Source organism: Mesotoga sp. Brook.08.105.5.1, assembly GCF_002752635.1.
Lineage (GTDB): Bacteria > Thermotogota > Thermotogae > Petrotogales > Kosmotogaceae > Mesotoga.
The window spans coordinates 1-57,671 of the sequence record NZ_AYTW01000017.1; the positions used below are offsets into that span (position 1 = coordinate 1).

Below are 57,671 nucleotides of genomic sequence, written 5' to 3' on the forward strand. Positions count from 1 at the left end.
TCCAATCTAGTTGTACTTATTTGGCTTTCATGTAGTAACTTTGCTCACCATGGCTGAACTTCATCACTTTGAGTTAGTTTATCGCTCGTTGTATCTCCTGGGTTGAAGTGTGTATTCCTTTCTTTCTCATTCTGAACTCAAGCTCTCTTTGCACCAAGAATGCAAGGAAACATACAACGAAATGACCCTTTATCCTTCTCGGTGTCCAGTGGAACATCGGTCTCACTTCATTTCTGGCATGTCTCTACCTTCGAGTATTGATGCTCGCATTCCCCTGAGTGCATAAGTTGCAGGGGATAGTTTACCAACCAGCTGCATCCACAACGGTAGTACATCTATTTCGTAATACACCCCCGAAAACATGAGGAGCAAAGCCTGAAAGATGTGCACTACCTGAACTCCCTTCTCAGGTGAAATCAGGGGCAGTACTGCAGCAACTATTCCCAGTCCTACAAATGAGAAGCTCGATACTGCAAGAATCCCGGCTGCCGAAAAGAAGTTAGCTCTACCCTGGTTCAGATCAAAGAATATCGAAACTACGATCAATATCAGTCCGCTTCTCAGTATTCCATAAAGAAAGGCATAGCCACAAGTACTCAGCAGATGGGATGCCCTTCTAACAGGTGCCATGAATGTATCTCTATCGTCTCTTCCCACCTCTTTCAGGCAGCGGTTTCGGCCACTATCTCAAAGAGAATAGAGAGATAGCCCCAGAGTATCGATCCGAGCAACATGTAGAGGATCAAGTAACTAGTATCAAGTTTTGCTCCGGAAAACGATTCGACACCCTTACCAATGAACCCCATAGTCACAGAGTTTGCGATAGTATAAGCGAAGAATACGACTTCCCATTTCCAGTACCTCTTTGTGAAGTTGAAGTTCCGTTCAATGAAGGCCCAAGAGGCTCGGAGCTCTCGAGCAGTTGACTGCGAACTCATGTCGACTCTACCTCCTGATACTCTGCTTCCTCCATGCTCACATCGGTGAACTCGAGAAGGGCATCTTCGAAGCTCGGGTTCTCAATCCTTCCGAGCAACTGCTTCTTAAGCTCCAATGGTCTTCCGGAAGCTACAATTCTTCCGAGATGGATTATGGCCACATAGTCGCAGAGCTTCTCTGCTTCGTCCATGTTGTGTGTTGTCAGAAGCATCGTCGTGTTCATAGTCTCTTTTACATCTTTTATTAGGCTCTGTACATCTCTTTTTGCTCTTGGATCGAGTTCTGTTTTTGGTTCGTCGAGCAAGAGCATTCTCGCTTCAGTCATGAGAGCTCTAACTATGGCTACCTTTTGCTGCATGCCTCTCGAAAAGTCTTCGAGAGGATCTTTCAGTCTCTTCAGATCCAGACCAAACCTCTCTGCGAGAGAGTTGATCTTCCTCAAGGCTTCTCGTTTTGGTATTCCATAAAGTCCTGCCGCGAAACAGAGGTTTTCGACAGCCGACAGTTTTCCGAAAAAACTGGCCTCGACGGATACCCTGTTTATCACTCTTTGAACCGCCGCAGAGTTATTCACTGAGTCATATCGAAAAATCGATATGCCCCCCTGTCAGGTATCAAGAGTGTGGAGGCAATCCTTATAAAGGTAGATTTTCCTGAGCCGTTTGGACCGAGAAGACCATAGATCTCTCCTTCCTTTATTCTTAAACTAACTCCTTTCAACGCTTTGACTTCCTTCTTGTTCTTCTTGAAAGTCTTTACGATACTATTGGCAAGCAAAGCGTCTGCCACTTTTTTCACCTCCTCAAAGATAATGAGGTCTGCTGAATTTGCTTTCCATTTCAACTTTCTGCTTTTCAACCAAACCATCGATAAAAGCACTCTTTGAGCCTCGTATTCTCCTCATAGTTGGGTTTCCTCCTGTTATCTGTTTACTTCGGAAGGTTATCAAGACTTTCCGTTTTGTGTATGAATGGCGGAAGGGCCCCGAAATCGTCACTTCTTTTCTTTCTTAGCGGAACGATTACTGTTGACATATTTACCCCCTTGGCCTTTCGGAGAACCTGTTCTGTTTCCGGCGGGAGAGGCTGGCTGTAACTAATGACGGGCTCTCCTCTCTTCGTTCTTGCATCCATTTGCTTCTCCGTAAAATCCTGCTAACTCAATGACCGCAATTTCCCATGACATTTGATTACCTCCGATAGTCAAGAAAAAAAGACCGTGGCTCTTACTCGCCACGGTCCTTCATTATTCCTTCTCGTTATACGATCTTATACCCCAAACGACGGAAGAAGGCGTGGCATAGCGCGGCATCACCGAAAATCCGGTTGAGGAAAACGGTTGCCTGAACTCTGAATCTAATTAACATCAAAATATACCTCCTTCCATAAGCTATTTTTTGCTGGCAAGTTATAGCACAACAAGTAAGTATTCTCAACTTCAAAGTCAAAGATTCTCTAAAGCGTATTTTAACTTTAATGACCTTGTTTTGTCATGAGGTAAATAATTCTAGTTCTGCCTAAGATTTCTGAATTAGGAGGATAACGGAATAAGCGGTACGACCGAGAGCAAAGTGAGCCAAATAGCTCGCTGCAGCTGAGCATTAGACGTCCCGCCCTTCTGTTATTTGAACAGCAGATCAATCAGCTCTCCATTACTATCAATAACATCGTCTGTAAAGGGGTCGCCAGGAAGTAAAATTACCTCGCCTCGACCCAGGGGGTATCTTCCTGATTCTCCGACCAACCGAGACAGCCCATCAAAGAAGACTCCATCAATCTCTCTTACTTCTTCGGTTATGCGTCCTTCATAGCTGCATGCAATACCCATATCTTCCAATAGCATGTTGTATGTGGACAAAACCTCCTCACTGATCTCTTCACCAGTTCCGGTAATTATTAGTGTCCCCCCATCTTCGACAAACTCTTTAATGATCAGTGCCTGTTGCGGCATGAGCATCTTCAGTCGCTCAAAACTTCCACCTGCACCTGGTAGAGGGAGGAGAAGAACGTTTATAGTATCGAGCTCTCCTGCCTTGAAAATCCTATCGGCAGCAAGAAGCTTATGACCCATATCTTCGAGTGACGTCTGCAACTTGGTTCGTTCGTTACTGGCGAAGTTGACGTGACTCCTATCCAGTAGAATGTTCAATGAAGATGCGCTCCTGATATTGAGTTTCAAAACTGAATATAGAATTGAGTCGAGAAAGAATGATAACTCTCCATCGTATTCCTGTACTTCCCTTCTTAAGTTAATTATTTTGGATTCAAATCCTTGGAGTGTGACGATTTCGCTGTGTATCTCTCCGCGGGAATTGGTAATCTGCAACAATGAAGAAGCCTCTCCTTGCTCAACATTGGAGAGCTGAAAGGAAAGCGTAACGCTCTCTCTCGGCTTCACGCTCTCAGGATAAGCGCTCGGGTTGTGAAGATGGATCGGGTGAGACCTCTGAATCCAGATTGGTGAAGATACCGCTTCCTCACCGTCTTTTCCCCTTGCGTATATGAAGAAGTACTGGAAACCCGTTCTTATATCAACGGCGAGCTCAAGAACACATTCATTGCCGTCAACCAGAAACTCTGCAAATAATCCTTCCAGAGAATAAATCCTAACTATTTCCAGCGGATCGTCTGCTGTATCCTTTATGGAGATACACAAATTAACTTGATCTGTATCATACACGATATCTCCCATGAAGGCTTCTTCGGTCGAGAAGTGAATCAAGATGTCCTTGTCTTCAGTCGCGTAGGTCCTTCGATTGATGAATGCCTCTAAAATCGCTTCTTCCGTCAGCTCGCGTGCATATACGGCTGTTCTGGAATCGTTTGCTCCTCCCCAGTTAGGTTTGTGGTTGTCTTGACCAAGAGTTGCTCCGAGATGCCAACCCTTGCCAAGTGCCTGAAGGTAAGCTTCGAACATCTCGTCTACAATTGTATCGTTTTCCCACCAGTTTCCGTTTCCTACTTCTATAAGGTTCATATAGAGATCTGCTTCCGGAGAGTACTGAAAATCTTTGAAGTTGTCTCCGAAGACTCTCACCGGGTGGTTGAACTGCCCAACTGCGTTACGTTCGATAATCCAGTCGTACAAATGCCATAGATCAGACTTGACTCTATCAGTCCAATCGCTGGTGCCGTAGACGTTGATGTGTCCGGTTCCAGTAGCCGTCCACTCGAATCCGGCAAGTGCCAGGAAATCGGCAGATGATGCTTGCCGGGCCGCCTCTATAGTCGCTGCCAGCTTATCTCTTCCGTCGGGGAGGTCCTGAACGAAGTAATAAGCATGATCAGTTATAGCAAGAAAGTCAAGATTGGGTACACCCTTTGCATACGAATACGCTTCTTCAGGGAATCCAGTGCCATCAGAATAAGAAGTGTGAGAATGAGGATTTCCAAAGAAAAGCGTTAACTCCCCGCCAACGAGAATTATAGAAGCAAAGACCAGGAGAAACACTAGGATAAAATTCTTCATCAAATCACCCTTTCGCAGTTTGATTGTATGTGGATACGGAAAAAGACAACGATCAGTTGTTAATACAATCTATCTAGGCTGAAGCCTGATTTATCAGAATTCAGACTCCTTTTCGTTCTCTCGTTCACCTAAGTATAGTCTGCTTTGAAACATCTTTGAAAAAGCAGTCCATTTGCTTCCCTTTGAAGCTGTGGAAGCGTTAGTCTCGAAGCTATCAAGCTTCGAATCGAGATTGTCACAAAGCCATATGAGAATTGCTTCGCGGGTCTTTGGAGTAACGGGAGAACCGAACTGCAGTTCCCCATGATGACTCAGAACTATGTGGATCAGTGTCTTTCTTTTTTCTTCAGGAAAACCCTTGATCTTTGAAATCTCAATCTCAATGATTCTTGCGCCGATCGCTATGTGTTCCTCAAGGTAACCCTCATCTGAGTAGTCGAATTCGAATGATTCTGTGGTATATGATATTGTCTTTCCAATATCGTGGAAGAGTCCCCCGGTGATTATGAGGTCCCTGTCGATATTTGCTCTTGATCCAGAAACCTCAGTCAGAGCAAGTGCGTACTTGACTACCGAAAGGCTGTGTTCCGCAAGTCCTCCTATTCTGGCGTGATGATACATTTTGGCTGCCGGCGCTTCAAAGAAGTCTGGGCAAGGCCCGTCCTCTGAAATAAGCTTTTCTGCAAGGGCCTTCAGATAGTCGTCTTTGACAGATTCGATGAGTTCGCGTACTTCCGATACGATTCTCTCAGGATCTTCGACAACCGGAAGTAACTGTGAAATCGAACCGGAACTGTAGTTTTCCATCTCATCTACCGAGAACAGCCTTCTTATTTTAATACTCAACCCGTATCTATCATCCATAAGATAGTCAGCAAGGCCCACATTACCTATCACAGGTTCCAAACAGCCCTGTTCACTTATCCATGCCTTTGCATCGATTCTGTTTCTGGAGTCTCCGACAATGCAGTCGTAGTAAGGACCTCTACTTCCTTCGACCCTTTTTGAACTGAAAATGAAGAAAAAGCCCTGCTTCGAGTTGACGAAATTCTCTATTCTGTCGAAGGAAGTATCGTATTTTCTAAGGATTTCGGAAAGCACAGGGTAAGTGCCGTTTTTTCCATCAATCATGGCAACTCTCCTTTTCGTGCTTTTTGAAGTCTCCAGGCGAGGTCTATTGATAAAAGAAACGTGCAGCAGCGACCTATTTCTCATTCCTTCTTGAGGTAGACTTCATTAGCAATTTTATCATTATGAAGAAGGCAATCGTAGCGACAAATATCGTAGGATAACCTTCAAGAAAAATCGCGATGCTCCTAGAGACTGCTTCACTCATTGTCTATGCTCCTTTCATCTTAAAAAGATCGCCAAAACTATGCTGCCGGCTAGAACGGAGCCGATCTGCCCGGCTACGTTCGCGCCTGTTGCGTACATTATTAAGAAGTTGTTTGGGTCTTCTTCGAGTCCCATCTTATGCACAACCCTTGCCGACATAGGAAAAGCCGATATTCCTGCTGCGCCAATCATAGGGTTAATCTTCTGTTTTCTAAATAGGTTGAAAACCTTTGCGAAAATGATTCCACCCATAGTGTCAAGTACGAAAGCAACTAATCCCATTAGAAGAATCAACAGTGTTCTGGAGTTCAGGAATGCGCTGGCCGTCATAGTAGAACCGATGGCGATTCCAAGAAACAAAGTGATGATGTTTGAGAGCTCGTTCTGAGCAGCATTACTCAACTTGTTCAGAACTCCCGATTCTCTTATCAGATTCCCAAACATGAGCATTCCGATCAGAGCTACACTTACAGGGGCGATGATACCGGCAAGAAGCGTAACAAGAATCGGGAAGAGGATCTTAACGTACTTGGGGACTTTTTCGGTTCTATTATCCATTCTTATTCTTCTCTCTTCCTTGGTAGTAAGCAGCTTAATAATGGGTGGTTGAACTACCGGAACAAGAGCCATATAGGAATACGCGGCGACTGAGATCGGCCCAAGCATGTGAATGGCCAATCTGCTTGCGACATAGATTGATGTCGGACCATCCGCGGTCCCGATTATCCCGATAGCGATCGCTTCTCTTATATCAAATCCAAGCAGAGCAGCCACAATTATCGTCAGAAAGATCCCCAATTGGGCAGCCGCTCCATAGAAAAACATGACCGGTTTTTGAAGAAGAGGTCCGAAATCGATCATCGCTCCGATCCCGATGAAGATCAAGGCAGGAAAGAGCTCATTTGCAATTCCAGCTTCGTATAGGATAGTTAGCACTCCATGTTCTCCAATAGCCGATGATCCCGGAATGTTTGTGAGTATTGCTCCGAAACCGATTGGAAGAAGCAACATCGGCTCGTATTCTTTCTTTATCGCTAGATAGATCAGAACTCCGCCAATAGCAAACATTATCAAGTTTTGCGCGGGAATAACGAAATTCGACAGTAGATTCATCAATGCTGCCTCCCAGAAATGAATTCAACTCCTAGCATGGAGAAATCAAGAACCGGCAAATTCGGAACTGCTTTCTTTATCAATACTAATACAAGCCGAAGGCTTTTGATCAGATGGGACAGATTTCCTGGTTCTTACCGACCTCTGATTCTACATGTTGGAATGAGTAATGTGGTAGGATTTGTAAAGTGAGAAGTTGGCTAGGAGGGGATCTCTTTGCGAGCAAGTTTTCCTGAGGACTTTCTTTGGGGTGTTGCAACGGCTTCTTATCAGATTGAGGGCGCAGACCTGCAAGAAGGTAAAGGGCCTTCGATATGGTCGGATTTCACCCATGAACCTGGACGAATAGATTCCGGGGAAAATGGCGATATTGCCTGCGATCACTACCACAGGTACTTGGAAGACATTGAGCTTATGACTAGGCTCGGAGTGAACTCCTACCGATTTTCCATATCCTGGCCAAGAGTGTTTCCTGAAGGCAGAGGACAGATAAACCAGATGGGAATCGATTTCTACGATAGACTGATTGATGAACTTCTTAAGAGGAGTATTCGGCCTGTTGTTACTCTATACCACTGGGATCTCCCTCTTAAACTGCAGAAAAGATTTAAGGGATGGGAGTCCCGAGAAATAAGGCATTACTTTGGCGATTATTCCAGCAGTATGTTCAGCAAATTCGGTGACAGGGTGAAGCTCTGGATAACTTTGAACGAACCGTATTGCTCATCCCACGTCAGTTACCTCTGGGGGGAACACGCACCCGGAAAGAGAGATTTGAGGATTTCACTTTCCGTTGCTCACAACCTTTTGCTTTCTCATGGTGAAGCGGTGAAGCGTTTTAGGGAGGAAGTAAGAGACGGCATGATTGGTCTAACCAATGTATCTGCTTTTGTTGAGCCTGCTAGCGATTCCGGAGCTGATCTTCGAGCGGCAAGACTCTATGATCAATTCGTAAACGGGTGGTTCTTTGAAACCCCAATCACTGGCGAGTATCCTTCCGAACTCTTCTCAAGGTTCGAGATTGCAGGAGTGAGCCCAACTATCGAAGATGAAGATATGGAACTAATATCCACGCCGTTCGACTTTTGGGGTGTGAATTACTATACAAGAAACCTTGTTAGAAGCCAAGAATCAAGCGTGCTTGGCAGCGAAGTTGTTCAGGGAGACCTCCCGAAGACCGAGATGGGATGGGAGATCTACCCAGAAGGTCTAGAAGGTTTTCTATTCAAGGTCTTCAAAGAATACGGAAGGAAACCGATCTATGTTACTGAGAACGGTATCGCAAGCAAAGATGCTTTGGTTGATGGCAACGTTGACGATGGCCCGAGAATTGATTACCTTAGAAAGCACTTTTCAGCTGCTCTTAACGCGATCAAGGGAGGAGTGGATCTTAGGGGCTTTTTTGTCTGGACTATGATGGACAATTTCGAATGGGCACGAGGTTACTCCAAGAGGTTTGGTTTGGTATACGTGGACTTCAAAAACGATCTGAAACGAGTTCCAAAGAAGAGTTTCAACTATTACAGGGATTTCCTTCGGTCTTTGTGAATCAGATTTTGGTAGACATAACTGACTTAGAAACGGTCGTTTCAACGTTTAACTCTTCGAACTGTGAACGCAGCAATCTAGACGCCGGTCTTAAAGAGAGGTATGTAATTAGCTTGTATGACAGGGGGTTTGCCAGATGATTGGAGTTATTGTCGATTCAGGTTGTGATCTTCCTGAACAGATGAAAGCAAGAGATAACGTTAGAGTTGTACCTTTGAAGATAATTCTGGATGGTAAGGAGTACAGAGACAACATCGACATATCCACACCCGATCTGCTTCACTATATGGAAGATAAGTTTCCCAAGACATCTCTTCCAAGACCGTCGGAAATCGGTGAGGCTTTTGACAGCCTTTATGAAAAGGGATTCAAGGAGATGCTTTATATTGGAATATCCAGCGGTCTGAGCGGAACGCTTGGTCAAGTGAAGACTTTTGTCAGAGACTTCTCCGAAAAGCACTCCGATGTGAAGGTCGAGGTAGTCGACTCAAAGAATATTTCGATTGGCTCGGGGCTGCTCGCTATGAAGGGGATAGATATGATTAAGAGTGGTATTGCCTTTGAAAAGGTTGTGAGCGAAATTCACGCTTCTGTAAAGAAATCTAAGGTTTTTTTCTGCATACCTGTTCTGAAGTTTCTAAAGGCTGGAGGACGAATAGGAAAAGTTACTGCAACTATAGGTGATATTCTTGACCTGAAACCCGTAATAACCGTTGGAGAAGATGGAGTCTATCACAGTGTTTCAAAAGAGAGAGGCATGAAGAGAGCCGTCAGAGCTTCTGTGAAGAATCTCTTGAACTTCATTGAAGGCAAGAGGCTTCTGAACATTGCCGCATATACTTCAGATAAGAGTGAAAAGACAATGGAATTCTTTCGAATGGTAATAGAAGAGATTAAGGCTGCAGGAATAGATGATGTGATAACAGGTCAAATTTCTCAGTCTCTTGTGTGTCATACAGGCCCTGGTCTCATAGGTGTTGCAGCGATTATTGAGTAGTAAAAAAGAAAGCCGCCAATTGGCGGCTTAAAAGTCGGGATATTCCAGGGGGTTTCAACATGCACGTCCATTCAACAATATGGGGGGTAATGCGGACTTGCATATAACTTTTAGGTGCTTTGTCTTTTTTAATGACCGGTTGAGCTTTTGAGGTTGCAAGGGTTCTTATCTGTTTGAATTAATTGTACCCAAATTGATCGGGTTTGTCAAGATAGTAGAGTGGAATTATCGGCTTTTAGTTTGTAAACATTTAGTTAATAGGCATCTTCGCGTGTCTTCCAAAGATTTTCTAGTAGACAAAGTGATCTCTCTTGTAGTTGTTTTGCCAGTAAATTGCGATAATAAGCAGTAGCACTGTTTGTATTACTCTACGTCGTCCGGAGATGTATTGATTGGATAAGAATCGGCAGACTAGGATTCTCTCGGTTTTTGAGGGTGCAATATACAATGGGTTCTTCTTGATAACTCAGGGTTTTCTTGGTACAGGGCTTGCACTCGAATTTGGGGCATCTGAACCGGCGATAGCCTTGATTGGCGTTCTTCCTTCGGTTTCCCAGTTCATTCAGCTGCTGGCTCCATCCTTCTTGAGAATTGTCAAGAGCCGAAAGCGGGCGATGATGATCTGCGCTTTCGCAAGCAGGCTGTCTACGGCTTTTATCCCTATCGCGCTTGCTCTTGGAATAAACAGGCAGTCACTTCTGCTGACTATTCTTGCCTTCTTCTCGCTTGCGGCGAGTCTTACCGGAAACTATTGGGTTTCGATTATAAGAGATGTGGCGCCGTTAAAAGGTGCTGCTAGATTCTTGAGCATGAGAAACGTGATATTCACTTTCACGAATATGTTTATAACGTTGTTCTACGCCTTTATCCTTGATTCGGTGCCCGGAAGAATGGGTTTCATTCTGATCACTGCTTTTGGAGTGGCAAGTGCATTAGTCAGCCTCGTGCTCTTGGGGTTTCATAACGATCCTCCCCACGAAATAAGTCATGGTCGAGGTTTGTTCAGGGCCGTCACTAAAGACATAAGGTTCAAGCCGTATTTGAGATTCTACTCCTTCTGGAGCTTCTCAATAGCTATTACCTCGCCCTTTTTCGCTTATCATGAGCTAGTCAACATGAAACTGGATTACTCATTTCTTAGTATACTGAGTGTCTTCAGTTCACTCCTAACAATACTGTTTTACTTGTTGTGGGGAAAGATCGCTGACAAAATCGGGAATCAGGAGGTCCTTGAGTTCGGGGTTCTTGGGGCTTTCCTCAGGACAATCCTGTGGTTGTTTATGGACAACGGGACGGTCTATCTGTTGTATATTGACGCTTTTATCGGGACCGCTTCATGGAGCGCCATAAACCTCTGTTTATTCACCACAAGGCTCGACTTGCTTAGCGGGGTTGATGCCCAGTCTTACTATGCTTTGCTTTCATTCACCAACGGTGCCTCGGCTCTTGTTGGCTCCCTGGTGGGAGGATTTTTCGCTGCATATCTGAACAGGTTCACTTGGATGGTTGGCGGACACAGGTTTTTCGGCATCCAGATCCTGTTCTTCGTTACTTTTGTTCTGAAGCGTCTCTTTGATTTTCTTGAAGGGAGTCAAGACGAGAAAGGTGGTCTCTGTGTCGGGAATGGTTTTTAATTCGGCTGCAGTGTTAGCTAATCGACTTGCGGCAAGACCTAGAGAGCTTATCGAAGTACTAATACATAAGAACAAGGCTAAACAACGGAAGGAGAGAAGAAATGGAAAGAGTGATTGAACGGTTCCTAAGGTATGTATCTGTAGAGACTACCTCAAGTTTTGAATCAGATTCGTTTCCATCAACTGCCAGTCAGCTTGATCTTGCTCATATTCTCAAAACGGAGATGGAGGAAATGGGTCTGAAAGGAGTGACATTGGATGACCACGGATACGTGATGGCGACTTTGCCGTCAAATGCTGGTGATGGACTTCCGGTTTTGGGATTCATAGCCCATATGGACACGAGCCCAGATGTGAGCGGCAAAGATATCAAGCCTTCAATTGTTGATTATGAAGGAGGCAAGATAGTCATTAACAAAGATAAGGATATTTTCATCGATCCCCGGCTCTTTCCTGAGCTCGAAGAGTATGTTGGTGAAAGGCTGATCGTGACAGACGGAACTACTCTGCTAGGAGCAGACGACAAAGCAGGAATTGCGGAGATTCTTTCCGCAATAGAGTACCTCATTTCAAACCCAGAGATCAAGCATGGCGAAATCCGACTAGGATTTACTCCTGACGAGGAAGTGGGAAGGGGAACCGAGTACTTCAATGTAGAGAAATTCGGGGCAGACTATGCTTACACAATTGACGGAGGGGCTTTGGGCGAAATCCAGTACGAAACGTTCAACGCCGCAAATACCGAAGTTGTTGTAAAAGGCAGGAACATTCATCCTGGAAGTGCAAAAGGTAAGATGAAGAACTCGATACTGATAGCATGCGAGTTCAACGATCTGCTGCCTTCAAGTGAAGTACCTGCGGCAACGGAAGGTAGAGAAGGCTTCTTCCATCTGCTCAGTATAAAAGGTTCAGTGGAAGAGACAATTCTGAAGTACATCATTAGGGAGCACAATATGGAGAAGTTCGAACGAAAGAAGAAAATGATTAAGGAAATCGCGGTCTTCTTGAATTCGAAATACGGCGATGATACGGTGACTTTGCAGACAAGAGACTCGTATTACAATATGAAAGAGAAAATCGAAGAAAAGATGTTCCTTGTTGAAATTGCAGAAAGAGCTATGGAGAGTCTTTCAATTCGACCAAGGATTTCACCAGTGAGAGGGGGCACCGATGGCGCGCGTCTCTCTTTCATGGGTCTCCCAACACCGAACATCTTCACCGGAGGTCATAATTTTCACGGAAGATACGAGTATATCCCGGTAAGCTCGATGGAAAAGGCCGTTATGGTAATTGTGAAGATTGCAGAGGTGTTTTCTAGAAGAGAAAATCTGGATAGTTGAAGAAGTGTTCAGTATTTGATATTTCTAACAAACGAGCGATTGTTCCACAAGACAGTGAGAAGCGGCTTTGTTTTGGACGAAATGTCGTGGATAACTAAAGATGGGATTAAGTCATGCCTTTTTTTCTCTCAGGAAATAACAGGCCGCATGGTCTCTTCGAAAACTCTTTACCTGTCTTAGTAAAGTATTGGCAGGAACAATCTCCACTAATCGGTCTGTCAAGCTCTGTACTTCCTTATAGTCTTGACTCTAAGTCTCAAACTTGACTTCCTAAGTTGAGAACTGGCGCTAAAAGGATGGAAATGAATGTAAAATACTCTCTGGTACCAGGGGCTCCTTCTGAAGATAGATTAGAATCGGAAACATAGGGTTCACCAATAACATTAAGAGGGGATCCCCTCGGATGTGAGAAGACAGATTCGCCGATGTACCGGTGCGAATTATATGGAGAGACTACCGGAAAACGCTAGATAACATAGAGATGAATTCCACTGATCTGCTCAAGCGAGTGGCGACTAGAGCAAGAGCAACGAGTTTCTCATGAGCGATTCAGGAATTGTGTAATCTGTCTTCAAAGAGAAGCCGGTAGGTACGGAACTCGTGATCAATAATTGACTACCTTTTCCCATTATAACTGTACATCATTTTTGTGTTCGAGTCTTCCTCAATATACCCCATTCATGCACAATGATGCAAGATTAATCGTGATTCGCACAGTCAACCAGGACTTTGCGAATCCTTCTAGTTGTTGCTAAGGAAATACCTTTGCCGAGGAATCGGCCGATTTTCTCATGGTCTATGGAGGTGAAAAATGTCAACCAGTTCCAGATTCATCAGGGGTGAGATAGGAAAGAATAACCCCCTATTTTCAATGGCTAGAGTAACGATCGAAACTGCTTTCTACGGGAATAACGTGATTCCGGTTTCTTCCCCAAGTGAAGCCTATAAACTGGCTAAGGACTCTCCTGGTACAATTGTGACGGATCTTCATGTCTTCAAACCCGAGAAGGTCGGACTTGAGTGTGACTCGCGAGTTCTGCTTTTCAACGATGGCGCCGTAACAGGCAGGTGTGCTACTGCCCGGAGAATCTTGGGGGAGCCAGGAGTAGATGAAGCGGAATACGGGGCAAAGATTCGGGAGGCAATCTACAATACAAGAAGTAGGAAAATGTATCATGCACAGGCCTATATAGGATTAGCTGAAAACTTCATGGTCAAGGCCCATCTTCTTGTTCCAGAAGCTCACGAGAATCTTATCTATAACTGGCTACTGAACTTCCAGCCAATAAACGAATTCTATAATGGGATGTACGAGACCTCTGAAGGATTCGAAGGTGAGGGAGATATTTTCGTATTCTCCGACCCGGAATGGCAACATCCGGATCATCCGCTGGGACTATCGTTCTTTGATCCAGAACATAATTGCGCGGCAGTTCTTGGAATGAGGTACTTTGGCGAATTCAAGAAAGGTACTCTAACCCTTGCCTGGGGTTGTGCCAACAGGCGCGGATTTGCAGCTTGCCATGGCGGTCAGAAGAGATACAATCTTCAGGACAGAAAATTCGTGGTCGGGTTCTTCGGACTCTCAGGTTCGGGGAAATCGACATTAACGCATGCCAAGCATGGCGGTAAGTATGATGTAACTGTTCTTCATGACGATGCTTTTGTCATTTCCTCTTCAGACGGTTCCTCTGTGGCGCTAGAGCCTTCGTATTTCGATAAGACCTCTGATTATCCCTTGAGCAGTGAAGACAATAAGTATCTTCTATCTGTTCAAAATGTCGGAGCTACTCAAGATGATGAGGGGAGAATAGTCATCGTGACCGAGGATATAAGGAATGGAAATGGTCGTGCAATCAAGTCGAAGCTATGGTCACCCAACAGAGTAGACAGATTTGACGAGCCGGTAGATTCGATAGTATGGCTAATGAAGGATCCTTCGATTCCCCCTGTGGTTAGAGTTGTTGATCCCGTTCTTGCATCAACCATGGGAGCTACCCTTGCGACGAAGAGAACCTCTGCTGAACGCCTTGCGCCAGGCGTGGATCCCAATGCATTGGTAATCGAACCATACGCTAATCCCTTCAGAACCTACCCCCTTTCTGCTGATTTTGACCGTTATCTCGAGCTGTTCACAAGTAGAAGCATCGATTGTTACATTTTCAACACAGGATACTTCCGTGATCTGAAAGTTCCAAAAGACCTTACTCTTCAGATTCTTGAGTTGATAGTGGAGAGGCGGGCCGAGTTTGTTCCCTGGGGTCCGTTCACTGAACTGGAGACGATGAAGATTAAAGGATTCATCCCCGATCTTACTGACGAGAGTTATAAGAAGCTGATAAGAGATAGATTGGTTGACAGACTGAACTTTCTTCGATCCAGAGAAATTGAAAGAGGAGGTTTTGACAAGCTGCCTGCTGAGGCAGCAGAATCGATTTATTCACTTGTTGAGAGATTAAAATAGTCTTGTCTGTTAGTGGAGCCGCCAGAAGGCGGCTCTTTTTACCTTATTCGAATCATAGAGATAAATAAAAAGGATTCCTGACTGGCGTCAGGAATCGAAGGGGGAATTGCTACGAAACGAGGAGTTGTCCGGATTGCGGCTAACTTTGTTATGTGAACGAGTTCATTGTGAATACATAATAAATGAAGTTAACCGTCAACCACTCAAAGAGATTATACAACTTATTTTTAAAGAAATCAAACCGTCTTTATTATGTAAATGGATGTGCAAATTTACATATTTAGGTCTCCGATAACTCCACAGTCTTTCATCAAATTGCCAGTACTGAGCCAGGAGAATTCAGGAAGCGTTATTAGTGAAACACCTTGAATAATGTAATTGTTACGTTCTTAGCATAGTATGATTGTAATTACCTTGTTTTGCTAATCGTCCACGGGAGGTTTCTTACTTTGAGGGTGTTAATTACTGGCGCGAGAATGTGGTATGCGATCAATGCTATCAGACTTCTGGCTAAAAATGGGCATGATGTTTTTGCTGCGGATAGCAGTAAGTTCAGTGGGGGCCTTTATTCGAGGTACTTAAAGGGGAAGTTCGTCTATCCATCGGTCAGCGATGATAGCGAAGGATTTATCAACGAGATTCTGGAAAAGACAGATAAAATGAAGATAGATGTGATATGCCCGACGTTTGAGGAGGGCTTTGTTATAAGCAAGTACCTGCATCTTTTTGAGGGTCGGGTCAAAGTTCTGGTGCCTTCATACGATCACATCAAGCTTCTTCATGACAAATTCACTATGACAGATTACGCGAGGTCACTTGGAATATGTGTTCCTAGAACAGCATTGCTTGGGGAATTTGAGCCTAACGGCAGTTCGTTCCCGCTTATAGTGAAACCGCGTAATCAAAGGTCCGCCGAAGGAATAGTGAGAGTAAGTTCTTCCAAAGAGTTCGAGAAGATATCGAAAGCGCTAGATGGAAAGAGATTTCTTGTTCAGGAGTGGAAGCCGCCTCAACAAATATGTACTACTGGGTTCGCCTACAATGGTAAAATGATAGGAAATGTTATCTACAAGAATGTAAGAGAGTATCCGGAATCCGGAGGGATAGGAACTTGCAGGATCTCCATTGAATGTGATTCGGTCTTGAGAGACGTTGAGAAAATCGTCGGCAACCTCAATTACTCGGGATTCATATCAACGGATTTTCTCTATGATAAGGAAAGAGACGAGTATTATCTGGTTGATGTTAATCCGAGGATGAGTCCCGGACTCTTGGTGGCATATTGTTCGGGAGTAGATATGGTAAAGGCATATATGGACTTGGTGACCGAGAACAGAGCCGAGCAGATTATGTCGCCAGAAGTGGGTAATGGCACTTATACAACTGCATTGGAAATAGGCTGGTTCTTCAGCGTGCTGTTCAAAGGAAAGTTTGGTAAAATGAAAGCCTTCTTCAAGAACAGAAAGAGACTGAGAGACGACTCATGGGACATCCGTGATCCGGCACCGTTCTTTGTGATGCTAATGTCAATGCTTTACACAGCGATTCTTGGGCCTCTTAAGGGTGGCCAGACTAAGAGTTTTTCTCTGGGAGCAACCTGTGATATAGAGAGCCTCTGTGAAGAGGCGGACTCGAATGAAGTGAGGAAAGCCGTTTGACCTTTGATCGATGAAGAGAGCCCTTTGTCCAGTCCTTCTTCTCGATTTGCTGGTAGGAAGGAACCCTGGATCATCGTTATTCCAATATCTGCTATAATGATTTTTGTAGAACAGGCTTGAAAAGTATCCCTTTTCCAGATGCACTTGTTTGTTGTTTTCAGCAAGAAGATCCAGCTAGCAGGTTTTTTGGAGTGATAAGCATGGGAGTGTTCGAAGGTTTTAACAAGACGGTGTTTGTGCTTTCTTATGTTCTCTTGGCGGGTGGTGGACTACTAGTCTCAATCTTCATGACACCTCTGCGAGATCCTAGAACTGAAGCCAGAGTACAGGGTTATCTTTACTCTTTTTGGGAGACTATTAGAATACCGGCAGTGGCTACTTTGTTTGTGATTGTTGGCACTGCCTTATCTATCATACTGATCAGTTCACTGTCGATTATGTGGAGTTTGGTCTTCTTCGGTTCAATCGCCTCTGCCGCGCTCTTTTGGTACAAGGCAGATCGGTTGATAATAAAGGGGGCCAGTGATCCCAGGTCGATGGTAGAGGTCGACAAGAAGAGTTTTCATAGATATCTGATATACTCAGATCTTTGCATATTATTGTCAGCGGTTTCCATCGCGTTCTTGATGTTATGAGGTCTCATCAAGAGTTTCAGAGAGCCTGTCAAGTTCATCATCCAGCATTTCTCTTTCCTGGAGTATTTCTAGAAGTCTTGATTCAATTCTCTCTATGCCAGTATAAAGGTCTTGAAGTTTTTCGTAATCTGTTGAGAAAAGGCCCATCTTTAGCTGTGCCGTTTCCAACTTCCTTGATAGTTCGTTCTCTTCAACTTCCAACTGCTGAAGTCTTTCAAGGACTGACTTTTTCTTGTTGGATAGTCTGCGCCGCTCCTGAAAGGTTAGCCTCGCATATTCGTTGCCCGTAGAATCGATGTTTCTCTGGTTCCTTCTAAGGTATTCTTCAACAGAAGATACCGCCTTTAACTTCTTCCCATCTATCATCAGGAAGTGATCACATACGTTCTGTACGAATTCTCTGTCATGTGACACTAGGATTATGCAACCCTCATACTCTTTCAGAACCTCTTCAAGGCTCTCAATAGACCAGATATCTAGGTTGTTTGTAGGCTCGTCCATCACTAGAACGTTTGGTTTCGATAGAATAAGTTTTGCCAGTGCTAGCTTTGTTCTCTCTCCTCCACTCAAAGATGGAACTGGTTTGAACACATCATCGCCCGGGAAACCGAATCTTCCAATGTACTTCCGCACTTCGTAATCCGGCTGCCCCCGCATCAATTGCCAAATCTCGCTTATCACATCATTAGATGGGTTCAGATCTTCAGTAAGCTGCGACAGGTAGCCCCAGCGAACATTATGACCCCAAGTTATTTGCCCAACGTGCTCCTCAAGATTCTCAGTTATTATCCTCAGCAAGGTTGTCTTCCCACTTCCATTGGGGCCCAAAAGTCCAATCTTGTCCCTCCTGTGCACTTCTGCAGAGGCGCCGTTGAAAAGTTTCTTGCTTCCAAATCCGAACGACAGTCCTTCGATCTTCAAAACTGAGTAGCCGGTTCTGTCTGGCTGAGGGAGTCTGAACTTAGTTGGCCTGATTTCCTCGTCTGGAAGATCTATAGTTTCAAGCTGATCCTTGAGTCTATCTCTTTGCCTCTCCTTATTAACTGCTTGTTTTATGAACTTCTCTTGACCCCAAAGTCTGTATCTTTTTGCAACTGCATCCAGCCTATCAATTTCTCTTGAAAGGTTCTCTCGTGTCCTCAATCCACTCTTAACCATGATCTCTCTGTCAGACTGATATTTGTCATATGTTCCGGCGAAATCCCAGAGAGATCCTCCATTCAGCTCCCAGAATCTGTTTCCAACATTCCTTATCAGATACCTATCGTGAGTGACAACCAGGAGCGCACCTTTATAGCTCTTCAGGAAATCAACCAACCACTCCGTTGATTCAAGATCCAGATGATTAGTTGGCTCGTCTAGCAAGAGAATATCGTGGTCGACAAGAAAGAGCTTTCCAAGTGATATTCTTGTGAGTTCTCCTCCGCTGAAGGTTTCCAAATGTCTTTCCCAATCTTCTTCGTAGAATTCCAAACCTACCAAAATGCTTCTCACTCTTCTATCATAAGAATAAAACTCTTCCGTATCCAGAGGAACATTTGATTTGTCTTGCAGGTAGTACTCCATAAGCGTCATTTTCTCATCGGGAATTCTGCTCTGAATCTGATAACCAATCTTTACGTTTGACGAATGGAAAACCTCTCCTTCAGTTGGAGAAAGCTCTCCTGCTATGATTCTCATTAGGGTGGATTTTCCGCTTCCGTTCTTACCGAGAAGGATAATCTTGTCTCTCTTGTCTATTGAGGTTGAGACTTCATCAAACAGGAAGTCCTGACCATAATCATGTCCCACTTTGCTAAGAGTTAACAGCATATAGCTTCCCTTCTTGTTCTTTGTCAGTCATAATGATACAACATCTCCGGCTGTTTTGAAGTTTGAGCTGTTTCTGGGCGATTATGCTACAGAGACTTGTGTTATCTTTGAATATGCGGTGAAACCGGGTGGTGTATTGATTTGAAACTCTGGTTACCTTTTCTCGTTGTCGTAACGGCTTTTCTGGCAATATCGTATATTTGGGGCTTCAATTTCTTCAGAAGTCCCAGCCAAGTTTTTATTCAGTATGAAAGGGCTATGCTTGATTACACCGCTCAAATTCGTCAGCAGCAGGAAGCCGGTTCTAAGGCAGGTCTCAATGAGAGGGAAATCGCGTTCCTGAGAGAGCTGGCGATAGTTGAGCTTGAGGGTGACATGAAGAGTCTGGTGTTTGATTTCCAAAAAGATTGGCCTTTGATGCAGCGTCACTACATCCAGTACGCGCATCGATCCGGCGACTGGTTCATAGAAGGATTGTCCGGATCGCTATATACTCAAGATGATCCTGAGTACAGTAGTTTTCTTGAACTGTACGAGTTGCAGGACGATCCAGATAGTTATTGCCTCATATTCATCCCTGGATCCTCCGAGAAAAACGTTTTCACGGAGTTCAGCGGTGCGAGGGTTTACTATCTGCAAAGAACGATCTGGGGTTACAGAATTGAATGGAGTAGATCTTTGATTGATCTGATTCTCGATGTGGCTATTTCGTCTGCTTCCGTGTAGCATAGGTAACCCATCGTAAAGAATTCGTTAGCGGAATACCCATAATGAGGAGCCTTTGTGAGAATCTTTCATGTTATCAGGATCTCATTTTCTGGTATCCTTTTATAGAAGCGATTTTATTCAGTTATTGTTGGAGGATATGATGTTCTTGAAGAAGATCAGTCGAAGAATAAAAGATAGGAAGATGTCAAAGATAGAGAGAAGAATAGAGAGATCACAAGGGGACGAAGAGAGGAACAGACTTCTCGCTGAACTGATGAACATGAAAGTAGAAATCGGAGATATAGAAGGTGCTTTTGAAGCTGCGGTTGAGAGACTAAGACTTATCACAAGCGATGAGTCGTTTGAAGACTTCTCGGCCATCTTCAAAAAGTTTGATAGACCTATGAGAACAGCTGCAACCAGATCTTTGATCAGACTTGCCGGAGAATTCGATGAGAAACTATGGGAAAGAGTTATGAGATTCTTCTTCAGCAAGGAGCCTGATCTAGCCATAGATTTGGCAACTGCTTGCTACAGGATTTCTCGAAGAGTCTTTTTTGTGGAGGTTGCTCTCCAGAATATTGAAATGACCGTTGCTTCTGCAAGTCGAGAGAGGCTTTCCAAGATTAAGGAGATGTACATGAACACGATTGCAGAAGTGGGAGAGATTTCGAGAGAGGATCAGCTAGCTATTCTCAAGCGCATCGTAGTCTCCAGTGAACTGACTATAAGAGATGAGCTTCTGTATCTGGAACTTTCTATAATGTATGGTCTCGTCACGTCTTCAGAGGAGGATTTGCGTGAAATCGCTGAGAGAATAGTCGAAAGGTTTGATGGCTGTGGGTATTCTTTTAAAGGAAACGAAGCGTCGTTTCTTATCAGGCTTGATCAAATCCTATCAAGGATAGATCGATTTGAAGACAAGAAAGCTCTGCTTGAAAAGATTAGGCTTCTGGATAAATCTGTTCCAGAAAGTGTTAACGAGATTTGCTCAGATGAATCAAATGATATTGAATTGATCAAGAAAAGAATTTCGGTCTCTGAATCAAGATCCAAAAACAGAAATGCGAGCAGAGAAGACCTTGAGGAGCTCGCCAGGGATTACGAAAGACTTATAGAGATTCTCCAACTACCGGAAGATAAGCTTGTTTATATAAGGAAACTGGGGGTTTTGCTCCGAGACCGTCTTGAAGAACATCATAAGGCTCTTGAAATCTTTGAAAAGGGCTTAAGGTTGAGAGGCGATGATGTGTCTCTCTGGCTTGTTAAGGGAATGACTCTCGAAAAGATCGCAAAAACCGAACGTGAACCCGACAGGGCTTCACTATACTGGAAAATGGCTTACAACCATTATCATGCTATTGCAGAGGCTTTTGAAGAACAAGAGATAAAGCTTGCAGCAATCGAAAAGTGTGCAATGATACAGTCTGAAAGGCTAACCAAGATCTAGCCGGCTATGGGATAAAAAGTGAGCGTCAGGAGGTGCTCTTTGAGGTTCTCGGACAAGGCGGTCTTGATTACCGGCGGTGCTAAAGGGATCGGGAAGGCAATAGCACTTGGCTTTACAGAATCTGGAGCGCTTGTAGTCCTGATGGATATTGACGAATTGGCCGGTAACGACACAGTGCAGACTATTAAAGGGCTTGGAGGTCAGCATTTGTCATTCAAGGAGATGTCTCTTCGGGAAGAGATGTTAGGAGAGCTGTTGATTATGCCGCAGCGCCAACAAGATCGATCAATACGCTAATAAACAATGCAAGTATCGCTTGGACTGGAACGATTCTAGACAGGTCGATAGAAGACTGGAAAAAGGTTCTTGAAGTCAATCTCACTGGCCCTTATATGATGACTAAGTACTGTGTTCCTTATCTGATGAATTCTGAAGCTCCCAGTTTAGTTAACATTGTCTCAACCAGAGCACTAATGTCTGAACAAGACTCAGAACCTTACTAAGCTTCAAAAGGTGGATTACTGGCTCTTACACATTCACTGGCTATTAGTCTTGGACCAAAGATAAGGTAAACGCTATCAGCCCTGGAATGATTGACGTTACAGACAGGGGAGCCAATAGTAGTTCCAGTCTGAGTGAGACCGCTCATAAAAAACATCCTGTGGGTAGAGTAGGCAGACCAAAGGACATAGGGAAAGCGTGCCTTTTCCTGGCAAGTGATGAGTCCTCTTTCATTACGGGTGCCAATCTGATTATTGATGGCGGCATGACTCGGAAGATGGTTTATGTCGAAAAGAGGTGGTGAAAGTTGAACCGAAGACTCGAAGGAGCTAGAGTTAAGTCACTTATTGAGATGCTTTCTGGATATCATAGAGTAAGAGGAAGCAGGGATTACACCAAATCAATGCATGCCGTTATTGATTACCTTCTTCGTGGGGGACTTCCGGAGGAAAGATTCAAGATATTCAGTTACCCGGCAGACGGAGTTACGAGAACGGGAAATACTCTGTCTACTCTTGCATGGGAACCGATATATGGAGAACTGTGGCTGGAAGATCCCGAAAGGGTTTTCATAACTTCGACAGCAGTCACGAAGGTTTCCCTTGTCTCGGGGAGTGGGAGCACAGAAGGCTGGGAAACACTTCCTCTGGTTATCTATGATGGTAAAGGAGACTATTCGAAAAAGGCGGTTTTGGCAAATGATGATCCGGCAAAGGTCTTTCAAAACGCAGTAGTTGAGGGTGGAGCGAGGTGTCTTATCTTATGCCACATGAGGAAGGCTTTTGAGGAAATAGGCCGTAGCCTGGATAGTTTACCTGAAATGACCAACTTTCTGACTATTCCACACGATAGAGAATCCGCAAACAGGAATACAGTTGCGTTTTCTGTGTCGAAGGAGAAATTCGATCTTCTGTCTGAACGCGTAAAAAGGAGCTCTTCACTTGTAAGATTCAGGGCCGAAACGAGACTTACAGAGGGCGAATTAGAGATTCTGCAGATAGACGCTACAGGCTTTAACGAAGGTCCTGAGGTTCTTCTGACTGCTCATCTATGTCACCCCTCTCCTGGGGCCGATGACAATGCGAGCGGTGCGGCTCTCGCTGCAGAGATTGCAAAGGTTCTTAATGACAGCGGATTCCCGTATTCCGTAAAGGTTGCTCTGGTTCCCGAGTATCTAGGTAGTGTTCCGTATGCTCTTCAACTCAAGAATGAGAGCCGTCTCCCTGTTTGCACTATAAACTTCGATATGGTTGGTGCCGATCAGGATAAGACAGGTTCAACCTTCATTCTTTCGAAAGTGCCACCATATCTTCCTCAGAGATGGGGAAGGACTCTTGCTTACAACATAGAAAGGAATATGCCGTCTAGTTCCGGTTATCCATTGAAGAGATTTGGCGAAATCCCATTTATGGCCGGATCTGATCACTGCGTATTCACGACTCTAGGAATTCCTTCTCCGTTTATGGGCCATCTGCCAGATAGATACTACCACTCTGATTTCGACACACCTCGCATGATGGACGAAATGGAGCTGGAATGGGTGGGGTTATCAGCTTTAGAAACTCTCGATCAGCTTGTCCAGCCTGATCCTAATGTGCTTCTAAGTGTTAGGGGCAGAATGATTGGCGAGCTATATCAGATTCTAAACAGAATAGCTGGAAGGGAGGGAAGTGACGATATCTATGATCTTCTCATCTCTAATTTCGAGGGAGATTTACTCAGAAAGATCTTCAGCAATTCAGGCAATCTCCCCTCGTTAAGCCCTCTAGAACCAACATTTGAGAGTTCTCTGGGCCTAGAATGGATTAAGACATTTCCTCAAGAGCTAAAGGAGGAGCTGGCTATAGATTTCGCCAGCATCGCGGATTTTGTGGTAGGGGGAGCTGCCTTGATCGGAGGTAGGGAATCCGTAGAGCTTCTTGCCAGCATTCACTATGATGTGGAAATTGAAAAAGTCAGAGTAATTACCGGCTGGATGATAGATAAGGGGTTGCTTAGATCATGATATCAAGAAGACTCTGTCTTTTCGCCTTCATGGGGCTTATTGCAGTTCTCGGTTGTGCGAAATTTGAACTGAAGGCAGAAAGTGGTTTTGCGATGCCTTGGAATGGATTTCTTGAACAAGCTGGTTCGGGGAAAACGGATCTTCTCGACAGAAGCAACTTTCGCGCGTATTTCATTCCGACTGCAGGATATGAGTTTTTCCAGGATCACCTGATCGAAGTGAGTATTGTGCACTTCTCCGTGAACAGCTCACTCGAAGCAACAGGAACAGAATCACTAATTACTTACGAATCAATGTTTAGGCAAGATGTGCTCTCAGTAACTTACGGATATGCTCTCCCCGTTCTGGATCGTTTTTCTCTTCAACTTGGAGTTCAAGGACGTCTGTTATTCAAGCAGATTGATCTTACGGGTTCAGAGCAATACAGCCGCAAAATGACTGATTTTGGTTTTGGCCCGGCAGCAGATATAAAGTTAAAGATGAATGATCAGGTTTTCGTTGCCTTAGAGGTAGCAACAGGGCTCGGCAAAGGGAACGGCTTTATCGATTTTTATACAGGACTCCACTTTGAAGGCCCGTTTTATTACGTGAGAGCCGGTTCAAGATACTGGTCTTTGACCAATTCTTTCGATGGAGACAGGTTGTTCCTTTCGTTTGTAAGTCTTGGCGCTCAGTTTTGCGCATATTTCTAGGGTTGATTCACAGCAAAAGAAAGTGGATTGAGAGAGGAAATTCTCACAATTCCAAGTACAGGAACGCTGAATTTCTCGAGTAGAGAGCGCCCCTCTTCAAAAGTTTTCTCTATTACTGCCGCGAAGCCTACTAAGGATGCACCAGTTCTTAGAGTAAGCGTTGCAAGAGCCTCAATAGTCTTGCCGCTTGCCAAGAAGTCGTCAACGATTATTACTCTGTCTTCTTTGCCAAGATAATCAAGGGAAACATTTAGTTCCACTACTCCCCCTTTTGTATGAGAAGGAGCCGATTCGCTAAGATAATGTTGCATAGTAATGGGCCTCCTCTTCCGTGCGAAAACAAGCTGAGCTCCCAAATCACAAGCAGCCATTAGAGAGGGAGCTATTCCGGAACTCTCGGCAGTCAATACTTTTGTGACTTCGTAATCTCTGAAAAAGTCAGCTATCAGTTCTCCAGCACTTTTCATAAGTAAAGGGTCAATCTGATGGTTCAGAAAGGAGTCCACTCTCAGTATACCGTTTCCCATAACAGATCCTCTACTTCTTACTGCTTCTTCTAGGGAGGAGACTATCTCTTTTCTGGAAAGATTGGATTTGTTCATCGATCAACCTCCAGCAAGTTTATGGTACTATAATCAACTATTTCTGTATCTGTTTCTTGAAGGAGAAATTCCTTTTGTGTAAGGTATGTTTGGCATGGAACCTTTGCCGGAAAGAAATCGAAGGAGAGTCCTCAAGGAGGTCAAAGAAACCTATGTGTTCAGAGTGTCTTCTATGAGAATTGGGGAGACAAAGATCACTTCAATTTTGCTTAAGTCATTTCTTCCAAGAGTGGACGCAATGTATGATTAATAGTGCAAAACTTTTATGGAGGTGGTGTAGTGAAGCTGAGAATAACCGTACTTTTCATAATCGTGATGATTGTTGCGTCAGTTTCATTTGGGAGCTATTTCAACGCGAACAATATTGGAGGTTCAGTTGTCTATTTTCCATTGCTTCTAGGGATTTTCTCTGTAAATGGCTACTACAGGTTGGGTCTTGAAGTCTTCGGCGGTTCTCAAACCGGCAGTCTTCGATTTACTCCAACAATGCTTTACGCAGGACCTGCCTTGTCATATTCGGGTGCGCTCGGGAAAATCTCAGGTCTCGAAGCGGGTATTGATGGTCGTTTAGTAACTGGGATTGAAAGCCTTTCTTTCAACTTGTTTGGCAGAAGGTACATGGTTTCCATGGGCCTTAGAGGACAGTTTATGTTCTCTTTCTATGAGTCGACAGATAGATTCAAAACAAGACTCTCTCCAGAAACAGGTTTTGTTGATGTGACCAAGATGACAGATAGGTTCAAGTTCTCACTTTTCCTCTGGCCTCTTCCCGTCCTCTTGGGATTCGACATGTATTTTTAGGAGAAGAGCCCCTTATGGGGCTCTTCTTATTTCTGAACAAGCTTCATCGGTTCTCCGCAACAGACGAGTTCTCCTCCGCCGGCTTCTTTCACTTCAACCACGTTTCCGCATATCTCGCATCTGTAAACTTCTCCAACGTTTTTTACTTTCATGATCTCACTCTCCCTTCTGATTAATAAACTTTGCAGACCGATCCACAGTCTGATGAATTGGAGGTGCGGACTATGGAAAGAGTCTTCTTTGCTGTTCTAATGACGATATTTATCATCGCTGCTGCAAGTGCTACGTATCAGGAACCGCAAACTGTTTTTAACACTTATTTGCAAGACGGAACCTTTGTCTATGGCGGTAGTGTGGTGTTGAGCTGGGACGTTGTTGTCAGGAACAGCTCCGTTGTGTTGAGCAATCTAGATCTCTGGATATCAAACAGGGATTCCGGAGCAAGAGTTAGTCTTAAGTCATCACCGTTTATCGATGTCGTCAGTTACAATCTTTACCTTGGAACATCTCCGACTCCGCAGCTTTATGCGACAACGAACTCAAGTACTTACTTCGTAGACAGACTATCTCCAAACACTATATATTACTGGCAAATAGTAGCAGTCGATGCAGCTGGCAACAGATATCATGGTCCGATATGGTACTTCTTGACCAAGTGATCAAACCACAGGGTTAGGTGGCTCCTTTCCTTCAAGAACGGCTGCAACGTTGCGTCCTACAATAATTGCCATCTCTTTTCTTGCTTCACTGGTGGCAGATCCAATATGGGGAAGAAGAACCACGTTGTTCAGTTCTATCAACTCTTGAGGCACATAAGGTTCTTCTTCATATACATCTAGGCCAGCTGCGGCTAGTCTTCCGGTCTTAAGCGCCTTTATCAGTGCGCTTTCATCGATGATCTCACCTCTGGCAGTATTAACTAGAATGGCTCCTGGTTTCATCAATGAGAGCCTCTTCTCGTTCAGCAAGTGATAGGTTTCCTTAGTTAGAGGAGCATGAAGCGACAGAAAATCAGAACTCTTCAGTAACTCTTCAAGACTCATATGCCTTACATTCAATCTCTCTTCTTCTTGAGAAAGAAGTGGTTTTCTGTTGAAATAAAAGACGTTCATTCCGAACACTCTAGCCCTTTTCGCTACAGCTTTTCCAATTCTGCCAAGTCCGATTATGCCCAGATTCTTCCCGGAGAGAGAAGGGCCGGTTAGCAAATCTGGCTTCCATCCAACGAATTTGCGCTCTCTAATGAAACTGTCTCCCTCTACGATTCTTCTGCTGGTTGCCAGAATGAGTGCCATTGTCAAATCTGCAGTGGCATCGGTAAGAACTTCCGGCGTATTGGTGACTCGTACTCCTCTCTTTCTTGCCTCCTCAATATCTATGTTGTTGTACCCGACTGCGTAGTTTGCGATAACCTTTAACTTTGGCAGTGAAGATATGACTTCTGAATCAATCTTGTCCGAGAGAAGAGTTATCAGTGCTGACGCGTCTTTGCCTTCACGAATTATCTCTTCTTTCTTAAGAAATCTGTCTTCAGTGTTTCCATAGATATCATAGCCCTTCAGAAGAAGCATACCTTCATCGGGGATCTTGTAAGTGAAGAAGACTTTGTCCATTGAGCACCTCCTAAGAAGATGATATCATTATTAGTTATTCTCAAAACCCGATAAGTTCACTTACAATGCTTTTTCCGGTCTTATGACAACTTCAGAGGCTCTCAAATCAATTATCACTTTCATTCCTTCAACCAGAGATCCATCGATTATCATATCGGCAATCGGCCCCTCCACAGATTTCTCAATCAACCTTCGAACTGGCCTAGCACCGTATTCTCTGTCATAACCTTCTTTTGCTAGATACCCAAGTGCTTCCTTGCTGATCTCAACAGAAATCTTCTGTTCAGCGAGTCTTTTCTCCATTTCTGCTATCCTCATCTTGACTATGCCTTCCATTGCTTTTTCGTCTAGGGGTCTGAATAGCACTATTGAGTCCAATCTGTTAATGAATTCGGGTCTGAAAGCTCTTCGTAAGATCTCCCCCACAACTGATTTCATTTGGTTCTCATCACTCATTTCAGTTAGTTCCTTAGAGGCCAAGTTACTTGTCATGATTAAGATCGTATTCGAGAATGAGACGGTCTTTCCCTTTCCGTCTGTTAGCCGACCGTCATCCATTATCTGTAGCAGCACGTTGTGAACTTCCTTGTGAGCCTTCTCAACCTCATCAAGAAGCACAACAGAATAAGGTCTCCTTCTTACCGCTTCAGTTAGTTGACCACCTTCTTCGTAGCCTACATAGCCGGGAGGAGCGCCTATAAGTCTGGAAACAGTGTGCTTTTCCATGTATTCGGACATGTCAATCCTGACGATTGCATCTTCGCTACCGAATAGGATGAAGGCAAGTGCCTTTGCAAGTTCCGTCTTTCCTACTCCGGTTGGACCCAGGAACATGAAAGAACCCCATGGCCTATGAGGAGCATTGAGGCCTGCTCTGGCTCGTCTGATTGTTTGAGAGACGACGTTCACTGCTTCTTCCTGATCCATGAACCTTTCATGGATTATTGACTCTAGGTCGCGAAGCTTTTCGCGCTCGGACTGAAGCATCTTTCCAGCCGGAATTCCCGTCCACTGTTCAACTACAGAAGCTACCACAGTTGGTGTTACGGCCTTTCCAAATGACTCATCTGACTCCCATTTCTTTTTCTCTTCGCGAAATTCTCTGCTTTTTCTCTCGGCCTCCGTTTTCAACTCTGCAGCAGCCTGATACTCTCCCTTTTCTGCAAGTGAGGTTATCTGAGAGTCGAGGTCCTTGAGCTGACGGTCAAGAAGTCTTAGTCTTTCCGGCATGTAACCCGTTTGAAGTCTCACAAATGAAGCCGCTTCGTCAACAAGATCTATTGCTTTGTCTGGAAGATAACGGTCAGTTATGTACTTCACGCTAAGGTCGACGGCTGTTTTTAAAGCATCATCTTCGATTTTTATCTCGTGGTGCTTCTCGTAAGTAGATTTCAGTCCTTCAAGAATTCTATAGGTTTCCTCAGGGGTCGGCTGATCGACCATAACAGGCTGAAAACGTCTTTCGAGGGCTCTGTCTTTTTCAATGTACTTTCTGTATTCATCAAGAGTTGTTGCACCGATGCATTGTAGTTCGCCTCTGGCAAGAGCTGGCTTCAAGAGATTTGCAGCATCCATAGATCCCTCGGCTGAGCCAGCTCCTACAACGCTATGTATCTCATCTATGAACAGGATTACTTCACCAGAGAGTTTTCTCACTGAATCGATGATGTCCTTCATTCTCTCTTCGAATTCTCCTCTGAATTTCGTTCCGGCGACCAATCTACCCATATCCAGAGCCAAGACGCTCTTGTTATTCAAGTATTCGGGGACATCGCCACTCACAATACGTTGAGCCAAACCTTCTACAATTGCGGTTTTTCCAACTCCCGGTTCTCCGACGAGCGCGGGATTGTTCTTGGTTTTCCTTCCAACAATCTGTATTACCCTTCTGACTTCATCTTCTCTACCAATAACTGGCATAAGCTTGCCTTCCTTTGCAAGCTGAGTAAGATCGATTGTGAACTTCTTCAAGGAAGAAAGATTCTCATCCTCTTCTGCGCCGCTTTTTGTTCGGCCCTTGAGAATCAATGTGTATATATTATCGAGATTGATCCCGTATTTTGACAGGAGTCTGCTTGCAACAGCAGAGGTCTCCCGCACCATCGCCAGAAGTATATGTTCGGTTCCAGTTTTCGAATCATGCATTCTTCTCGCTTCACTTCGGGCATTCTCGAGGATGTGCCTGGCCTCCGGAGTGATATATATCTGGTTTGTTGACTCTCGGCTACTTCCATAACGGCCGATGACTTCTTCAACATCTTTCTTCAGAGAATCTATGCTGATGTTCTTCCCGTTCAGTATCTCGATGGCGATATTATCCCCGTCTTCGAGCATGGAAAGAAGTATATGTTCCGATGCGAGCTGATTCTGCCTGTATCTCATCAGGATGTCTTGAACATCCATGAGGATTTTTTTTGCCTTCTCGGTGTACTCTTCATAGTTGATCATCACTGCACCTCCAAAAAAAGGGCGCCCGAAAGCGCCCTCTTAGTTTTTCTCTAACGTTAATCGATCTTTACTTGGATAGCTTCTTTCTTGACTTCTTCTTTTTTGGGAAGCTCGAGTTTTAGGACACCGTCTTCGTATTTCGCCTTGACATCATCACTCTTAACGTACTCAGGAAGCCTGAATATTCTCTGGAATGCTCCGCTATATCTCTCGTAGCGGTGGTAGTCTCTTTCTTTTTCCTCTCTTTCAAGCTTCTTCTCGCCTTTGATTGAGAGAACATCATCTTCTACCTTGATTTCGAGTTCATCCTTCTTGATTCCAGGGATGTCCATTTCGATAAAAACTGAGTTATCCTTTTCGTAGATGTCAACTTCCGGACTGAACATCCCAGCTTCTTTCGACTGATCATTCAGACCTCTGAAGGCTTCATTAAAGAGTCTGTCCATCTCTCTTTGAATCTCCTCGAAAGGTCTGAAAACATCACTTCCTCTTCTGATAGCCAACATATTAACACCTCCATTCTTAGGATCTCTATGATTTCTGCTATTTACTGTCTTCCGGCGGTATATACTCGGTACCACTGTCACTATCATTATTATCACCTTCTTGTGGGACTCCGTCTGCAGGAGTTTGAGCCTGGGCTTTCTGGTAAACACTCTGTCCAACTCTCATACTTTCCTTCTGAAGCTGGTCAAATAGCAGCTTTATTCTCTGAATGTTGTCTTCGTTGATCGCGTCCCTCAGGTCCTTCACGAGACCTTCGAGCTTGCCACGATCCTCAGAGGATATCTTGTCGCCGCTCTCACTAAGGAGTTTGTCTATACTATATGCAAGCTGATCGGCTTGATTCTTCAACTCAATTTCCTGTTTCTTTTGTTTGTCCTGTTCTTCGTATTTCTTTGCTTCCTCTACCACTCTCTTTATTTCTTCTTCTGACATCTTCTGTCTTCCACTTACCACCATGGATTGTTCTCTATTGGTTCCCAGGTCTTTTGCGGAGACGTGAACTATTCCATCGCTGTCAATATCGAAAGTCACTTCAATCTGAGGAACTCCTCTAGGAGCGGGAGCGATTCCGGTAAGCTTGAAGCTTCCAAGAGACATGTTGTCTCTTGCCATAGTTCTTTCTCCCTGGTAGACCGCTACCTCCACTTCCGTCTGCCCGTCGGCCGCTGTAGTGAAAACTTTCGATCTCTTGACTGGAACGGTAGAGTTTCTCTCGATGATCGGTTCCATCAAACCGCCCATTACTTCTACTCCTAAAGTCAAAGGAGTGACATCTACGAGCACAAGATCACTTTCTACACTGCCGGACAGTATTCCGCTTTGCAGAGCTGCTCCGATAGCAACGGCCTCATCTGGATTTATGTTCTTGTTCGGGTCTTTGCCGAAGATCGATTTGATGAAACTTTGAACCATTGGAATCCTTGTTGAACCTCCTACAAGAAGCACTTCATCTATCTCTTTCGGAGAGAGTTTTGCATCGCTCATTGCTCTCTCTATCTGCTCTCTGGTGCCTTCCACAAGATCCTTTATCAGAGACTCTAGTGTAGATCTAGTTATCTTCATTTCAAGATGCAATGGTCCATCGGCAGTTGCAGTTATGAAAGGCAAGGAAATCTCCGTTTCAAACTTTGAAGAAAGCTCTATCTTTGCTCTTTCTGCGGCATCCTTAAGCCTCTGGAACGCCTGTTTGTCTTTTCGAAGATCAACGTTGTTCTTCTTTCTGAAGTCTTCCGCTATATGGTCAATCAACCTCTGGTCGAAGTCATCTCCACCGAGGTGGTTGTTGCCCGACGTTGACAAGACTTCGACTACACCGTCACCTATATCCAATACGGAGACGTCGAAGGTTCCTCCACCCAAATCATATACTATGATCTTCTTATCCCCGCGTTTCTTGTCGATTCCGTAAGCTACGGCAGCTGCTGTTGGTTCGTTAATGATCCTCTGGACTTCCAGTCCAGCAATAATACCAGCCTCTTTTGTGGCCTGCCTCTGAGCATCGTTGAAGTATGCGGGACAAGTAATTACCGCCTGTGTTATCTTTCCTCCGAGGTAAGCCTCGGCGTCGGCCTTCATCTTCTTCAGAATGTAAGCGCTTATCTCCTGAGGCGTGTATTCCTTATCATCAATCTTCACCTTGTAGTCGGAACCCATTTTTCGCTTCACAGATCTTACTGTTCTGTCTGCATTTAGTATCGTTTGTCTCTTGGCGGGTTCGCCGACAATGATCTCTCCCGTTTTGCTGAAAGAAACTATCGATGGGGTGGTTCGATTCCCCTCAGCATTGGGAATGACCTCAACGTTACCGTCCGGCTTCACCCACGAAATAACTGAATTTGTAGTTCCAAGGTCAATACCAACTGTGTATTCCTTATTTGCCATCTGATTTCCCTCCTTGCCACCAACTCAACATCTACAAATCTATTATAGGTAAGTGGAGTGCACCTGTCAAGAAGAGATAATCATAATTAAGACATAATATAAGTCTTTGCTAGAGAGGATAGTTTAGATCTAAATAATTACATAATTAAATCGTATAGCGTTCTTAGTATAAGACTGACAATAATCACTGGTTTTTTGGTTGAACTCTGTCCGGGACAAAGCCGGTTGCTAGCCGATCTCCTTACTGGATACAGTTAGGATTCCGTTCTAGGGTTTCTCCAAGAGAGATAAGATCAGTTATTTCTATCTTCGAAGGATGCTTCTCAAGAATTGTGGGGTACTTCAGCCCTGACCCTGTGAGAACTGCAACAACAACAGCTCTCTTCATATTCACTTCTTTTTGCAGTTTGTTCAAAGCTGCGAAAGGCACAGCACTGGCTGGTTGGGCGAAGAGCCCCTTTTCAGCCAGATCTCTTTGAGCTTTAAGGATACTCGCTTCATCTACTGCGACAGTTATTCCATCAGTTTCTCTCAAAATCTTCAGTACTGCGTTCCCGCTTGGAGGGAAAGGATTTTCGATAGCATGAGCGACAGTACAAGGATCGATAAATCGCGAGACGGTTTCAGCCCCTTGTGAAAAGGCCAGATGTATGGGGCAGCATCCCATCGCCTGCGCTACAACAATTCTCGGGAGGGTATTCGAGAATCCAAATTTCTTTAGTTCGCGAAAGCCTTTTTCGATGCCCCTCAAATTGCCTCCAGAACTTGTTGGAACAACAACAAAGTCAGGAACCTTTTCACCTAACTGAAGAAATATCTCGAACGCAATCGTCTTCGAGCCTTCAACCCTCATTGGAACATCTGAATTTGCCATGTAAATCCCGGCTTTCGCGCCAATTTCTACAGACTTGTGGTACAGGTCACCGTAGTCTCCCGTAACCTTGAGGACTCTTGGTCCATATATTGCGATTGGAGCTATTTTCTCTTCTGGAATGGAATCTGAAATCAGGATCGTTGTTCTCAGATTTGCTCTCTTTCCATAGGCGGCGACGGAAGCCCCCATGTTGCCCGTAGAGACTGTGCCGATTTGTCTGTATCCTTGATTTATAGCGTCAAGCGTTGCCAGATAGCTTCCCCGATCCTTAAATGACCAGGTGGGGTTTATCGACTCGTTCTTAACGAACAGTTCCAGTCCATCAAGAGTGGTATTCTCCAGTCTTGTTAGTGGAGTCAATCCTTCTCCCATCGAAAGAAAGTTGTTATCCTTCAGTTCTGGTAAAAGATGAGAAAAGCTCTCCAACATTTCTGATCTTCTGAATTGAAGCTTAATGAGCTTCTGGTTTTCGATTACGATTTCCAGTGGTTCTCCGCACGTGCAGCGGAAGTATTCTTGAGAATACTCTTTTCCGCAAGCAGTGCAGATTAGTGTCGAATGTTTCATCATATCGCCTCTTTCAGAGCCTTATTTCATAGACTGAATACTCTGCCTTTTCTTCGAATCTAGATCCTTAGCAATTGAAATTGATGGCAAGTTTTCGTAGTTGCAGTGCCAGTCAATTATCAGCCCCCTGGACAAGAATTCATTTGTGTATGCCCGTGATACGGCCAAACCAAATCCCCTCTTCCTATACTCTGCGACCATCTCCAAACCAACTTCAACTCTATCATCGGATCTGTAAACACCTATGCACCAGCTTAGTATTACACCAACCCTGACTATCATGTAGCCATCGCTCTTATCAATGAAGGAATCGAGATCTTCTTAGAGTGAATATATCCATCCCTCAACAGCGAGGGAGTTGACCAGTCCTGTCTCAAACGTTCTTTTCGTAATCCTCTGTAGGGAATGATCCATCATGAAACCTGATACATCTCGAGTGTCTAGTTGACGCAACTGAAAGAGCTATCTTTTTATCTTTTTTCTGGGATTCATTAACCCAAGAAGATCTCCAAGTCTCTCAAAAAAATCAGTAGCTGAATAGACGTTCAGTGAAGGTATCCCTCTCGCTTTTGCTTCGGGGATTAGCGTTTCAGAGAAGAACTCAAGAAGTATCGAATCTGCAGCCCCGACAATATACCCTCCAATTAGTACAGTATCACAGCAGTTCCATACAACAGCCAATTGTGGCTAGTCGGGGTTATCAGTGTAGACCGCTCCCCGCGTGTTTTGATGGAGGATCGAAAGATATGCGAGGTTTTGAGCGAGCTCTCCGAAAAGGTAATCAAGACTCTGAAATCTTCCTGGTTCGGTCTGAAAAAGCAATTCCTTCTCCTTTCATTCACGGCTTTTCTATTCTACTCCGTATCTTTCCTGCAACGCAAGAGAGCACAGTTCTTTGTTTTGCGAATCATAAATGATAGATTATCTCAGGAGGTGTTATATTGGAGGTCAAGGGATTTGTCGAAGTCAACGGTATTACTTACAAACTCATTAGCCGACAGAAAAGCGCACACAAGAAACTGAGGATAAGAAGCAAAGGACCAATGGGCATCCGTCTAGTTACTGAAGAGAGTTTTCTAAAGGAGAATGATGAGTTTCTCAAAAAGCTTCTTAAGAACTCAGAGATAGATATCCCGATAGGCAAAGATGATGGAGATATTGATGAATAGTTCTGCAGATCAATATAAAGAGATTTGCGAGAATATGCCCTCGGAAGAACAACGGATTGTTGAGTACAACGAAATCCTGCAATATAGATTGAACAGTGTTTTGCCAGGACTTCTCGAAGAAGAGGAATTTGATGCCTGGATGGTAATAGGAAGGGAGAATAATGAAGACCCGATAATCAAGACACTCCTTCCCGGTTCGTTCAATGGGGCAAGCAGAGTAACCGCGTTCCTGTTCACGAAGGAAGAGAGATTCGTGCTGTCTCCTTACGGAAGTCGAATGGAGGAGTTCTATCAATGCGCTTGGACAATTGAGGAAGGAGATGTCTTCAAATCAATAGCTAAGCTTCTGAGAGATTTGAAGATAAGAACACTCGGTCTGAACTTTTCAGAGGATTTCGCGTTGGCCGACGGAATTACTCATTCGCTTTTCGAGTCTCTAAGACAGAAGTTTGACGATCATATACATCTCGTGAGCGCCGAGAGAATCGCTGTAAATTGGTTGCAAACAAGGAGTGAGAGGGAGATTGAAGTCTACAGAAAGCTCGACAGGATTGCACACACAATAATTGGTAACGCCTTCTCTAGAGAGAATATCATTCCGGGGGTTACAACTACCAGAGATATCGAAATTCGACTGAAAAAACTCGCATCGAATCTCGGTTTGAGAACCTGGTTTGGCCCGGATGTAGACCTTCAAAGGCGTGGCGCAGAAGATCCCAGAAAGATCGGAGTGATTGAGGGGGGAGATCTCCTTCACTGTGACTTCGGTTTTATTTACAGTGGTCTCGCGACGGATACCCAGCAGATGTTTTATCTGAAGAGCGATGAAGAGAACGATCTGCCGGAAGGGCTAGATGATGTGATAAGGAAGACAAACGAAGTTCAGGATATTCTGGCACGGAATTTCATAGAAGGTATAAGCGGAAACGAGTTGCTAAGCATCTCCTTAAGAGATGCAAAGGAAAGGGGTTTGGACGCGACAATCTACTCTCACCCTGTAGGGTATCACGGCCATGGGGCCGGACCGACCATCGGTCTATGGAATAATCAGGAGAAGATCCCGGGTACAGGAGATCTCAAGATCAGGAATTCGACTTGTTTTGCTATGGAGCTGAACTGCCGGTCTCCTTTGCTCTCTTGGGATGACCAGCCGGTCTACGGATTCCTTGAAGAAACGGTCGCTTTCAGGAACAACAAGATCGACTATCTAGATGGAAGGCAGGAAGAACTATTCATTTTATAGGAGGTGAGAATTCGTGAAAAGAATTCTTGTTATTATCTGTATTGTTGCCTTGACTACTGTGCTGGGGTTGTCGAATGAGCTGGTGAAGTCTTCAAACACAATGATGGTATCTCAACTGGCCGCTCTTGAGATCCAGGAGAACCCGTCAACGGGTTATCTCTGGCATATTTCCGCGGAACCGTCAGGTGTGCTTAGAAACTTTCTTGAAGAGCATAACGCACCGAGTCTTATGCCCGGGGCTCCTTCTGTAAAAGGTTGGATAATGACCGCGGCAAAGGAAGGAAAGACGCTGATCACGCTAAAACTCTTCAGAGAGTGGGAAGGAGAAAAGCAATCGGTAGACTTCAGGGCGTTAACCGTCGATGTCTCTGGGGAAGGAAAAGGGCAAGTTGATCTGAAGCTTCTCATGAACGAAGTGAATATCGGCTCAACCTTCACCATCACTCTAGAAGAGAATGCGAGCACAGGGTACACATGGCATTATGAGATACTCGGAGATGGAGTTAGGGAAGTCGCAAAAGATGTAGTGACAGACACTAGCGGAAAGGTCGGGGCTCCCTCGAGAGTTACCTGGACCTTCCAGGCGGTTGATGAGGGTAACACCTCGATCGTTTTTCGATACTTCCGTGAGTGGGAAGGTGCGAAGTCTTCGATAGACTTTGAAGCGTATAATGTCGCCGTGCAGCAGAATTGAGCTTTCTTGACTGATAGGGTTATTTAATGAATGTATAATGCTAATGAGGTGATAGCGAATTGAACATTTCGGGAAGCAAGCTGCAGGTATATCTTACTTCAGCGGCGATTCTTGTCATATCTGTAATTGTCTTTTCCCTGCATTCGATTGAGCCGGTTAAGTTACTGGCGATATTGAGTGAGATGGTTGTAATCGGAGCTTTACTTGTCGCAGCCTACCTTCTTGGAAGCAAGGAGCTTCATCGGGGGATTCCTGTCGGCCTTATCCTGTTATCGTTGTCAACGTATTTCGATCTAGTTGAAGCACTAACCGGGATGGCAGCCTACGAATTCATTTCATTGGGACTGCTGGCTGCGGGCTTCCCAATCCTTCTAGTTAACGTTATCTACCACTTAAGGGAGCGTAAGAAGAGAATCTCCGAATTCACCGCCGTTGTAAACAATTCGCTTGATGGAATACTTATTCTCGATCTATCAGATAGGATTCTGCTTACTAATAGAACCGCATGTGCTCTACTGGGATACAAGGAAGAAGATCTTGTGAACCGGGCTTTTTTCGGTTTTCTCTCTGAGAGAAGTGAGAAAGCTTACAAAGAAGCGAAAACATCTCTGTTTGCTGGTCAAAACGCTGCTTCGTTTTCAGGTGAATTGATTACTTCCGATACGTCTAGATTAAATGCGGAAATCAATCTAGTGATAGGAAGAGATTCAAAGGAGGATCCTGATTCGATAGTTCTTACCTTTAAGGACGTTACTCATCTTAGAAAGATTGAGTCCGCTCTGAGTGAGCAAAGCAAGTTCCAAAGAGTTCTTAATGAGTTAATCACAGAGGTACTTGAAAGCGATTTCGACGAAAAGACCTACAAGTACTTTCTTATGAAGTGTGTGAAAGCCTTTCCAAGAGCAGATGCAGCTGCCTTTCTTCTCAAGCAAGATGACGGACGTTTTCACTTTGTTGCCACATACAACTATGACTTTGAAGAATTGAAGTCAGTTTCCTTCAGTACAGAAGAACTAATCCAGAAAGGAAGTGATAAGGTAGTTGTTATAAAGGACTACAGTGTTGACTACCGAATGGAAAATGAACGGCTCAAAAGGATAATTAATGGAGGAAGGCTGCGAGAAATAATGAGTACTCTATCTATCCCGATAAAGATCGATGACGAAGTGAAAATGTATTTCAACCTCGACAGTTTTAATTCGCCGACTGCTTTTGACGACGAGGAGATAATTAGCACTGCAATAGGGTTCGGAAAGGCGATCTCGGTTCTTCTGTTGAGAATTCAGACTGTCAATGAACTCAGAAGGCAAAGGGAGCTAATGGAAAGACTATCAATGGAAGATCACCTAACAGGCCTTCCGAATCGCAGAGCCTTCTTTGACTGTGCAATGAGGCAAATAGAGCTCTCAAAAAGGAATGGGGAAGAAATGGCTATCCTGTATCTCGATCTCAATGACTTCAAAGGAGTTAACGATACTCTTGGCCATGACTTCGGTGACGCTCTTCTTAAAAGCATTGGGAAACGTCTAAGTTCGATCTGCCGTAAAAGTGACTTAACTGCAAGAATGGGTGGCGATGAATTCGTGTACATTCTGCCTTCAACGGGAACAGAAGGGGCCATAAAGGCTGAAGCAAAAGTGCATGAAGCCTTTGATGAGCCCTTTTCTGTAAAGGGAAGACGTGTAAAGCTAACTGCCAGTGTGGGTATCGCAGTATATCCAGAAAACGGCAAGACAATAAGAGAACTGCTGATTGTTGCCGATGAAAAGATGTACAAAAAAAAAGAGAGCCTGTCTAAAGAAATAAAGAAAGCAACGATAGTTTGATAAACCATGCTCTGTCAGTTAAACGCAGCTTTCAATCGCTTTCATAACGACTTCCGGTTGGCAATACTCTGCTTCGTCCTAAGAGTGGAATTGGCTGCTATATATAGCATGATTCATGCTAGGATTGTTTGTCGGAGCTAACACATTGTCAAGCAATTCCTAACCTGAAGCCCTCATATACACTTGATTATGCGAAATGTTTCCTTCCATCGCGAGGAGGTATCTATGAAGATCAAGTTTTTTGCTCTTATAACCTTATCCGCAACACTGATCATTATGCTTGCGGGGTGTCCGACCCCTACCAAATTCACATTGACTGTCACGACTGCGCCGGAAACCGGACTGAGCATCAGCATAGCTGGCATAAGTTATGACTCACCTAAGACGGTTACTCTCAATGGCGGCACTTCAACGGATATTGGCGTTACCGCTCTTCAAGAGAAAGATAGATCGGGTCAGGTAGCAGGAACGGATACTAGTTTCACTTTTGTTCAGTGGAGCGATACGGTCACCAGCAACCCGAGAACTATAACCCTCAATTCCGATATGACTTACACGGCAGAGATGAAGGTCGATTACAAAGTGACAACATCGACCAGTCCAGCAGGCGGAGACGTTGCTGGCGCAGGATGGTACACTGCGGGGACGGTTAAGAATTTCACCGCACCAATAAGAGCAGGTTATACATTCAGCCATTGGCTTGTAAATGGGACAAACTCGGGTTCCTCGATGACTCTTGGCGTTACAATTAACGAGCCTAAGAACGTTGTTGCCGTTTACACTGCAAATCAAGTTCCGTGTAATTTGACTGTCACCACCTCTCCAGATCTGGCACTTGACATAAGAATCGACGGGACGCTTTTTACTTCACCCAAAGGAATGATTGTGAACAGTGGAACAACGAAGCAGATCTCGGCAGTGACTCCACAGCAGAAGGACATATCACCCTGGCTTACGGGAATAGACTCGAGATACGTATTCAGTAGCTGGAATGATGGCAATGCTTCGAATCCCAGAAATGTGACGGTCAACTCTGATATTACATATACTGCAGAAATGGACACCGAGTATCGCATCACCGTTGATTCCTCACCATCAGAAGTCGCTGAAGTTGCCGATTTCTGGACAGAAAGAGGCACTGAATGGCTGTTCGACTTCAGCGGCGATGTCGGCCCTTACAACTTCAGCCATTGGTATGTCAATGGCCAAGATGTAGGAAGTGCACGTCCTCTAGAGTTATATTTGGACAAACCGTATCATGTTACTGCAGTTTTTGCGGAGCAGCAGCTGCAATACACTCTTACGGTTACTACATCTCCGGAAACCGGATTGAACATCAGCATTGGTGGTACTAACTACACTTCGCCGAAGACAGTGACTCTCAACAGCGGAACTTCAAGAGCCATCGAAGTTACTTCCCCTCAAGAGAAAGATAAATCAGCTCAAGTGACAGGAACTGATACCCGCTTCACCTTCATACAGTGGAGCGACACGAATACTAACAACCCAAGAACGATTACCTTGAACTCAGATATGACCTATACCGCAGAGATGAAAGTAGAGTACAAAGTCACAACGGATACAAACCCGGCAGGCGGAACCATAGAAGGTGCAGGGTGGTATATCGCGGGCACAGTGAAGAACTTCACCGCACCAACAAGAGCTGGTTACACCTTCTCTCACTGGGTAATAAACGGAGCGAACATGGGAGATGCGAACCCCATAACTGTTAACGTCAATTCTCCCAAGAACGTTATTGCACACTACAATGCAGAAACCACGACGAAGAATATCTTTGGAACCGTTACCCCGTATACGGGAAACATAAAGACAGCGGACCTGAATGAGATGGAGATACTCTCCAATACGGAAATAAGAACGACGAACGACAAACCGGAATACATCGAGAATGAATATCTATTGAAGGTAGAATCATTCAAGGAAGCTGAGGGATCATTCTCCGCCGCCTCTCTTCCCGAGATACAGTTAATTGACAGAATAGAAGACTACTACAGTGAACTGAAATACTTGCACGTAAGAACGACTGCTAGCGAAGAGGAGCTGAGAGGATTGCAAGGGGTTGTCCAGGTTTCTAGAAACAGCACTTTCTATGCGCTTGAGACAACACCGAATGATACTTACTACTCGCTACAGTGGAACTACCCGCTGATCAATTTACCTCGAGCTTGGGACTACACGGTTGGCTCCAGGAGTGTGGTTGTTGCGGTAATCGATTCGGGATTCAGCACGAGTCATCCCGATCTTGCAGGAATTTTTGAGTCCGGTTATAACTTTATAGACAACAACACTAATGTCTCGGAACCGAACACTTCCGAAGACAGCCATGGAACTCACGTCGTTGGAACGATAGCCGCTCTTACAAACAATGGTAAAGGCGTATCTGGAGTTACCTGGGGAGGATTTGGAATCACCTTGATCCCGATCAGGGGAATCAAAGATGCAGCAGCTCTTATGAACAGCATAATCTACGCAGTCGATCATGGGGCGAAGGTCATTAATATGAGTCTTGGAGGAGCTTCAGACAGCCCGGCCGTATATGATGCTGTGAAATACGCGGCCAGAAATGGAGTAGTTATGGTCGCAGCTTCTGGAAACAATGGAGACGGTAATATACTTTATCCTGCCCGCTATCCAGAAACTATTGCTGTTGGAGCGATATGGGAAGACGAAGGCACAATCAAGATATCTCCTTACTCATGTTATGGGTCTGAGCTTGACGTTGTGGCACCGGGAGGATATATGAGATCAGGCACCGATCCAAACGGAATATACAGCACCGGATGGACTCCTTTGGGCAACACCTATATGTATATGCAGGGAACATCGATGGCCACACCACATGTAACTGGCTTAGTTGCTCTTCTTATGGGAGCCGGGTTGACCGATCCCGATGATATCAGAAGTGTGTTGCGCAATACTGCAGTTGATCTTGGAACACCGGGCAGAGACTACTACTACGGCTGGGGACTAATAGACGCGGAAGCGGCTCTCGATGCCATTACCTCGCCGCAGGAGTTCAAAGTCTTCTTGAGAAATCCGTCAACTGGCACCAATATTACCAGCACCAACCTATCTGACTCAGGTGCATACCATTTCAGTGACGTAAGCAATTCTCAGGTCGAAATCTTCGCCTGGAGGGATATGGACGAAAGCGGAACGATTGACACTGGAGATCTTCTTGGATATTACAACTATTCAGGCGGCAAACCCAATCTAAACAACGCTCAGACGATAACTCTCTCCGGTGGCGACAACTGGATTGACTTCCAGTTCGCCCCGATAATTGGAGATTGATCCGGTAGAAACGATGAATCTTGCAGGCATCTGATTCAAGGGCCTCACAGTTAAAATAACTGAATGAACGAAGCAAATTGAAAAGGAACGCAACCTCTGCGTTCCTTTTCTCTTTTATAAATCTTTCTATCTATTTTTCGTGACAGGCTCGGTTTCTTGAACTCTTTTAACCGCAAAACCTACAGATGCTAAACTTCAAAAGCCGATGATAGAAGTACGGAGACCGTGAGAATTTATTTGATAAAGAAAGTGAGGCTTAGTAGCTGAGGACGAAGGCCGTTCGCCCTCCCTAAAAAGAGAAAATCTCGACATAATACTTTCTCATCCTCTCGTTTAATACTTCGTCTAAACAGTGTTCAGATGACATTGTGTAAGCAACGGCTCTGATCCGAACAAAAAAACTTATGGGTAATAATAACTAAAACCCGGTCAAAAGGAACGCAGTTGTCTTGCGTTCCTTCTAACTAACACGGTCTTTTTGAGGGTTTCTATTAGAAAACAATGCCTAATTCAGGATTTCGTCCAGCTCTTCAACGCTCTCTATTCCTTTGTCTGAGATCTCAAAAAGCATTCCATTGAAGATGAACTTGACTCTTTCTCCAAGGGCGAAGACCTTTGCAACCCATTCGCTTCTATCAGCCAATTCAAAATAAGCTTTGCTGTAAGCAACAAGGCTTATCGGTTCAAGTGTCTTGACCTCTTCGTCGTCCTGAACCCATATTCCTTTTTCGAGAGCAAATCCGACACTGTCTACAAATTTGTAGTCAGAGGCTCCGCTTCCGACAAACTGGTCTTGCTCCATCTCGGCAACAGACTTTGCAGCCATTACGGCATCTACAGCGGGGGAGGCGCTGAACCCGCCCCTGTCTCCCAGGGTAGAGGTCTGTACTCTTTCAGGGGCAATCAGGTAGGAGGTGAACTCGTTAATTATGTTGAATTTCTTTGAAAGAGCGATAATCTCTTGTTTCACTTCTTCTTTTGCCGCTATAGAGAGAGAGGAATCATACCTGTAGATATTTGCAAGATGAGCAATTCTCTTCTGTGCCCAGATCTTTGCAATAAATGGGTTGTCAGGATTCTTTGAAACTCTGAATAGATACTCGTATCTGTATCTCTCTAATCCTCTTGTTCCTTCTACGATTACTTTCAGATCGCCCTCTTCAAAGTAAATGCCGGAGAGTCTTAGAGCCTGTCCGGAGAATAGAGAATGCGGGCCGGTCGGAAGAACCTTCGCAACCTCCGATCCTTCGATAGATATAGTCACATTCTCTAGAGCCGGCGTCTCGATCGTCCTGTAAAGATCGGTAACCTTTCCTTCAATGTTTTCACCTTCAACAATGTAACTTACCCTTCCAGCGTTTTCCTGAACCAGTCTGTCCAAAAGTTCAGCGACAACGCCCGTTCCTACTCCAAAAGAAAACAGGTGTACATTTCTGGCTCTTGCCTCGGGAGTTGCATCGTTGATTATCTTCCCCGTGTCCGTAATTCCTTCGGTGGGAGCTCCATCTGTGAGAAAGAGGAGCACTTTGAACCTTCCCTGGTCGTCTTTGCTAAACATGTCTATGCTCGTTTGAAGAGCGTCATAGATATTTGTCATGCCATCTGCCTGAATGCGCCTTACATTCTCTATCCAGACAGCCCTTTCCGATGCATCGAGCAATCCTCCCGTGAGATTGTGGACATGGCCATCGAAAGTCACAATCGCAAAGCGGTCGCCAGAGCGAAGCATCTGAAGGACCTGCTCCAGAGCTCTTTTTGCCTGCTCCATCTTCTCGCCGTACATCGAGCCGGAAATGTCGAGAACGAAGACAACATCCTTGGGAATGATTGTTTCTTCTTTCAGTCTAGGAATAATTGTAAGAAGGAAGTATCCTTCATTCATGGCATCATCCCAGTGGGTGGCAAGGGATGAAGGTATCTCGTCTTCCGATGATGTGAGAACCAAAGCTACGTCTGAACCTGGCACGAAATCGGTTGCGCTAAAGATATAATCCCTGCCCGACGCACTTTCCATCTCTCTGAACGGGTGAGTCGGCGAATAGACCTCTGCAATCTCAAACGGGACCGAAACTCTGATGTTGACAGCTCCTATCGGAGCAGAGAGAAAGCTATCAATCTTTAAAGGATAGATCATCGAATAAGAATTAGAAGAAATCTCGAGAGGCTGACTGTATTGGATCAGGAACTGGCGTTTCTCTCCCGGTTCAAAGGGATATATGCTCATTCGGATCAGTTGAGTTCCAACGTACTCGAGCAATGCAGGGTCTTTCATTTTTGCGACAATTTCCTGATAGATTTCTCGGGCCTGATCTGCCGGCAGTACTTCTCCCTTAAGAACTTGATCCCCTATCTTCATAGTGAAGTCGCTAATCACGGCCGAAGATGGTATTGGGAAGAGATACACCGCTTCAAGCAATCTCATGGATTTGTTCTCAAATTCCTCCTCGATAATCACAGTTGCAATTCCGTCTTCGACTTTTATATGAACATTGTGAGAGTTCATAACAAACCCGCCTAGACCCCTTTCAATTGGATACGGTGGAACCACTACTCCGTTTGAAAAGACAGTTGCACCAGCCAAAACGAAAAGAACCATTGCCCCAAAACCCTTCATTCTATCGCCCCCTCTTTCTCCTTACTACATATGACATGAGAGAGGGCTACAAAGTTTGCTACATCAATGCGATTCAATATATGAGAATTCATAAATAGCTTATTATTGGCTCAAAAGAGATTTGACAATGCCTTTTGTCTTTACCAACAAAAAACCCGGAGATCAAAGATCTCCGGGAATATCTTGCTGACCCAAAAAATCTAGAATATCGAATCAGGTTCGTAGTAGAGTTCAGCGTTTTCAGCTGTAATAAGCTCTGCGGCGAGAATTATCTTAGAAGGAATCTGCTGCTGGTAGAATCCTTCCAGTGGATGGCCCCTCATTGCGAATACAGCCATCGAAATACCGGTAGCGATCATTGACGGCGGATATGTAACATCTGCTTTCACGAGAGGGTCATTGTCGATGATCTTCTTTATCATTTCCTTTGATCCGGCGCCACCGAGGAAGAGCTTGATATCATTTCTTCCTGACTCCCTGTAGGCTTGAAGAACTCCAACGAGAACGTCGTCATCCTGTGCCCAAACGGCGTCGATCTTTGGGTATTTCTGGAGATAGTTTTCCATGATTTCCAGTCCGCGGGCTGTATCCCAGTAAGCGGGCTGGGAATCGAGAATTCTTATGTCTGGATACTTAGCCATTACTTCATTAAATGCGTCGACTCTTTCGCTGTTTATTACACATGGAATGCCTTCAAGAACCACTATATCGCCTTTGTAATCAAGAGCTTCTGCCATCCACTCGGCGGAGACCCTTCCAAGTCCCGGGTTATCGCCGGCAACGTACACGTTTTCGACAGGCTTGGTGAGACCTCTGTCGACGGAGACAATAAATACCCCGCTGTTGTACGCTTTCTCAACTATCGGCGTGAGTGGTTCGGAGTCATGAGCAAGAATTACAAGAGCATCGATGCCCTTTACCATGAGGTCTTCAACATCTCCAACCTGTTTCGCGGGTGAATCGGCAGTGACTAGGAAGAACTCAACATCGGGATCCTTTTCGTTCCAGTCCTTTATTGCCCTCTGTGCCCACCATACTATTCCACCTGTCCAGCCGTGATCTGCACTCGGGATGGCGACACCAATCTTAATCTTCTCGGCAGCCATTGCAAAAGCCGAGAGTACAAACACTACAAGGATCATGAGAACTAATGCCTTTTTCACAAAAAACACCTCCTATTTCCTTTGGCCCCAACGGGGTTATTGAGCTCTCTTTCTCTGTATCAAGACCGCGCCAATTATTACTACTCCCTTGACCGTTCCTTGCAGATACGGTGAGACTCCCAGCATGTTCAGCATGTTGTTTATTATTCCGAGAGTGATCGCTCCGATTACGGTTCCAAAAATCGAACCCGAACCACCTGTCATAGGTGTTCCGCCGATTATGACTGCTGCAATGGCATCAAGTTCATAATTGAGACCGCCGTTAGTGGAACTCATAGAATTCAATCTGGCCGAGAGAAAGACAGCGGAGAATCCTACGGTTATTCCGACTGCTACGTATGACATGAATCTCGTTAGATTTACCTTTATTGCAGAATACTTTGCGACTTTCGGATTGGAGCCTACAGCACAAAGGTACCTACCATAACGTGTCTTATTGAGTATTATGGCAAAGACCACCGCAAGACTTATGAAAACGATAACCGGGTTCGGAATTCCTAGAATTCTCCCCATTCCAAGATCCGGGAAGAGCCTACTCTGCGATCTGAATACACCGGCACTTCCTATATACAACGCCATCGATCTGAATATGGCCATGGTACCTAGAGTAGCAATGAAAGGTGCTATCTTGCCAAGGGTGACCATCAATCCGTTAAGAGCTCCAAGTCCAGCACCGAAACCCAGCCCGATGAGAAGGGCAAAGAATATGGCCCATGGTTCCCCGCTTGCACCAAACACTCCCAGAAGCCAGTTCAGTGCAAGGATAACAATTCCACCGACCAGTGCAACCATCGAGCCGACCGAAAGATCGATTCCTCCCGAAATTATAACAAAGGTCATACCTAGCGCTATGATTCCAGTATAAGAAACCTGCCTCAAAATATTTAGAAGATTCTGAGTCTGAAGAAAATACGGGCTGGCGAAAGCGGATATCACGAACAGAATCGCAAGAGCTATTAACGGACCAAACTTCTCGTATTCGAATCGTCTACGGACATTCTCTCTTGCCATCTAAGCAACCCCCTTGAGTCCAGTGGCGTGAAGCATTATCTCCTCTTCATTGATATGTTCTCCTTCAAGGATTCCCATAATCCTCCCTTCTCTCATAACGATCACGCGATTACACATGCCCATGATTTCTTCAAGTTCAGAGGAGATCAGAATACAGGATACACCTTCCCTAACTAGCTCGTTTATGAATCTGTATATTTCTCTCTTCGCGTTAACGTCAATTCCTCTTGTGGGTTCGTCAAAGATGAATATTTCGGGCTCCGGATCGAGGGATTTGGCGAGAGACACTTTCTGCTGATTACCACCGCTGAAGAACTCCAGCCTCGTCTTCAGAGATGCTGCCCTGATGTTGAACTTGTCAACGTACTTCTTTGTCTTTTCCTTCTCCAACTTGTTGTTGATAAGTATCTTAGAGTAGGAAGGCAGTGAAATGAGGGTGGTGTTCTTTATCATGTCGAACGAAGTGAGGATTCCGCTTCCCTGGCGGTCTTCAGACAAGTAAGCTATTTTGTTCTTCACGGCATCGATAGGAGATCTAATCTCGACTGATTTTCCGTTGATGCTGATCTTGCCGGAGTCTTTCTTTCTGATGCCAATGATCGTCTCGGCAAGCTCAGTCCTTCCGGCGCCCACCAGACCAGCAAAGCCGAGAATCTCACCTTTGCGAAGGCCGAAGGAAATGTCTTCCAGAAGGCCATGCAAAGATAGACCCTCAACTTCAAAGACAATCTCTTCAGAGGGTGAAACCTTCTCGGGAAAGACCTGGCTCAGTTCACGACCAACCATCCTCCTCGCCATTTCTTCTTCATCTGCCTCGTCAGCTTGACTGATGCTAATCGTCTTTCCATCTCTCAGAACCATAACCCTATCGCAGATCTCTTTGACTTCCTTAAGTTTGTGAGATATGTAGATGATCGTGACACCGCTTTCTTTAAGATTTCTCATTAGGTCAAAGAGGGTCTCGATCTCATTTAGAGTTAAGACTGTTGTCGGTTCATCCATTATCAATAGCTTAGAATTAAAAGCAATTGCCTTTGCTATTTCAACCATCTGCTTTTGGGCTACGCTTAGCCTTTCAATCTTTTCCTCGGGATGTATTGATTTCTTGAGTTCCTCCAGAAGCGAGACAGTCCTCTTCTTCATCTCTCTCTTGTTAAGAAAGCCCTTACGAGTAATTTCGCTGCCTAGAAAGATATTTTCGTAGACGTTGAGTTCGTTGATCAGATTGAATTCCTGTGGAATCATGGAGATGCCTATCGCTTTTGCATGCAAGGGGTCCTTGATATCTACTTCATTATCCTCAAAGAAGACCTTTCCCTCTGTGGGTGTGTAGATTCCACTGAGAATCTTGACAAGCGTAGACTTACCGGCGCCATTTTCTCCGATTATCCCAAAGATTTCTCCCTTGTTTATCTCGATGTCTATATTGTCGAGAACTCTGACTCCTGAGAATTCCTTTGAAATTCCTTGGGTCTTTATTAGGGCATCACCCATTAGGTCACTCCTCAACTTCTCATTGCATCGTCAAAAGCGACGTTTGAAGGCTCAAAGTCAACTTTTCTCACAAAATCGGCTGCTTCTTTCGCTCCGAACTCTCTTTCCATTCCGCTGTCTTCCCATTCTACTGATAAGGGGCCGCTATAACCTATGTTATTCAGTTCTCTAATTATCTCTTCAAAATCAACGTCACCGTGACCGAGCGACCTGAAGTTCCATCCGCGTCTAGTGTCACCGAAGGTCATCATTGATCCTAAAATTCCGGCTTTGCCGTCGAGGGTCACTGCGGCGTCCTTCATGTGTACATGATAGATTCTTTCAGCGAAGTCCCTTACGAAAAGGTGGGGTTTGACTCCCTGCCAGATGAGGTGGCTTGGATCGAAATTGAACCCGAGCGTTTTTCTGTAATTGAATACTTCCAGCAACCTCTTGGCAGTGTAATAATCGAATGCAATCTCAGTGGGATGAACTTCGAGAGCGAAGGTAATTCCTTCGGCGTCAAACTTATCGAAAATCGGCGTCCAGAGATCAACTATCTCTTGATAAGCATCTTCCACCATTTTCTCCGTTGTCTGGGGGAATGAATACCAGAACTTCCATACGGGAGAACCCGTAAAGCCGGTCACTGTGTAACAGCCCATGTTCTTCGCGGCCGTTGGTGCGTACATCATTTGCTCGATACCCCATGCTCGAATCTTTTCCGGACTTCCTCCACAGCTTGCCGGTGCGAAGCCGTCGAGTCTGACATCGTACAGATCACCTACACATTGCCCCATTAGGTGTGCTCCGATGGCCCAGCACTTCAGATTGTGTCTTTCGAGGATTCGCCTTCTTTCATCGACGTACTTTGGGTCCTTCGCAGCCATTTCGAGATTCATATGATCGCCCCAACATGCTATCTCCAAACCATCATATCCCCATGAACTGGCCTTTTCACAGATTTCTTCGAAAGTGAGATCGGCCCACTGGCCTGTAAATAATGTAACTGGTCTTTTTCCCATGTCAAAACCTCCTGACTACAGATCTACCCAGACGCTTCCCTTCTGGGAGCTCTCGACTGCTTTTCCAATGAATCTAACTCCTGCCAGACCGTCCTCTACTGTGGGGAAGTCGGCGTCAGACAGATCTTCCCCATTTTTCTTTTTTATAAGAGTCGTTGCGAAATTCCTGTATATGTTCGCAAAAGCTTCGTAGTAACCTTCTGGATGTCCCGCAGGTATTCTGGAGACGTTTGCCGCAGACGGGAGCATGTAACCTCCGCCTCTTGAGAGTATCTGAACCGGCCCTCCTACATATGCCACCTTCAGGTAGTTTGGATTCTCCTGTTCCCATTCGATTGAACCTTTGCTTCCGAATATCCTTATCTTCAGGCCGTTGTCATGTCCTACTGCAACCTGTGATGCCCAGAAGACTCCTCTAGCCCCGTTGTCGAACCTGACGAGAATCTCTGCGTTGTCATCCAAAGTTCTTCCGGGAACAAATGAGTCCAGACTGGCACAGATGGACTTGAGCTTCAACCCCGTAATATAAGAAACAGTGTTTTCAATGTGACTGCCAATATCACCGACACAGTTCGACTTTCCCGTCTGAGAAGGATCTGTTCTCCAGGAAGCCTGCATATTACCAGTATCTTCCAACCTTGTTGCCAGCCAGTCCTGAGCATATTCTCCCATAACGACTCTAATCTCGCCGATTTCCCCTCTCTGTATCATCTCTCTTGCGTGTTTGACCATAGCGTTTCCCGAGTAGGCATATGCTACAGCAAAGAGAAGCTTCTTCTCTTGAGCTAATCTTGAGAGTTCCTCAGCTTCCGACTCATCCACAGTAAGAGGTTTCTCGCAAACAACATTTATATTTGCTTCAAGAAACCTCTTTGCAATAGGATAATGAGTGACGTTTGGAGTGCATATGCTTACGAAATCTATACAGTCTTCTCTGGAGGACTCCCTTTCGGCCATTTCTTCGTAGTCTTTGTATACTCTGTCGTCAGTAACTCCAAGCTTTTTCGCAGTCCTGATGGTGTCTTCGTAATCAATCGAGAAGCAGCCAGCTACAAGTTGTGCGAGACCGTCCATCGCTATTGCCTTTCTGTGAACGTCGCCAATGAAAGATCCCTCGCCACCGCCTACCATGCCATATCTTAACTGACCCGCTGAGGAGACTTCTTTGCCTTCAATCATTTTACTCACCTCTCGTCTATATTGAATCTCACCGATGTAGTACGAAGAAAAGGGCGAATTTCCCCTATTCTCTAAAATTATAGCTAAAATGGAACTCAATTCTTGCATGATAATTTGGCAAAGTAACGGGAGGAAAACGGAAGGATTTTGTGAGAAACAGCATTGGATTCCACTATTTTCACTATACGGAGGATAATCATCCCAGATCGTTACTGGAGCGCTTACAAGAGTGTCGTAACAATAACCGATAGTTGCCTTTAATTTTTTGCCCCATAAAAATATTTATCTGATGGAAATAGGGAGGCGTGGAAATGCCCCGCCTCAGTTTTGATAAGTCTGGAGCCCCCCTTTTATCTTGCTCTTTATTAAAAGGAATAATATAGCTGTCGTTAGACAGGTCCACAAAATCTGGAAAGCAAAACCGCTCCATTTTGAGCTCAGGTTCAGAATATCCCGTAACGCCACGAATGACCAGCAAGTAGGAGACCAGAAGAAACCCATTGCGCTCCCTCTGGAAGTATGAAAACTAGCATCACAGGCATAAGCAATAGCCAGCCACTGATCTTCAACTTTTCAATGCCGCTCATCTGAGAGGATGAAACTACACCGATGAGAAAGCCGACAACTACTCCGATTATCGAGCTCACAGCGCTAACTATTATCAGCTTCAGATAGTCGATGCCGGGGATATCGAATATCAAAGTCGCAACGAGCGCATGGAATAGAGGTATCACAATTCCCATGACACTTCTGCCAAAAATTAGTTCGTTCTTTGTGATAGGAGTTACCATGAGAGCCCTCATAGCTCCGGACTCTTTCTCTTCTATTATGTTGAATCCGATAACCATACCACCAAGAACAAAAGAAATAATGACTACAAAGCTGAAACCGAATACCGTAATCAGAGGAACGAGTCTTACTCTATCGCTCTCCTCCACTTCGAGTGATTTCCATACATCGAATTGAATTCCCGACAAAATAAGTTTCGCAGCTTCTTCGATTTCCTTCGATTTGTTTCCTTGAAGAACGAGGTTATATGATTTTCCGTCATGATATAGGCCGATAACATCGCTCTTGCCTCCGACTCTTTCTTTCAATTCAGCTTCAGATACAGCGAATTTAATATCTCCGAACTTCTTTAAGGTCTCTGCAGCCTCCTGACTTTGTCACCAAAAATGACGAAAGAGTAACAACGGTCTTTGAAACTCGCCCGATATTTCATTGGACTGAAAAAAGAATCCGGGGACATTTTGTGTTGTGCTTTCTGGCTTTTCTAATGGAACGCTCATTGGAGATTAAAGCAAAAAAGAATGGGATTGATGCATCTCCTCAAAAACTGAAGGAATCTCTCAAATCACTACAGGTGATGGGTTTTTCTACAAATCATAAGGACTATTTTTTGAAGACAAGGGGGGATCCGCTTGGGAATAGGTTGGTGAGGCTCTTTAGAATTAAGCCTCCCAACAATGTGACGGAACAATCTGAACTCGTTCTTTGATTTAGATAAGATTCAAGTCGCTTCTGTTCGTGGTGGCAATTTGGCATTTTTTTGTTGTAACTTTTGCGCTATGACTGATTTTGCACTCCCTGTCGTGACAAAGTCAAGTTACTTGTCAATCGCAATATATGAATAATCACTGGGGAAAAAAGAGAGCGGCATCTCACCGCTCTCCAAGGAAATTGCAGCTTACTCAAGAACGTCAATAGTTATTAATTTCAATGGAATGATAACCTTTGGTTCGACGCTTGCACCGTTGATGATTCTCTGAGCCGCAATCACTGCCATTTCCATCTGCAGGTAGGGCTGCTGCTGAACTGTTGCAATCATTTCTCCAGCCTTAATTGCAGCAATTGCATCGTCAGTCGCATCGATTCCGACGATCTTGATTTCATTCAGCCTTCCTGCGGCAATCGCCGATCTTACAGCACCCAGAGCCATTTCGTCATTGTGGGCGTAAATTCCATCCAGAACAGGGTTCCCCTGTAGAATGTCGTCAGCGACTCTCGCGCCTTCTTCCCTTGAGTAATTTGCTGTCAGTGATGCGACGACTTCAATACCGGGGTACTTCTTCATCTCGTCCATGAAACCGGCTTGCCTGTCTACTGACGAGGGCGCACCGGGAATTCCCTCAAGAATCGCAACTCTGCCTTTTCCGTCAAGAGCCTCTGCCATGGCGACTGCGGCCAGCATTCCGGCTTCTTTATTATCAATATCAAGATGCTGCGCCACAACTCCTCCATTCGAAGGTCTTGTAACTGTAATTACCGGGATTCCGGCTGCATTTGCTTCAAGAACTGCCGAGACTATTGCATCTGAATCAACTGGATTGATGATAAGTACATCAACCTTTCTCGTTATTAGATCCTGAATCTGAGCGAATTGAGTTTCCGGTTTGTCCTGTGCGTCTAGAACGATCAGTTTCAACCCAAGTTCACTTGCCTTTGCCTCTCCACCCTCTTTCATGGTTACGAAAAAGGGATTCGCCAGCGTGGAAACTGAGAATCCAATGGTCTTGGCCGCAAGGCCAGTTAGTGCCAGCAATCCAACCATCAAAATTACCAAAAGCATTCGTTTCATGTTACCCCTCCTTTTTGATAGGTAATCTTAATCACTACGTTTTGCCAGTACGGCAACGAGTATTATGACTCCTTTAACGATTTGCTGAAAGAACGATGAAACTCCAACTAGATTCATTCCATTATCAATAACACCTATTACCATGGCTCCCAGGAGTGTGCCCAACACGGTTCCCACTCCTCCTGAAAGGGAGGCTCCGCCAAGTATCACCGCAGCGATGACATTCATCTCAAGCCCTTCTGCAGCGTTCGGTTGCGCCGATAGCAATCTGGAAGTTATGAGAATGCCACCAAGGGCGCTCGTGAGGCCGGAAATTGCGAAAGCAAGCACCCTGTACTTCTTGACAGGAATTGCTGATAACCTGGCAGCTTCTTTGTTAGCTCCGATCGATTTAACATATATACCATGTTTGGTTTTGTTCAGTACAAAGAAGGCAAGAGCGAAGACCCCGGCGGCAATAATCGTTGATACCGGCACTGGACCGAGATAACCAGCGCCCATTATACCGAAATTAACCGGCAATCTAGATATTGGTTTTCCTCCCGTCCACACTAGCGCTACTCCTCGCGCAATTCCCATCATTGCAAGCGTTACTATGAAGGATTGAACTCTTCCGTAGACGGTGAGAACGCCATTTGTAAGCCCTATACCGATTCCCATAGCCAATCCCGCAATCATAGCAATAAATATTGAGCCCGTAGCGGTCAGAACTGCTGCGGTTGCAACTCCTACCAATGCTGCGGAAGAACCTACAGAAAGATCTATCTCTCCAGTTAGGATGACGAAGGTCATTCCGATGGCGACTATTAAGGTTATCGACACCTGCCTGGTTATATTGAGCAGATTTCTGGAATTGAAGAAGAAGGGAGATATCACTGAGAAGACTACCATCAGGATCACAAGAATTAGAATCAGTCCCAACTCTCCTTTGAGCAACTTCAGAAATTTTGCCCAAAACGCAGATCTATCCGTTTTCTCGATATTCTTTTCCATCTGCCCTAACCTCCAAGTGCCAGTGTCAATAACTGCTCTGTTGACGATTCTTTACCGACTAACTCACCTACTATTTCACCCTTTCTTATAACAAGTATTCGATCACAGATCGCACTCATCTCCCTGAACTCAGAAGACATTATTAGAATTCCCGTGCCGCGGTCGGCAAGATAATTTATCAGAGAATAGATCTCAGTCTTTGCGCCAATATCGATTCCGCGGGTCGGTTCATCTAGAATCAGGATATCGGGTTCACCGCATAGCCACTTCCCAATAACTACTTTCTGTTGATTACCGCCGGAAAGATTTTGGACTGCCATCTTTATGTCTAGCGGACGCACTCTCAACTTTTCACATGTATCCTTTGCGAGCTGCGATTTCTTCTTGTTGGAAACTACCCCTTTGGTAATGGCAAGATCGATATTTGCAACACAGATATTGTGCTCTACGTTAAGCCTTAGAAAAAGGCCTTGGCCCTTTCGATCCTCAGGGATGAAGGAAATGCCGTGTTTCTTTGCATCATCAGGCGACTTCAGACTTACTGCCTTGCCACCGATCGAAATATCGCCCTGCACAGAACTGTCGGCTCCGAAGAGTCCAAGTGCTAGCTCACTCTTTCCAGAGCCAATTATTCCAGTAATTCCCAGTATCTCGCCCTTTCTTAGAGAGAAATTGATTGGCGCAAACATCTTTTCTGTTCTGAACTCTCTCACTTCAAAGAGCTTCTCTTCTGATGAAGTCCCTTCTCGAACGGGGAACTCCTCTTTGAGCGTTCTTCCCAGCATTGATTTTACAAGCGTTTTCAGATCTACCGAACGAATGTCGAATGTTCCAGCGTTCTGGCCGTCTCTTAATACAGTCGCCCTATCACAAACGCGAAAAACCTCATCTAGGTGGTGAGATATGTAGATCATGTTTACTTCTTTCTTCTTCAGGTCATCCATGATTTTGAAGAGTGTGTCAATTTCCGCTCTGCTCATACCGGTTGTGGGTTCATCCAAAAGAAGAATATTCGCATTGATAGAGAGAGCTTTGATGATTTCTATTATCCTTTTCTGGCCAAGTCCCAAATCGCCCACAAAAGCACTCGGATCCACAGCAATTGCAAAGGAGGAAAGATACTTTGCCGCTTTATCCAGAAGCTCTCTCTTTTTGATGGAGCCAAAGAAAGACTTTGTTGGCTCGTGGCCAAGGAAAATGTTTTCAGCAACCGTAAGAGAGTCCACCAGACTAAGCTCCTGATATATTGCGCCGATTCCTTTGTGCCTAGCATCGACAGGGTCTTCGATCGTCACACTTTTCCCTCTCACTTGAATCGATCCGGAATCCATTTTGTGGACACCGGTAAGGATTTTGATTAACGTTGATTTTCCGGCGCCGTTCTCCCCAAGAAGCGCGTGAACTTCGCCCTCGGCAAGTTCGAAACTTACATCTTTCAGTGCGTGTATACCTCCAAAAGATTTATGGATTCCTTCGAGCTTCAGCACAGTTTCAGGCACTTCTTACACCCGCTTTCCTAGCAAATCCCGTACGCTCTCTGACGAAGGGATAGAAGTCTGAGCACCGGAAATTGTTGTACTTAACGCTCCAGCTGCATTTGCCCATGCTAGAGACTGTCTCAGGCTTTCACCTTTTGAAAGGGCTGCCGCCAGCGCTCCGGAAAAAACATCTCCTGCAGCAGTAGTATCAACGCAGTTAACTTTGAAGGGATCGAGCTCTATAAAGCAGTCTTCATCGAGGCCCACGATGCCCTTTTCGCCCAGAGTAACTATCGGTAATCTGAAACCCAGCAGCCTAAGTTTCTCAAGAGCATCACGTGCCGACTCTTTATCACGTACTTCTATACCGGTGAGTATCCTCGCCTCCGTTTCGTTTGGTTTTATGAGATGAACCAAAGATGCAATGGAATCGGGAAATCCCTGTCTTGGGGCAGGCGCAGGATCGACAATGGTAAACATGCCTTTCTCGTGAGCCATTTCTATTGCCCTGTAGATAGTCTCTTCTGCTATCTCCATGGTTAGCAAAAGAATTCTTCCCGATTGGAAGAGATCCGAGTTCCTCTCTACATCAGCGGGAGAGAGTAATGCGTTGCTGCCTGGAGTGAATGAAATCGAGTTCTGGCCCTTCTTATCAACTCGTATCATTGCTATTCCGGCTGTTCTTTCGGGATCTCTGAGAATTCTGGAAGTGTCGACTCCCTTTTCACTCATCAAATTAACCAACTCTACGCTGAATCTGTCACCGCCGAGTTTAGTGAACATCTGAACCTTGGCGCCATTCATTGCAGCCGCGACCGCCTGATTGCCACCTTTACCGCCCGGATAGGTACTGAAGTTGTCCGTAAGAACTGTCTCACCTGGCTCTGGAAGGCTGTCCATTACCATAACAAGATCCATATTCATACTTCCCATGCACAGAATCTCTCCGTTGAAGTCGAAATCAACCATCTTTAGCCTCCCTTCGAAGAGGCTCGACACTTTTCATGAACTTCTTCACTCTGTCGGGATCCACAGGATTCTTCCAGTTGTTGTCTTTCTTGAAGTAACTGCCAACAATCGCTCCATCAGAAAATTTCAGCAACTCACTCGCATTATCTTCCGTTAGGCCGCTACCGATTATTACGGGGACGCGAACGGTATCGCTGAATCTCCTTACTTTCCCAGCATCGGGTGCTTGTCCTGTTTCAAATCCAGTAACTATTAGTACTTCTGCGCCTTCAGACTCTGCATCGTGGGCCTGTTCCTCCACACTTCTGTCCGAAATGATGAAATGGCTTCCATGCTTGACATTGACGTCGCACATGAACTTGACGTCTTCTGCGCCGAGGAGTTTTCTGTATCTAGCGAGTTCTGCCCCGATACCTTCTGTCAAACCGGCGTGAGAAACATATGCATTCACCCATTCGAAGACTCTTATCCATCTGGCTCCTGCTGCAACAGCCGCTGCAAGCGAAACCTTCCCTCCATTGAGATGGCAGTTCACTCCCACTGGAATTCTGACGGCTTCCCGAACCTTCTGAGTCGCCACTGCCAGGGCTGCCGAGGTTTCATGACCGATCTTCTCACCCTTGAGATAAGGGAAGTCCCAGATATTCTCTATTTGAAGTCCGTCGACACCGCAATCCTCCATGGTTCTTGCCTCTTCAACGGCGATCTTGAGTATCTCCTTCATTCCAAACCTGGCAGAATCATATCTTGGCGAACCTGGGAGGGGACGCAGGTGTATCATTCCTATAATGGGTTTATCGATTTCGAATATTTCTTCAAGAACTTCCTTGTTTCTTTTCACAATTACCACCTCTTTGTCTTTCGGCGCAACTGCAGAACAGTATCCTTGATCGATGAATAGAGAAAATATCGATATCTAGAAATCTACTCCGGAAACGAGTATGATGTTCGCGTAGGGAGTGAACTCTCCTGTCTTCACAAATACTTTGACTTCTTTGCCTTGGAGACTGCCATTTAGAACTAGATCCTTAAATTCTGGATGAGGTATATTCTCCTCTACAATGTCGTTCCCCTTGTTCTTGATTTGCGAAACAATTTCCTTCAGTTGTGAATAGATTTCGGGGCTTACCGATTTAGTTTCGTCAGCGATAATTACCTTCTCGATTTCAAGTTCCTCGAGTACGACCTTAACGACATCTACGAACCTGGGGAGATCCCTTCCTACCGATACATCGATGCAGATTGTGTTTTCGTGCCTTGGGAATGGAAACCCTCTGTCTGTAATAACTAACATGTCGCCGTGGCCAAGTCTTGCCACTTCTCTTGCAAGATCGTTGTGAAGAATACCC

At 44.9% G+C, this 57,671-nt stretch carries 49 protein-coding genes and 2 pseudogenes (1 of these 51 running past the window's edge); 20 read left to right on the forward strand and 31 right to left on the reverse strand.

The features are described 5' to 3' along the window. Nucleotides 1-222: 222 nt before the first annotated feature. From V512_RS15015 to V512_RS07590, 8 genes are all read right to left on the reverse strand, one after another. Nucleotides 223-630, reverse strand: coding sequence for an ABC transporter permease (locus tag V512_RS15015; protein WP_243392315.1), 408 nt, complete (start codon nucleotides 628-630; stop codon nucleotides 223-225). 32 nt (nucleotides 631-662) lie between these two features. After that, complete coding sequence (locus V512_RS15020) at nucleotides 663-938, reverse strand: hypothetical protein (protein ID WP_243392316.1); 276 nt, start codon at nucleotides 936-938, stop codon at nucleotides 663-665. Further along, complete coding sequence (locus tag V512_RS07570; protein ID WP_279300414.1) at nucleotides 935-1,486, reverse strand: ABC transporter ATP-binding protein; 552 nt, start codon at nucleotides 1,484-1,486, stop codon at nucleotides 935-937. The genes V512_RS15020 and V512_RS07570 overlap by 4 nt, the downstream gene beginning before the upstream one ends. A 23-nt stretch (nucleotides 1,487-1,509) precedes the next feature. Further along, nucleotides 1,510-1,728 (reverse strand): ATP-binding cassette domain-containing protein, encoded by a 219-nt coding sequence (locus V512_RS15290; RefSeq protein WP_279300415.1) that lies wholly within the window; start codon nucleotides 1,726-1,728, stop codon nucleotides 1,510-1,512. An 831-nt stretch (nucleotides 1,729-2,559) separates the two neighbouring features. Continuing rightward, nucleotides 2,560-4,407, reverse strand: a complete 1,848-nt coding sequence (locus tag V512_RS07580) for a CehA/McbA family metallohydrolase (protein ID WP_099829847.1) — start codon at nucleotides 4,405-4,407, stop codon at nucleotides 2,560-2,562. 93 nt (nucleotides 4,408-4,500) lie between these two features. Next, nucleotides 4,501-5,538: an HD domain-containing protein gene (locus V512_RS07585; protein WP_099829848.1), complete on the reverse strand. Its 1,038-nt coding sequence runs from the start codon at nucleotides 5,536-5,538 to the stop codon at nucleotides 4,501-4,503. 73 nt (nucleotides 5,539-5,611) lie between these two features. Then, nucleotides 5,612-5,743, reverse strand: a complete 132-nt coding sequence (locus V512_RS15295; protein ID WP_258001940.1) for a hypothetical protein — start codon at nucleotides 5,741-5,743, stop codon at nucleotides 5,612-5,614. Between the two features lie 14 nt (nucleotides 5,744-5,757). After that, on the reverse strand, nucleotides 5,758-6,855 hold the full coding sequence (locus V512_RS07590) for a sodium ion-translocating decarboxylase subunit beta (protein WP_099829849.1): 1,098 nt from the start codon (nucleotides 6,853-6,855) through the stop codon (nucleotides 5,758-5,760). A 216-nt stretch (nucleotides 6,856-7,071) separates the two neighbouring features. Between V512_RS07590 and V512_RS07595 the strand changes: the two genes are divergently transcribed. From V512_RS07595 to V512_RS07625, 7 genes are all read left to right on the forward strand, one after another. Then, on the forward strand, nucleotides 7,072-8,403 hold the full coding sequence (locus V512_RS07595) for a GH1 family beta-glucosidase (RefSeq protein WP_099829850.1): 1,332 nt from the start codon (nucleotides 7,072-7,074) through the stop codon (nucleotides 8,401-8,403). A gap of 136 nt (nucleotides 8,404-8,539) precedes the next feature. Continuing rightward, nucleotides 8,540-9,400 (forward strand): DegV family protein, encoded by an 861-nt coding sequence (locus tag V512_RS07600; protein WP_099829851.1) that lies wholly within the window; start codon nucleotides 8,540-8,542, stop codon nucleotides 9,398-9,400. Nucleotides 9,401-9,792: 392 nt separating this feature from the next. Beyond that, nucleotides 9,793-11,034 (forward strand): MFS transporter, encoded by a 1,242-nt coding sequence (locus tag V512_RS07605; protein WP_243392317.1) that lies wholly within the window; start codon nucleotides 9,793-9,795, stop codon nucleotides 11,032-11,034. A 101-nt stretch (nucleotides 11,035-11,135) separates the two neighbouring features. Further along, on the forward strand, nucleotides 11,136-12,374 hold the full coding sequence (pepT, locus tag V512_RS07610; RefSeq protein ID WP_099829852.1) for a peptidase T: 1,239 nt from the start codon (nucleotides 11,136-11,138) through the stop codon (nucleotides 12,372-12,374). A gap of 811 nt (nucleotides 12,375-13,185) precedes the next feature. Then, a complete protein-coding gene (locus V512_RS07615; protein ID WP_099829853.1) occupies nucleotides 13,186-14,838 on the forward strand; it encodes a phosphoenolpyruvate carboxykinase (ATP) in 1,653 nt (550 codons plus the stop codon). Nucleotides 14,839-15,293: 455 nt separating this feature from the next. Then, the gene (locus V512_RS07620; RefSeq protein ID WP_243392328.1) at nucleotides 15,294-16,496 is read left to right on the forward strand and encodes an ATP-utilizing protein; all 1,203 of its coding nucleotides are present in this window, start codon (nucleotides 15,294-15,296) and stop codon (nucleotides 16,494-16,496) included. A 200-nt stretch (nucleotides 16,497-16,696) separates the two neighbouring features. Beyond that, entirely contained in the window at nucleotides 16,697-17,131 is a 435-nt protein-coding gene (locus V512_RS07625) for a hypothetical protein (protein WP_099829855.1), read from the forward strand. Here the strand turns inward: V512_RS07625 and abc-f are convergent. Continuing rightward, nucleotides 17,126-18,943: a ribosomal protection-like ABC-F family protein gene (abc-f, locus tag V512_RS07630; protein WP_099829856.1), complete on the reverse strand. Its 1,818-nt coding sequence runs from the start codon at nucleotides 18,941-18,943 to the stop codon at nucleotides 17,126-17,128. The two genes, V512_RS07625 and abc-f, sit on opposite strands and share 6 nt — an antisense overlap. 141 nt (nucleotides 18,944-19,084) lie before the next feature. Between abc-f and V512_RS07635 the strand changes: the two genes are divergently transcribed. The 3 genes and pseudogenes from V512_RS07635 to V512_RS15365 all read left to right on the forward strand — a co-directional run bounded on the left by V512_RS07635 (nucleotide 19,085) and on the right by V512_RS15365 (nucleotide 21,604). Continuing rightward, entirely contained in the window at nucleotides 19,085-19,669 is a 585-nt protein-coding gene (locus tag V512_RS07635; protein ID WP_099829857.1) for a hypothetical protein, read from the forward strand. 142 nt (nucleotides 19,670-19,811) lie between these two features. Then, nucleotides 19,812-21,101, forward strand: coding sequence for a hypothetical protein (locus V512_RS07640; RefSeq protein ID WP_099829858.1), 1,290 nt, complete (start codon nucleotides 19,812-19,814; stop codon nucleotides 21,099-21,101). An 18-nt stretch (nucleotides 21,102-21,119) separates the two neighbouring features. Further along, nucleotides 21,120-21,604, forward strand: a pseudogene (locus V512_RS15365) (SDR family NAD(P)-dependent oxidoreductase). Here the strand turns inward: V512_RS15365 and V512_RS14700 are convergent. Further along, nucleotides 21,601-21,750 (reverse strand): hypothetical protein, encoded by a 150-nt coding sequence (locus V512_RS14700; RefSeq protein ID WP_207759747.1) that lies wholly within the window; start codon nucleotides 21,748-21,750, stop codon nucleotides 21,601-21,603. The pseudogene V512_RS15365 and the gene V512_RS14700 overlap by 4 nt on opposite strands. Here V512_RS14700 and V512_RS15370 point away from each other — a divergent pair. The 3 genes from V512_RS15370 to V512_RS07665 are packed head-to-tail and all read left to right on the forward strand — an operon-like array spanning nucleotide 21,691 to nucleotide 24,299. Next, nucleotides 21,691-21,906 carry an SDR family oxidoreductase gene (locus V512_RS15370; RefSeq protein ID WP_099829861.1) on the forward strand — a complete coding sequence of 72 codons (216 nt, stop codon included), beginning with the start codon at nucleotides 21,691-21,693 and terminating at the stop codon, nucleotides 21,904-21,906. The two genes, V512_RS14700 and V512_RS15370, sit on opposite strands and share 60 nt — an antisense overlap. Nucleotides 21,907-21,909: 3 nt before the next feature. After that, nucleotides 21,910-23,607 (forward strand): DUF4910 domain-containing protein, encoded by a 1,698-nt coding sequence (locus V512_RS07660; protein ID WP_099829863.1) that lies wholly within the window; start codon nucleotides 21,910-21,912, stop codon nucleotides 23,605-23,607. Beyond that, complete coding sequence (locus V512_RS07665) at nucleotides 23,604-24,299, forward strand: hypothetical protein (RefSeq protein WP_099829864.1); 696 nt, start codon at nucleotides 23,604-23,606, stop codon at nucleotides 24,297-24,299. Before V512_RS07660 ends, V512_RS07665 begins: the two co-directional genes overlap by 4 nt. Here the strand turns inward: V512_RS07665 and xpt are convergent. After that, a complete protein-coding gene (xpt, locus tag V512_RS07670; RefSeq protein ID WP_099829866.1) occupies nucleotides 24,296-24,901 on the reverse strand; it encodes a xanthine phosphoribosyltransferase in 606 nt (201 codons plus the stop codon). The genes V512_RS07665 and xpt overlap by 4 nt on opposite strands. A 279-nt stretch (nucleotides 24,902-25,180) precedes the next feature. On the opposite strand from xpt, the gene V512_RS07675 reads away from it, so the two are divergent. Further along, nucleotides 25,181-25,702, forward strand: coding sequence for a hypothetical protein (locus V512_RS07675; RefSeq protein WP_099829867.1), 522 nt, complete (start codon nucleotides 25,181-25,183; stop codon nucleotides 25,700-25,702). 26 nt (nucleotides 25,703-25,728) lie between these two features. Here V512_RS07675 and V512_RS07680 read toward each other — a convergent pair whose 3' ends face one another. Beyond that, on the reverse strand, nucleotides 25,729-25,854 hold the full coding sequence (locus V512_RS07680; RefSeq protein WP_099829869.1) for a desulfoferrodoxin FeS4 iron-binding domain-containing protein: 126 nt from the start codon (nucleotides 25,852-25,854) through the stop codon (nucleotides 25,729-25,731). A 72-nt stretch (nucleotides 25,855-25,926) separates the two neighbouring features. Between V512_RS07680 and V512_RS07685 the strand changes: the two genes are divergently transcribed. Next, nucleotides 25,927-26,361: a hypothetical protein gene (locus tag V512_RS07685; protein ID WP_099829870.1), complete on the forward strand. Its 435-nt coding sequence runs from the start codon at nucleotides 25,927-25,929 to the stop codon at nucleotides 26,359-26,361. Here V512_RS07685 and V512_RS07690 read toward each other — a convergent pair whose 3' ends face one another. From V512_RS07690 to V512_RS07715, 6 genes and pseudogenes are all read right to left on the reverse strand, one after another. Then, nucleotides 26,362-27,315, reverse strand: coding sequence for a D-glycerate dehydrogenase (locus tag V512_RS07690; protein WP_099829872.1), 954 nt, complete (start codon nucleotides 27,313-27,315; stop codon nucleotides 26,362-26,364). A 60-nt stretch (nucleotides 27,316-27,375) separates the two neighbouring features. Continuing rightward, complete coding sequence (locus V512_RS07695) at nucleotides 27,376-29,763, reverse strand: ATP-dependent Clp protease ATP-binding subunit (protein ID WP_099829873.1); 2,388 nt, start codon at nucleotides 29,761-29,763, stop codon at nucleotides 27,376-27,378. A 56-nt stretch (nucleotides 29,764-29,819) separates the two neighbouring features. Continuing rightward, nucleotides 29,820-30,269 carry an Hsp20/alpha crystallin family protein gene (locus V512_RS07700; protein ID WP_099829875.1) on the reverse strand — a complete coding sequence of 150 codons (450 nt, stop codon included), beginning with the start codon at nucleotides 30,267-30,269 and terminating at the stop codon, nucleotides 29,820-29,822. 37 nt (nucleotides 30,270-30,306) lie between these two features. Then, complete coding sequence (gene dnaK, locus V512_RS07705; RefSeq protein WP_099829877.1) at nucleotides 30,307-32,151, reverse strand: molecular chaperone DnaK; 1,845 nt, start codon at nucleotides 32,149-32,151, stop codon at nucleotides 30,307-30,309. Nucleotides 32,152-32,392: 241 nt separating this feature from the next. Beyond that, nucleotides 32,393-33,592: a threonine synthase gene (locus V512_RS07710; protein WP_099829879.1), complete on the reverse strand. Its 1,200-nt coding sequence runs from the start codon at nucleotides 33,590-33,592 to the stop codon at nucleotides 32,393-32,395. Nucleotides 33,593-33,613: 21 nt separating this feature from the next. Further along, nucleotides 33,614-33,898, reverse strand: a pseudogene (locus tag V512_RS07715) (GNAT family N-acetyltransferase); the annotation flags it as partial. 635 nt (nucleotides 33,899-34,533) lie between these two features. Here V512_RS07715 and V512_RS07725 point away from each other — a divergent pair. From V512_RS07725 to V512_RS07745, 5 genes are all read left to right on the forward strand, one after another. Continuing rightward, entirely contained in the window at nucleotides 34,534-34,761 is a 228-nt protein-coding gene (locus V512_RS07725; protein WP_099829884.1) for a hypothetical protein, read from the forward strand. Then, nucleotides 34,754-36,004, forward strand: a complete 1,251-nt coding sequence (locus tag V512_RS07730) for a M24 family metallopeptidase (protein WP_099829886.1) — start codon at nucleotides 34,754-34,756, stop codon at nucleotides 36,002-36,004. Before V512_RS07725 ends, V512_RS07730 begins: the two co-directional genes overlap by 8 nt. 13 nt (nucleotides 36,005-36,017) lie before the next feature. After that, nucleotides 36,018-36,698 carry a protease inhibitor I42 family protein gene (locus V512_RS07735; RefSeq protein ID WP_243392318.1) on the forward strand — a complete coding sequence of 227 codons (681 nt, stop codon included), beginning with the start codon at nucleotides 36,018-36,020 and terminating at the stop codon, nucleotides 36,696-36,698. Nucleotides 36,699-36,757: 59 nt separating this feature from the next. Then, entirely contained in the window at nucleotides 36,758-38,524 is a 1,767-nt protein-coding gene (locus V512_RS07740; protein ID WP_099829888.1) for a GGDEF domain-containing protein, read from the forward strand. A gap of 225 nt (nucleotides 38,525-38,749) precedes the next feature. Beyond that, nucleotides 38,750-41,839: a S8 family peptidase gene (locus tag V512_RS07745; RefSeq protein WP_099829889.1), complete on the forward strand. Its 3,090-nt coding sequence runs from the start codon at nucleotides 38,750-38,752 to the stop codon at nucleotides 41,837-41,839. Nucleotides 41,840-42,344: 505 nt separating this feature from the next. Here the strand turns inward: V512_RS07745 and V512_RS07750 are convergent. The 13 genes from V512_RS07750 to rbsD form a co-directional block, all read right to left on the reverse strand. Continuing rightward, entirely contained in the window at nucleotides 42,345-44,453 is a 2,109-nt protein-coding gene (locus V512_RS07750; protein ID WP_099829891.1) for a VIT domain-containing protein, read from the reverse strand. Nucleotides 44,454-44,653: 200 nt separating this feature from the next. After that, nucleotides 44,654-45,616, reverse strand: coding sequence for an ABC transporter substrate-binding protein (locus V512_RS07755; RefSeq protein WP_099829892.1), 963 nt, complete (start codon nucleotides 45,614-45,616; stop codon nucleotides 44,654-44,656). A gap of 36 nt (nucleotides 45,617-45,652) precedes the next feature. Next, nucleotides 45,653-46,627: an ABC transporter permease gene (locus V512_RS07760; RefSeq protein WP_099829894.1), complete on the reverse strand. Its 975-nt coding sequence runs from the start codon at nucleotides 46,625-46,627 to the stop codon at nucleotides 45,653-45,655. Further along, nucleotides 46,628-48,121 (reverse strand): sugar ABC transporter ATP-binding protein, encoded by a 1,494-nt coding sequence (locus V512_RS07765; protein ID WP_099829896.1) that lies wholly within the window; start codon nucleotides 48,119-48,121, stop codon nucleotides 46,628-46,630. A gap of 11 nt (nucleotides 48,122-48,132) precedes the next feature. Beyond that, nucleotides 48,133-49,125 (reverse strand): sugar phosphate isomerase/epimerase, encoded by a 993-nt coding sequence (locus V512_RS07770; protein ID WP_099829897.1) that lies wholly within the window; start codon nucleotides 49,123-49,125, stop codon nucleotides 48,133-48,135. Between the two features lie 15 nt (nucleotides 49,126-49,140). Continuing rightward, nucleotides 49,141-50,304 (reverse strand): Gfo/Idh/MocA family oxidoreductase, encoded by a 1,164-nt coding sequence (locus tag V512_RS07775; protein ID WP_099829899.1) that lies wholly within the window; start codon nucleotides 50,302-50,304, stop codon nucleotides 49,141-49,143. A gap of 443 nt (nucleotides 50,305-50,747) precedes the next feature. Further along, nucleotides 50,748-51,401: an ABC transporter permease gene (locus V512_RS07780; RefSeq protein WP_243392319.1), complete on the reverse strand. Its 654-nt coding sequence runs from the start codon at nucleotides 51,399-51,401 to the stop codon at nucleotides 50,748-50,750. A gap of 590 nt (nucleotides 51,402-51,991) precedes the next feature. Next, complete coding sequence (locus tag V512_RS07790) at nucleotides 51,992-52,882, reverse strand: substrate-binding domain-containing protein (protein WP_099829903.1); 891 nt, start codon at nucleotides 52,880-52,882, stop codon at nucleotides 51,992-51,994. Between the two features lie 27 nt (nucleotides 52,883-52,909). Further along, entirely contained in the window at nucleotides 52,910-53,875 is a 966-nt protein-coding gene (locus tag V512_RS07795) for an ABC transporter permease (protein WP_099829905.1), read from the reverse strand. Between the two features lie 5 nt (nucleotides 53,876-53,880). Next, on the reverse strand, nucleotides 53,881-55,374 hold the full coding sequence (locus V512_RS07800) for a sugar ABC transporter ATP-binding protein (protein ID WP_099829906.1): 1,494 nt from the start codon (nucleotides 55,372-55,374) through the stop codon (nucleotides 53,881-53,883). A 3-nt stretch (nucleotides 55,375-55,377) separates the two neighbouring features. After that, on the reverse strand, nucleotides 55,378-56,322 hold the full coding sequence (gene rbsK, locus V512_RS07805; RefSeq protein ID WP_099829908.1) for a ribokinase: 945 nt from the start codon (nucleotides 56,320-56,322) through the stop codon (nucleotides 55,378-55,380). Further along, entirely contained in the window at nucleotides 56,315-57,163 is an 849-nt protein-coding gene (locus V512_RS07810) for a BtpA/SgcQ family protein (RefSeq protein ID WP_099829910.1), read from the reverse strand. The genes rbsK and V512_RS07810 overlap by 8 nt, the downstream gene beginning before the upstream one ends. Nucleotides 57,164-57,238: 75 nt before the next feature. Further along, nucleotides 57,239-57,671, reverse strand: partial view of a D-ribose pyranase gene (gene rbsD, locus V512_RS07815; RefSeq protein ID WP_099829912.1) — the 3' portion only. It continues 11 nt past the right edge of the window; the window shows 433 of its 444 coding nt (coding positions 12-444); its start codon lies off the right edge, out of view; its stop codon occupies nucleotides 57,239-57,241.

What these genes read in the sequence shown, in the direction of transcription:
- dnaK (WP_099829877.1), bottom strand. Translation starts at nt 32,151, where the DNA reads ATGGCAAATAAGGAATACACAGTTGGTATTGACCTTGGAACTACAAAT.
- V512_RS15370 (WP_099829861.1), top strand. Translation starts at nt 21,691, where the DNA reads ATGATTGACGTTACAGACAGGGGAGCCAATAGTAGTTCCAGTCTGAGT.
- V512_RS07590 (WP_099829849.1), bottom strand. Translation starts at nt 6,855, where the DNA reads ATGAATCTACTGTCGAATTTCGTTATTCCCGCGCAAAACTTGATAATG.
- V512_RS07695 (WP_099829873.1), bottom strand. Translation starts at nt 29,763, where the DNA reads ATGATCAACTATGAAGAGTACACCGAGAAGGCAAAAAAAATCCTCATG.
- V512_RS07600 (WP_099829851.1), top strand. Translation starts at nt 8,540, where the DNA reads ATGATTGGAGTTATTGTCGATTCAGGTTGTGATCTTCCTGAACAGATG.
- abc-f (WP_099829856.1), bottom strand. Translation starts at nt 18,943, where the DNA reads ATGCTGTTAACTCTTAGCAAAGTGGGACATGATTATGGTCAGGACTTC.
- V512_RS07745 (WP_099829889.1), top strand. Translation starts at nt 38,750, where the DNA reads ATGAAGATCAAGTTTTTTGCTCTTATAACCTTATCCGCAACACTGATC.
- V512_RS07710 (WP_099829879.1), bottom strand. Translation starts at nt 33,592, where the DNA reads ATGAAACATTCGACACTAATCTGCACTGCTTGCGGAAAAGAGTATTCT.
- V512_RS07690 (WP_099829872.1), bottom strand. Translation starts at nt 27,315, where the DNA reads ATGGACAAAGTCTTCTTCACTTACAAGATCCCCGATGAAGGTATGCTT.
- V512_RS07665 (WP_099829864.1), top strand. Translation starts at nt 23,604, where the DNA reads ATGATATCAAGAAGACTCTGTCTTTTCGCCTTCATGGGGCTTATTGCA.
- V512_RS07775 (WP_099829899.1), bottom strand. Translation starts at nt 50,304, where the DNA reads ATGATTGAAGGCAAAGAAGTCTCCTCAGCGGGTCAGTTAAGATATGGC.
- V512_RS15015 (WP_243392315.1), bottom strand. Translation starts at nt 630, where the DNA reads ATGGCACCTGTTAGAAGGGCATCCCATCTGCTGAGTACTTGTGGCTAT.
- V512_RS07750 (WP_099829891.1), bottom strand. Translation starts at nt 44,453, where the DNA reads ATGAAGGGTTTTGGGGCAATGGTTCTTTTCGTTTTGGCTGGTGCAACT.
- V512_RS07790 (WP_099829903.1), bottom strand. Translation starts at nt 52,882, where the DNA reads ATGAAACGAATGCTTTTGGTAATTTTGATGGTTGGATTGCTGGCACTA.
- V512_RS07585 (WP_099829848.1), bottom strand. Translation starts at nt 5,538, where the DNA reads ATGATTGATGGAAAAAACGGCACTTACCCTGTGCTTTCCGAAATCCTT.
- V512_RS07760 (WP_099829894.1), bottom strand. Translation starts at nt 46,627, where the DNA reads ATGGCAAGAGAGAATGTCCGTAGACGATTCGAATACGAGAAGTTTGGT.
- V512_RS07730 (WP_099829886.1), top strand. Translation starts at nt 34,754, where the DNA reads ATGAATAGTTCTGCAGATCAATATAAAGAGATTTGCGAGAATATGCCC.
- pepT (WP_099829852.1), top strand. Translation starts at nt 11,136, where the DNA reads ATGGAAAGAGTGATTGAACGGTTCCTAAGGTATGTATCTGTAGAGACT.
- V512_RS07770 (WP_099829897.1), bottom strand. Translation starts at nt 49,125, where the DNA reads ATGGGAAAAAGACCAGTTACATTATTTACAGGCCAGTGGGCCGATCTC.
- V512_RS14700 (WP_207759747.1), bottom strand. Translation starts at nt 21,750, where the DNA reads ATGAGCGGTCTCACTCAGACTGGAACTACTATTGGCTCCCCTGTCTGT.
- V512_RS15020 (WP_243392316.1), bottom strand. Translation starts at nt 938, where the DNA reads ATGAGTTCGCAGTCAACTGCTCGAGAGCTCCGAGCCTCTTGGGCCTTC.
- rbsK (WP_099829908.1), bottom strand. Translation starts at nt 56,322, where the DNA reads ATGGTTGATTTCGACTTCAACGGAGAGATTCTGTGCATGGGAAGTATG.
- V512_RS07640 (WP_099829858.1), top strand. Translation starts at nt 19,812, where the DNA reads ATGTTCTTGAAGAAGATCAGTCGAAGAATAAAAGATAGGAAGATGTCA.
- V512_RS07700 (WP_099829875.1), bottom strand. Translation starts at nt 30,269, where the DNA reads ATGTTGGCTATCAGAAGAGGAAGTGATGTTTTCAGACCTTTCGAGGAG.
- V512_RS07580 (WP_099829847.1), bottom strand. Translation starts at nt 4,407, where the DNA reads ATGAAGAATTTTATCCTAGTGTTTCTCCTGGTCTTTGCTTCTATAATT.
- V512_RS07625 (WP_099829855.1), top strand. Translation starts at nt 16,697, where the DNA reads ATGGGAGTGTTCGAAGGTTTTAACAAGACGGTGTTTGTGCTTTCTTAT.
- V512_RS07795 (WP_099829905.1), bottom strand. Translation starts at nt 53,875, where the DNA reads ATGGAAAAGAATATCGAGAAAACGGATAGATCTGCGTTTTGGGCAAAA.
- V512_RS07685 (WP_099829870.1), top strand. Translation starts at nt 25,927, where the DNA reads ATGGAAAGAGTCTTCTTTGCTGTTCTAATGACGATATTTATCATCGCT.
- V512_RS15295 (WP_258001940.1), bottom strand. Translation starts at nt 5,743, where the DNA reads ATGAGTGAAGCAGTCTCTAGGAGCATCGCGATTTTTCTTGAAGGTTAT.
- V512_RS07680 (WP_099829869.1), bottom strand. Translation starts at nt 25,854, where the DNA reads ATGAAAGTAAAAAACGTTGGAGAAGTTTACAGATGCGAGATATGCGGA.
- xpt (WP_099829866.1), bottom strand. Translation starts at nt 24,901, where the DNA reads ATGAACAAATCCAATCTTTCCAGAAAAGAGATAGTCTCCTCCCTAGAA.
- V512_RS07615 (WP_099829853.1), top strand. Translation starts at nt 13,186, where the DNA reads ATGTCAACCAGTTCCAGATTCATCAGGGGTGAGATAGGAAAGAATAAC.
- V512_RS07765 (WP_099829896.1), bottom strand. Translation starts at nt 48,121, where the DNA reads ATGGGTGATGCCCTAATAAAGACCCAAGGAATTTCAAAGGAATTCTCA.